Origin of the sequence: Catenibacterium sp. GCM10023432, assembly GCF_042651925.1 — a bacterium.
Lineage (GTDB): Bacteria > Bacillota_I > Bacilli_A > Erysipelotrichales > Coprobacillaceae > Catenibacterium > Catenibacterium mitsuoka.
Window position 1 is genome coordinate 12,654 of sequence record NZ_JBHSEB010000034.1, and the last position, 57,671, is coordinate 70,324.

Genomic DNA, 57,671 nt, shown 5'->3' on the forward strand with positions numbered 1-57,671 from the left:
AAGAATTCTCGATCCACGATCAAAGCTGGGCATTTATGATCACCTTCATACATACTATGAACAGCCACATTATCTTTATGAATCATCGCTCAGATTCATGAGCCTTCTCGCAGGACACTTTGATGACTATATCACCCACCTCTATGAGGCAAGCAACAGTATCATCAGAAGAGATACCTCTGTGTGCTACTTTGACTGTACCAACTACTATTTCGAGATAGAAACAGCCGATGATGATTATGTGGATGAGGTCACCGGAGAGGTATCTTCCGCTTTAAGAAAATATGGAATATCCAAGCAGCATCAGCCCAGTCCTATCGTGCAGATGGGATTGTTCATCGATGCTCAGGGAATCCCTCTTTCCATGTGCATCAATCCCGGAAATCAGAACGAGCAGCTATGCGCCACATCCACTGAGAAAAAGATGATAAGATCATTTAGAGACAAAAGGCTTATATACTGTGCCGATGCCGGTCTTGGATCGATGGACATTAGAAGATTCAACTCCTTTGGAAGCAGAGCCTTCATCGTCACCCAGTCCATAAAGAAGTTGTCAAACCCACTTCAGAAAGCCGTGTTCAATGATGACGGCTATAGATTATTATCAAATAATATGCCGAAGACTCTGAAAGAAATGCGTGAATTTGACAGAATGGATGAATCAAACAGATTGCTTTATGATGATGTAGTATATAAAGTCATTCCTGCCGATAAGGCCATAGATCTTGGATTTACCGAGGAATATGAAACATCCTGCGGAAATACAAAAGAGAAGAAGTCCAAAGGAAAGCTGAAGCAGTATGTGATCGTAACATTCTCAAGAAAAGCCATGGAGTATCAGAGATATGTAAGAAACAGACAGATAGAGCGTGCAAGAAGACTGATAAGCAGCAACAAGGTTGATGATCTGAAAAAGAATCCCAACGATCCGAAGAGATTTATAAAAAGAGACAAAAATGATAAGGATAGATACTATATCGATGAGGAGAAGATAAAAAAAGAAGAGATGTTTGATGGATTCTATGCAGTAGCTACCAATCTTGATGCAGAAGATAACGCTAAAGAAATCATCAGAATCAACTCACAGAGATATAGAATAGAAGACTGCTTCAGAGTCCTCAAGACAAATTTCAAGGCAAGACCAGTAAATCACAGAAGGGACGACAGAATAATCGCTCACTTCATGACATGCTACACTGCACTTCTTATCCAAAGGATAATTGAGGTCAAGCTCAATAGAAATGGCAGACACTTCACCACCGATGATATAATAGAGAACCTGAAAAATATGAATGTGGTGAACAACCATGATCTGTACTATCAGGCAACATATACAAGCAGTGCGATCTGTGATGCATTAAACGATACATTCAGGTTGGATCTCGACAAAGAATACTATCAGCCCAAGGATCTCAATAAAAAAATCAAAAAAATTTCATAAGAAGCTTCCCATACAACAATTTTAAAAGGGAGAAAAACGCCCTTAAACAGGCACTTTTCTCCCTTTTTTACATACCCAACTGTCAAAAACAGGATAATACTTCATATTCTATATACCTCCAAGAAACATTATATTACATATTACACTTCCACGCTATGAAAAAAGTTCTTTTTGTATCTTTTCTAACTGTTCCGGTAATTGTGAAGTAACCGTTTTACCTTTTAAGTAACTCATAGAGCCTATCGGATCCACAAAAGTTAATCGATAAGCATGGAGGAACTGATGATTGAGATGAAACTTCTTCTTTACTTCCTTATTCCATTCAAAATCTCCATATTTACTATCACCCATAACTGGATGTCCTGTCGCACTTAAATGGATACGAATCTGATGTGTACGGCCAGTGATGAGCTGTACTTCTACTAAAGAGCATGTAGAACATCTTTTTAAGACATGCACTATTGTTTTCATAGATAAAGCCCCCGGTGTATCTTTCTTTACTAAATACATCTTTCCTTCATCTTCATTCTTTTTGACATATCCTGATAATGTGGCATCCTTCATATGTCCCATCCCAATAGTAAGATACTTCTTTTCAATGCCTTGTCTTGTTTTCATCATTGTATTTAAATCCTGAAGTGCGCGCATATCTTTACCAAAAATCACAAGTCCACTTGTATTACGGTCTAAGCGATGCACTGGACCTGGTGTAAAGCTGATATTCTTTTCTGGATCATATTCACCCTTCTGATATAAATAAGTGAGTACCTGGTTAGATAATGTATTCACTGATTCATTAATATCTTCATGAACAAGTAATCCGGCAGGTTTATCTACAATAAGAATATGTGCATCTTCATAAACAACTTTAAAAGTAATAGGTAACTCATAAATTGTTAAAGGCTTTGTGTATTCCTTGAATTTATCTTCATATAAGAATAGTTCCACCTCATCTCCCGAATGGAGAATATAGTTTTCCTTTACTCTTTTGCCATTTACTTTAACATCTTTTTTCCTTAACATTTTATATATAAGTGAAGAAGGTGCCTGGACGAGCACTTTCTTGAGATATTTATCTATTCTTTGATGATCATCATATTGATCGATTACTAGTTTTTTCATAACGTCTCCTTTACTCCCCCTCATTATAGCATACACCTCTTAGATTATGGTATAATAAAAGTCGAGGTGACAATCATGGAAAAACAAATAGATTCAACAACAATTTATGATGGAGCCATCATGAAGGTGACTAAGGAACACGTATTATTACAAGACGGTAATACCGCCGTACGTGAATGTGTGTATCATCATGGTGGTGTGTGTATACTTGCGATAGAGGATGATGAAATTATTCTTGTAAAGCAGTTCCGTTATCCAAATAGATGCGATACATTAGAAATACCTGCTGGTAAGCTAGAATTAGGAGAAGATCCTGATAAGGCCTGTTATCGTGAATTTGAAGAAGAAACAAATAGACGTGCTAAAAATATGCGTCCTATCTTAAAGATGCTTCCTACACCTGGCTATTCAAGTGAAATACTCAGAATATATGAAGCAGAAGACTTCAAGGAAGTAGAAGATTCTTTACAGTGCGATGCTGATGAATTCTTAAATATTATTAAGATGCCAATTGATGAAGCCTACAAAGCCATCTTTGATGGACGTATTATTGATGGTAAAACTGTCATTGCAGTTATGTATGCTTACAATAGAAAACATTGTAAATAGTAAAAGAGCTCTAGTTTGAGCTCTTTTTCTTTAGTGTATAGTATTTAATAATTTCACTGATTGTCACAACAACCACATTCAATATATAACAATGAATCATCTTTAATGCAGAAACTGTCATCACCTGATTATTATTCATATAAGTATAATAGTCAGGTACTGCATTTGTGAGAGAATGAAGACCATTGAAGATTGTCTTAAAGATTGTTTCAGCAACACCAATATAGGCTAGACTGATTGTATGTAAGACCTTTACAACAGGCTGATCCATCATATTACCTAAAGCAATATGAACAACCAAGCCAAGTAATAAAATCATCAATGAAAGTAATAAGACATAACTGATATTTATAAATGTATTAATTATATGATGATCTGGTTTTTTCTTTGGTTCTTCTACGACTGGTTCTTCTTTGATTTCTTCTTTTTCCTCTTCTTTTGGAGGGTTATTTTCAGCTTCCATCACCTTTGCAATCACATCATTCAATGCAGCCGTATCCTGTGCATTAAGTGAAAGTGCAGTTGGTTCTTCTTTTTCTTCTTCTACGACAGGTTCTTTAACTTCCTCTTTTTCTAATTCTGCTAGATCTTCATCATTGAAAGTAAAACGACGAGGACGTTCTCTTGTAAGTTCTGATAACTTAGATATATAAGTAGATTTAATGATTTTTAATAAATCAGGATCATCTTTATAAACTTCCTGTAAATTTGCAAATAAAGACTTTAATTTAGCCACAGACATCTCTTTATCCATGCCAAGAAGTGGTTCAAAGATCTTGTAATCTTCATAACGGCCAAAAAGAATATCATTTAATGCTTCATACATTGTATTGGCTACCTGATAAGAACAGCTGATTTCATCATCTCCTGCTTCTACCAGGTCATTTAAATAGATGGTATTCATACCAATATTATTAGCTGAATGAAGAATACCATTCATAGAAGTAATGACTAATGTATCCTTAGGCGTTACCTGGAATCTTTTATCAATATATGCAAGAAGTTCTTCTGATGGAAGTGGTGTAATATCTGTATCACATCCAATAACATAATCCACCTTACGATATAAAGAACCAAGTTCTAGATAATTAATAGCTGATTTTGTCTTATGTGTAGAAACAACTGCAATTGGAATATTATTCTGATGAAAGTATTCAAATAATTCAATCACACCATCTTTTGGTGATAAGCCCTTCATACTCAAATAATTATATAAATCTTTTTCAACACTAGAATTCAACTTATTGCTATTAAGTGTTGCTGCAAGAGGAAGTGTTTCATACATTGTATACATATTACCTAAAGCATGATAAAACTCATCCGCTGTAACAGTAATGTTTTTCTTCTTACATAAATTCTTATAGAAATTATAACGGAGTCTGTTTAGGGGAAATATACATCCATCCAGTTCTATGATTGCTAGTTTTAATTCTGTATCCTCTCTCATAAAATAATACCCCTTTCCCTAATCTAAACATCATTATAGCATAATTCCTAAATGATATGCTATCCTATAAACAAAAAAGCAGAACCGAAGTTCTGCCTTATTTTCAAATGGTCTCCCCGCACGGGCTCGAACCGTGGACCCTCTGATTAAGAGTCAGATGCTCTACCAACTGAGCTACGGAGAGATAGTTCTTGATATTTCTATCAAGAGTATCAGATTTTATCCTGTTAAATTTTAAATGGTCTCCCCGCACGGGCTCGAACCGTGGACCCTCTGATTAAGAGTCAGATGCTCTACCAACTGAGCTACGGAGAGAGGTGTGTCCTCAACCGACGAGTTATATATTACACGATTAAGGACACTTCGTCAACTACTTTATGAACTTTTTTTACGCTTTTTTTAAACCTTTAAAAAAGATCTTCATCGTTCTTATATTTAGAGTTTATGATGATTGTTTCTGTATGATCAATACACTTCTGTACTTCTGTTTCAAAGTCCCATTTTGCTTCATAACCTTCTGCTTTATAAGCCTTAGGTTTAGTTGCTGGGTTATGTGGTGTAAAGATTGTACAGCAGTCTTCATATGGTCTAATAGAGATATCATATGTACCGATCTTTTCAGCAATATTAATAATTTCTAATTTATCCATACATGCAACAGGACGAATAACAGGCGTTGTAATAACCTGATTAATTGTATTCATTGATTCAAGTGTCTGAGATGCCACCTGACCAATACTTTCACCATTGACAATAGCTAAGCAGTCATTCTTCTTTGCAACACCTTCCGCAATTCTATACATCATACGACGCATAACTGTCATTGCATAAGATTCATCACAATGATCATATACAGATAACTGTAGTTCAGTAAACGGAACGATATGAACTTTAATAGAACCATGCGTATAGTCTTTTAATACATTCACTAAGTCTAATACCTTTTCCCTTGCTAATTCATTTGTATAAGGTGGAGAAGCATAGTGAATACATTCTAAGTCTACTCCACGCTTCATTGTCAAATAACCAGCAACAGGTGAATCAATACCACCCGAAAGCATTAATAAGGCTTTACCACCGATACCTACTGGATAGCCTCCAGCACCCGGAATCATGTTATCCATAATATAAATAGCATCTTTTCTATATTCTACACGTACTAAAATATCCGGATTGTGAATATCTACTGATAGTTCTTTTGTTGTATGATGGAATACATATCCTGCAATTTCCTTATTCATCTCAATAGATGTCTTAGGATATGATTTGTCATGTCTTTTTGTATCAATCTTAAAAGTATGACCTTCATCATGATCAATAATATAAGTGACAACTTCCTTGGCCTTTTCTAAGTCATGTTCTACCTTATAACATAAAGAGAAGTTGTGAATACCAAAGATTGTCTTTAACTTATCTGTCACTTCTTCCGCATTTTCTTCATTTAAATAAATATAAAGACGATCATATGTTAATTCATATTCTAAGGCAGAATAGTCATGAAGTATTTCTTTTGTATTCTTTAATAGTTTTCTAATAAATAGTTTACGGTTCTTTCCTTTAGTTGTAAGTTCTCCAAAACGAACAAGAATATGATCTGGTTTCATCTAATTACCTCTGTTTCTTAATTCTATTTAATGTATCTTTTAAAGCATCTAGGAATATATCTAGTTCCTGCTTTGTAGTGAGATGTGAGAATGAAAGTCTTAATGCGCTTGAACTGATAAGAGGATCTAAATGCATTGCTTGAAGAGTATGAGAGATTTCTACTTTCTTACTTGAGCAGGCACTCTTTGTAGAGATATAGATTCCTTTAGTTTCTAGATCATGCACAATGACTTCTGGTTTATAGTGTGGACATGAAATATTCAAGATGAATGGACTCGCATCTTCTGGTGAATTGATGACAATATTATCCATTTCACTTAACTGTTCACGTAAATAGTCATTAAGTGATTTGACATAATCATAGTGACTCTTTTGAGATTCAATGGCTTTACGCATTGTTTTTGCAAGCACAATATCCACACAGGCATTGCTTGTTCCACCTCTCAAGCCATTTTCCTGCTGTCCTCCATTGATAAGAGGAACAATACTTGCAGTACGCTTCTTATAGAGTAAACCACTTCCTTTTAAACCAAATACCTTATGTGCTGAGAAAGTGGCTAAATCAATATCATCCAGCGTAATAGACAGCTTACCTAAAGCCTGTACCATATCAACATGATATTTTGTATTAGGATTCTTTTTATGGACAATAGAAGCTATTTCATGAATAGGATTAATTGTTCCTACTTCATTATTGACATACATTGTAGAAACAAGAATAGTATCTTCTCTTATAAGAGATTCTAATTCTTCTAAATCAAGATGTCCTTTTGAATCAATAGACACATAATCCACTTCAAACCCAAATACTTCTTCTAGCTGCTTAAAAGTATTAGCTACACTTGAATGTTCAAAGGCCGTTGTAATAATATGCTTTCCTCTATTCATATATTGTAAGGCCGTTCCTTTGATAGCTGTATTATTAGACTCTGATGCACATGATGTAAAGATTAATTCTTCAGGACTTACATGAAGTAGCTTCGCGATATGTGAACGTGACTGTTCAATCAAACGACTGACCTCATAACCTGGTGCATAAGCAGAATCAGAATTTGCAAAATAATTTGTTAATAGTTTTGTATATGTAGAGCGTATTTCCTCATCAAGAGGTGTTGTCGCTACATAATCTAGATAAATCATCTAATCACCCCGCCTTAAATAATAACGATATAAAAGAAAAAAGTCCACACTAAGCGGACTTAATTTCTTTTCTTTTGATGAGTTCTTCATATTTTCCTGGTTCAAGTCTTTCTAGAATATCAACTGCAACCTGTAATGCATTGCGATATTCACCATTTCTAAATAAGACTTCAGCCTTAGTAAGTTCTGTATTGACCTCTAAGAACATTGAACGATAACGATTGGCATAAACAATTGCATCTTCTACCATACCCGCTGTCACAATCATATTATGAACATTATCATAAAGCTTATAGATCACATCTCTCGCCCCTTCTACCTTGGCACATAGTTCATTCAATACAACCGGTTTATGGGCTTTAAAACGCTTGATTTCTTCTACCTTATTATAAGAGTCAGTAATATAATCACGATAAGAATCATTCACAAGAGGAAGATGTTCATTCTTGATTTCAGACTTGATTTCCAATAAGACAATATTGATGTTTTCGATGAGTTCTTCTGCTTCCTGATTCTTCTTTTCAATTTCATCTTTCTGCTTTTCAAACTCTTCAAGATATGCATCATGTGTCATCATTCTTTCATAAAGACTCTCAACATGTTCTAACATATTTGCATATGCAAAATGACCCGACTCCATCTGTTCAATAAGATCATTAGCGGCATTTTGAATCTGTATAAACTCTTCATGCTTCTTATTAATAACAACTTCTTCTTCATCAATCACAAATTCAGTAATCAAGCGACGATATTCCTTCATGGTCTGCTGATACATACTTGTAAGTCTCTGAAGTTCATTATAGCTTTCTCTCCATTTTTCCTTGAACTGCTTATATGAGTCAAGTTCTTTACTTAAATCAATCACTAATCCTTCAATAAGACCAGTTAAAGGTTCAAGCACTTCTGCTGCAGCCTTAATATCTACATTCTTTACCTGCACAATGGATTCTTCCATCTGCTCATCCACTTCCTGACGGCGTGCAGCAACCTTCATTTCTTCAAGCGCATAATCATCACCTTCTAAAGAAGCAATCAATTCATCCACCTTATTGATCTTGCTTGGCAATAAATCAGATACTACATAAACATAAGAAGGAAGATCCTTTAAATTTTCATGAAGACTATCAATACGATTTTCAATTTCTTCTGTAAACTTCTTAGCATCCGCAAACATCTGATTATTCATTAATGTTTCAAGCTTCACAAAATCATCATCTAGTTCTTTAAACATCTCTAAGGCATGTGGCACAAACTCTTCAACTTTAATACGGATTTTATCGTATTCATTGCCTACCTGACGATACTTTTCTTTTACTCTGATGATTTCTATACGCTGGATGTTTTCTATTTCTGTAACCTTCTCAATGCGGGCAAGAAGAACTTTTGCATCACGATCATAACGCTGTATCATTTCCTGAATCATCGTTAATTTCTTTTTGACACCATGGCTCTTTCCATAAAATAAAGCAGCATCCACTTCATCCACTAGAACACCTAATTCATTCTTCTGGAATTCAGTGATCTCTTCAAAATCCTTAGTGAACTCTTCATATTGTTCAACAACTTCCGGCATATTTTTCGCAATGGACTGCACACGGCCCAATCTATATTGTAATGGCAGTGTTTTAATTCCAGTAATCTGGTTTTCTAATTCTAAGATTTCTTGACGATATACCTTTAACTTCACTGAATGATATATAATCATAAAAATAATCAAAACAATGAGGATAGAGGCAAATATTACTAGGTTTCTTACTCCTATATATTGTATTAGTTCCTTCAAATAATCCATAAAACATCCCTCTCTTACATATCGACTTAATTTTATCATATTTTTCAAGTCATTTCATTACGGAATCGTGAAACCATCAAAAAAATACACATCTGTTTATTTCTTTTTACGAAAATCTTTACTCTATCTTAAAAAATAGGGCTATGATTGTATTGTTTAGGGAGGGTAAAACATGAATGAAAGTACAGATTTAATACATGGTAAGATATGGAAAGCGATATTATGGTTTTCTATTCCTATGTTAGTCGGAAACTTATTCCAGCAGCTTTATAACACAGTGGACTCTTATGTAGTAGGTAACTTCGTGAGTTCAGGGGCTCTTGCAGCTGTTGGACAATCCACTCCAATCATTAATACTCTTGTCGGTTTCTTTACAGGACTTGCGACAGGCGCGGGAGTAGTCATTGCTCAATATTTTGGTGGTAATCATTTAAATAAGATGAAAAAAGCGATTCATACATCAATTGCCTTAACTCTTATTCTATGTGTATTATTTACTATTTTAGGTATAGGTTTATCACGTCAGATTTTAATTCTTATTGGTTCTCCTGATTCGGTCATGACACCAGCAGCTTTATATTTACGTATTTATTTTGGTGGTATTTCTTTTGTATGTATTTATAATATGGGCTCAGGTATATTACGTGCTGTAGGTGATTCTAAGACACCACTTTATTATTTGATTATTGCGTCTATTATTAATATTATTCTAGACTTTGTTTTTGTATTGAATTTTCATATGGGTGTTGCAGGTGCTGGATGGGCGACTTTTATTGCCCAGGGGATCAGTGCGCTGCTTGTTATAATAAAATTAGTATTCTCGAGAGAAATCTATAAAGTAGAGATTAAAGAAATTTCTATCGATAAGCCTATCTTAAAGAAGATTATTGAAATAGGAATCCCTACCGCCCTACAGCAATCCATTGTATCTTTTAGTAACGTAATCGTTCAGTCTTATATCAATACTTTTGGCGCTAATGCAGTAGCTGGTTATACTTCTTATGTAAAGATTGATGGATTCCTACAATTACCAATTCAAAGCTTTGCGATGGCTATTACGACTTTTACTGGACAGAATATTGGTGCGCATGCCATAGATCGTGTTAAGAAAGGTCTTCGCACAACAATGGCTATGACCTTTGGAGTTACAACTATAGGTGTTATTTTGATTTATGTATTTGGTGAGCAGCTTGTAGGTATCTTCTCTAGTGATCCTGAAGTGATTAAATACGGTTATTTAATGGCCCGTGTCTTCGCAGCAGGATATCTCACATTGCCAGTTATTCAGATTATTTCTGGTGCACTTAGAGGTGTCGGGTTATCTAATATTCCAATGTATTTCATGGTAGGTACATTCGTCTTTTTGAGACAGATTTATCTTGCGGTAGCAGTTCCTTTTACTCATAACATTGCTATTGTATTTGCAGGATGGCCTGTAACCTGGGTTGTTTGCATGATTGGATTACTTATCTACTACTTCCGTGTACATTGGCTAGATCATGTATAAGAATGTCGGATTTAATCCGATATTCTTTTTTGTAGTGGTATAATTATGTAAGGAGGTAAAATCATGGAAAGAATAATTAATTTTTTGAAAGAAGCAGATACTTATTACCTAGCAACAGTTGAAGGTGATCAACCAAGAGTAAGACCTTTTGGGACAGCACATATATTTGAGGGAAAGCTCTATATTCAAACAGGGAAGGTAAAGAATGTATCAAAACAGATTCATGCAAATCCAAAGGTAGAAATTTGTGCATACAAGAATGGTGAATGGCTACGTATTTCAGGAGAACTTATAGAAGATGACCGAAAAGAACCAAAACAATCCATGCTTGATGCATATCCATCTTTAAAGAAAATGTATTCAGCCGATGATGGAAATACAGAAGTATTCTATTTTAAGAATGCGACTGCCACTTTCTATTCATTTACACATGAGAAAAAAGTTGTAAACTTCTAGGGAGCACAATATGAATAATAAAGAATTATACACAAGACTTAAAAATATCCTTTCTGAGATATCAGAAGAAGATTATCCAGAAATCTATAATATCGTAGAAAATGAATTAGATTTTTCAGATGAAGCAGTCTATGAAGAGGCTTATAATATTGCAGGAGAATTACATGAAGCAGATGGCACAAAGATTCTTCCTGAATGTGTCGCTGATTTTATTATAGACGTCTATACTGATGAACTTAATTCAGGAAATGTGAATGCAGCATGTGATATTGGATCACTCTATTATACTGGTCGTGCTGGTGAGCAGAATTATAAAAAAGCTGTTGAGTATTATACAATTGCAGCAGATGGAGGATGTCGTCAGGCGCAGGAAAACTTAGGATATTGTTTCTATTATGGTAGAGATATACCTGTGGATTATGAGAAAGCTTTTCATTATTTCGCATTAGGGGCATTTGATGGACATCTATGTTCACTCTATAAGATTGGTGATATGTATCGTAATGGTTATTATGTAGACAAAAATGAGATAGAAGCATTCCGTATCTATATGCATTGTGCCCAGGGACTTAATGAAGATAATATTCATCTAGTAGGTGCTGATATTATGATGCGTCTAGGTGATTGTTTCTTTAAGGGCATTGGTACAGAAGTAGATAACAAGCAGGCCTTAAAATATTACCAGTTAGCTGAACAGATGTATTATGAAAGACTTGAATCAGGAGATTTTCTCATTAAAAACTGTTATAAGCATGTTTTAAAAAATCAAGAAGAGGCAAGACAAAGATTAAATGATGTATTGCCTGGATATGAGTGGACAAAATAAGAGGTAACATATGATTAAAACAATTCAAGGTGATATCACAAAAGTAACAGACGTAGAGGCTATTGTGAATGCAGCCAATAATCTCCTGCTAGGTGGAGGCGGTGTAGATGGAGCAATCCATCGTGCGGCAGGACCAGAACTTCTTGAAGAGTGCAGAACTCTTCATGGATGTGAAACAGGAGAAGCAAAAATCACAAAAGCATATAATCTTCCTTGTAATTATGTGATTCACACTGTAGGCCCTATCTGGTGTGGTGGAAATCATAACGAAGAAGAATTACTTGCACACTGCTACTACAACTCTATGAAGCTGGCAATGGATCATGGTATCAAAAGAATCGCATTCCCTTCTATATCAACAGGTGTTTATCATTTTCCTGTTGATAAAGCTGCAAAGATTGCAGTCAAGAGTGTAAATGAATTCATAGAGAATAACCCTGATTATTTTGAATTAGTAGAATGGGTGCTCTTTGATTCTCATACTGCGTCAGTATATGAAGCTGAAGTCAAAAAAACAAAATAAATTTATGTTGTTTTTATCAAGTTTTATGTTGTTTTTATCAAGTTTTATTTGACTTTCTATACTTTATTCAGTATAATCAAATTCGCAATAAAATGAATAGCGGTACATAACAGTCGTGCAGCTACGTTCTTGACTTAGGGATGCAAAGTATCTTACCGCAAGAGAAATGCTTAATAAGAACATACGCAGGGTGAGTTATGAATTGTTATTGTTTTATGCAAATAAAACAATAAGGAGGTAACGTCAATGGCACGTTATACAGGCCCAATCTGGAAAAAGTCTAGAAGACTTGGTTTCTCAGTATTGGAAAACGGAAAAGAATTAAACAAGAGACCTTATGCTCCAGGTCAGCATGGTCAGAAGAGACACAAGAGCACTGAATATGGTCTTCAGTTAGCAGAAAAGCAGAAAGTAAGACATATGTATGGTATTAACGAAAAGCAGTTCCACAACACTTTCAACCGCGCTTCTAAGATGGAAGGTGTAACTGGTGCAAACTTCTTATTCTTACTTGAATCAAGATTAGACAACGTAGTTTATAGAATGGGATTTGCAACAACTCGTAGAGCAGCTAGACAGTTAGTAAACCATGGTCATATTTTATTAAACGGTATCAAGACTGATATCCCTTCATGTAGAGTAAATCCTGGTGACGTTATTACTGTTAAGGAAAGATCTCAGCAGTTAGATGTTATCAAGACAGCTTTAGAAGCTCAGACTCATACTCCTGGCTTCGTTGAAGTAGATGCTGAAAAGAGAACTGGTAAGTTCACTAGACTTCCTGAAAGATCTGAATTAAATCAGGAAATCAACGAACAGCTAATCGTCGAATACTATAACAGACTTGGTTAATTCTATTAGCAGCCTTAGGGCTGCTTTTTTATTGGAGTATATATGAATGCAACATTTAATTTAATCATGGATATTGTTGGCACTATTGCTTTCGCAATTTCTGGTGTGATGGTTGCTAGTAAAAAGAAGATGGATTTATTTGGAATTAATATTCTTGCACTATGTACTGCAGTAGGTGGAGGGATGGTAAGAGATGTACTAATCGGTGTTACTCCCCCTGTTATGTTTAGAAACCCAATCTTCGTGATTATTGCACTAGTTACTGCCAACTCAACTATTTTAATATTATATTTTCATAAGAAAACAACAAGCAAAAGTATTGAATCTTTGACGACTCAATTATTATTTATCTTTGATACTCTTGGCCTTGCCGCTTTCACAATGGATGGTGTAAATGCAGGTATGGCTGTTCATCACGGAATATTCCTTCCTGCCTTTCTAGGTGTTATGACAGGTGTAGGGGGAGGTATTATTCGTGATGTTCTCGCAAATGAACTCCCTCAGGTATGTATAAAACAGATCTATGCTTCCGCTTCAATCATTGGCGCCATCATTACATGTTTATTCATTAAATATGGGGAAACCAATGCTGCAGTTGTATTAGGCTTTATTATTGTTGTACTTATTAGAGTACTTGCAGCCCATTATCGATGGGATTTACCAACAATAGATTACTGTGGAGACAAAAACAAAAAATAGGTCTAATGACCTATTTTTTTTCATCTTCATCAATACCTGATTGAACATTTGTATACTTCATTAATGAATTAATTAATTGTGTACGATTACGTTTTGTCATTGGCACCTTATCTCCATTTGTAAGTTCTACATAATCAGGCCCAAATAAACGAATATAATCTCTGTTAATAGTATAACTTCTATGAATCTTGAAGAACTGTGTACCAAGTAATTCTTCCATTTTATTAAAAGATACTGTTGAAGTAATTTCACCTTTATTTGTATAAAGTACTGTATTATGCTGGAATGCCATGACATAATAAATATCTTTTAAAGGAATCAAACATGTATGCTTGTTCTTATCATTCACTAAAATTGTTTTATCTGGCTCCATAAGCTTTTTAACCATATCCTTATAGTAATGATATGTACTAGATCCCATCTTATGAGGGAATAACTCTCCGTCTTCTAACTGTCCTAAACGATCTGGTGTATTTAAATAAACAATACGTCCTTCCTTTTCTTTTTCAATAGACCAGACGAGTGTACATCTTTGTTGTTCATGAATCATTTCTAATGAATTCATATCTGTCATAAGAAAAAAGCGACCGACAATAATACATGTGTTCTGCTGATTAAAAACGCATTGAAAATCAATATGTGTCAATTCACTTTTTAAACTATCATTCATTACAGAATATAAATAATTCATTAGCTCATTCTTGCTTGAATAATATTGACTTGGATCAGCACCACAATAAAAAACATCATTGTCTAGATAATGGCTTAAAAGGTTCACATCTTTATGCCAAAAAGCTTGAATAATTTCTCTACTTGTCTCAATTAAATCTTGTACCACTTTTTTTCTCATAATTATCACCACTTATAATTTACCAAAAATAATATTATAAGTCTCATGGTATGTATAAAAGGTTTTTTTATTGCACGAAAAGTATCTTTTTCTCTTTGATTTATTCAAATGGATAAATCATACCCCATTGTTTTCTGATTTTAGTAAGTATTTTCATGACATTACTTGTATTATCTAATGTTTTACTATATTTATTACTTACATAATCCTCCATATCTTCAATTTTGTAAAATAAAGCGGCTTTTGTTTCTCCATTTTTTATTTTCACTATGTCCATCAGAGGAACAAGTAATCACTGCCTGGTCTCCTCTAGGATAGTTATAGATTTCAATATATCCATTTTCACAGGCAATAAGACCACGTTTAGGCTGTTTTGCATGCATCATGAGAGAGATAACAGCCATTTTCTTGAAATTATTTAATGCATTTATATTTTGATCTACTTCATCACAACCACCAAAAGATAAATCAACACGATTGACTGACCAGAGTGGTAATAGTTCAAGTCCAGCCCGAATACACGCCTGTTCTGCCGCAAACAAAGGTGTAACAACCTTGACATCTTTATGAGAATGACTTAAATATTCAACAAAATAGCCAATTGTTTCCCCACCTCCTAGACCAACAACCATATCATCATCAATAAGTTCTAAAGCGGTCTTAACACTTCTCTTCTTCACTTTCATCCATTTTCTATCTATGAAATTATCTTACGCAAACAATGCATCACTTAGATTTATTTTCGTTAAGAAAAGGGATGAAGAAAGTATTATTCTCCACCTCTTTCATATCTAATAAATCTTGTCCCTTGATAAGTCAATATGCCTTTTTCTCCTTCTGTAAGAGATAAATAGACATAATAATCAACAAGTAATCTTTTTATTCTGCCATCTTCTAATCCAAAACAGACATAATACTTATTTTCATTCAATTCTTTTGTAAGTATACTTGCCCCTATTATATGGACTAGTGCACGATTATTCTTGAACCAGCATATAATTGTATTGGCATCAGCCATACAGATCATACCTACTATAACAAGACAAACAAATACAACTCCCATAAACTGCCTCAATTCTAGTCTTCTTCATTTGATGTCTTAAAAAAGCTTTCTAAAAAAATAAATAAATATTCCATTCCTATCACCTCAATAGTAACTAGTATAGTGTTTAGATATGTAATTGTTATGGACTCTGTGTGTTTTTTATATGTATTTTTCATTAAGAAAAGGACTTCATTTGAAGTCCTTTCTAATTCTTAATACTCTTTCTTTCTCATCACAAGATAAATACCACTCAATGATACAAAGATAGAACTGAATACACTTGCAAGTGGTGTCAAATCACTAGTCTGCGGTTTCTTATTTGGCTTAGCTTCACTTGGTTTAGATTCGCTAGGCTTTGTTTCACCAGGTTTGTTTTCATCTGGCTTAGATGGCTTGTCCGGTGTAATGACTGGATCTTTGACCTTTTCTAATCCATCAATTGCATCTTTAAGATTCTTATAAGCTGCATCTACTTCAGATTGCTCAGGTTCTTCCTTATTTAAAACATCCTGAGCCTTCTTTAAAGCATCCTGAAGTTTATTCCAGCTTTCTTCTGTATAATCCTTCTGATTCTTATCAATAGAACCTACTAAATCCTCTAAATCCTTAGTATCAGCATCTTCCTTGATTACAGGAGTCTTCGCAATCAAATCCTTTAATAAAGCGTTATAAAGATTTGTCTTTGCTTCATTGATTTCATTTGCTGAAGCATCTTCCTTCTTTAATACAGCTTTTGCCTTTTCTAATGCAGTATCTAACTTTTCTAATGATTCCTTAGTATAAAGTGTACGATCCAATCCTTCTGCATGTTTAACAAGTGCTTCAAGTTCTTCTGCTCCAGTAGATGCTGGCACATAATGAATCTTGAATTCAGCTGCGCTGCCAAATCCACCCTTAGCTGCTAAGATATTAAATCTTACATACTTTGCATCAACTGCATCAAAGCTGATTAACTTACCTTCTGCATTTAATGGAAGTGTACCTTCTTTGACTTTCTTGAAAGTCTGCCCATCAGTACTTACTTCGATACTATACTGAGTCACTGTGCCATTACCAGCATTACTACGTGGTAAATAATAAAGTCCATCTACCTTTTCATTTGTACCCATAGTAATCATATACCAGTGTGGTAAGGAAGCACCATTCCATAATGTATGCCAGAATGTACCTGGGTTACCATCTAAAGCATTAGAAGCAGGCGTTTTTTCATTTGCAGTTTCCTGTGAAGAAGCAGTACCTGTCATCGTACCCTGATAGTAATATAAATCAGCCATATCCAATAATGCAAGTCGATCTAATGCACTCTGCAAATCTTTTGCATACGCATCAACCTGAGACTGCATACCTCTTGGTAAATCATATACAATATTGTTCTTAGCTGTTTCTAAAGCATCCAAAGAATCCTTTGTATAGATCTTAGTCAAATCAGTGTTAGGAATTTTTGCAAGAATAGCTTCAATTGCACTATAATCAGCCTTCTTATAAGTCACTGTCGCAAGCAAATCTTTCATACGTTTTACAACATCCGCAATACGCGCAGCATCTGGATCAGCCTGACAAGTAAGAGCCTCTCCTTCTTTGATTAATGATCTTATTGCATCCTTCTTAGAAGCATCTACTTTCTTATCTGCTTCTAATGCATGTAAGATCAATAATGTGTTATCTAATTCACTCGTTGAAGCATAGTCCTTATTCTTTGCAAGCACAATATCATCAATATAACCCACAAAAGCATGTGTTTTACTTCCCACTCTTTCAAATGGAATCATTGTAGTTGCAATAAGTTTGTTACCTTCAACCTTTTCATCATCACCCTTACGGTCTACAAGCTTGCCATTAACATATAATTCAGCATACTTGCGATTACGTCCGTTATCTGGGTTCTTGATTTCAATTTCAACCCACTGTCCTACTGGAAGTGAATAATCAAAAGTAATATCAAAGTTTTCTCTTGAGATAGCTACTTTACCTGTACCCTTTTGAACACCTTTGATAGAACCATAACTTGATTCAAATAGGATCTGGTCTTTATCAATTGAAGATGAAGTACGTTTTACCTTGAATCTTAAGCTATTGTTTAATCCTACAGTTGTATGAAGCTTAGTTTCTACATATGAAGAGTCGCCCAATAAATGAACAGCCTTCTTATAATCAACATCTTCTACATCTGCATTCACACCCCTATATGAAGTGTTATTGTCGATGACTTCAAATACACCATCTTTGTCTTCTACATTATAGGCAAAGTTGGTACCAGGTGCATCTCCTAATAAGCTCGCTGCATTTTCTGCCTGACTCTGAGTTAATGATCCTTTACCCCAAAGCTTAGCACCAAATAATGCAGCAGATGCCTGAATACGATCATAAACATCATATTCAGTAATACCATTATTGAGGTAATCTGTCATATCATTCCATACTGCAAAAGAACCACCAAGCATCTGTTTATCACCAGCAGGAATATGCTTACCACCCACTTCATTGATTGGTAAGTTATATACTGTTGAATTATTCAAATAGTCATAGTAGTACCCTGCATTTGGTACGATGTAATAGTTACCATCATTACAGTTAATAAGGTCAAAGCCTTCTTCGTACATCTTATCCATATTAGCCCAGCCGTAGTTCCATAAGTTCATTTCTACATTCTGCGCCTTTACAGTTACATTACCCTTAAGACTTGATAAACTTCCCCATAGACGTGCTTTACGTCCTGAGTTTTCTACATAATCAATCATATCGTTACAGAAGCGACGATATGCATTTGGATCCTTTGTATATTCATCCGCACCAATATGTACAGTTGTCTTAGAATCAAAGACTGGATCAGAACCATTCATATATTCACCAAAGATTTCCTGTACAAAAGCCACTGATTCATCATACTTAGTTACTAAGTTCAAATGGTCATTGTCACGACCATAAGTACCAGCACGTAAGTCAGGACGTACCTTAGTAAGAGCAAGAGAATGCGCTGGTGTATCAATTTCAGGAACAATATTTACCCCATACATTCTTGACTGTTTAATGAAATTTCTAAATGCCTTCTTAGTATAGAATACATCTGTACTTGTTAAATCAGCCTGGTTCTTACCACCCTTCTTGATATCAGATTCAAGACGGAATCCAGAATAAGCTGTCATAGGGTCCTTACCTGCATTAGAGTAGTTCTCTAGAGGAATGACATTATCATTTAAATGTACCTGGAAGTCATTCAACTTATACCAAGACATTTCCTTCATCAACATTGTTAGATTATCCATAGTAAATGTCTTACGTCCTACATCAAGAATAAAACCTCTGACAGAATAAAGTGGATAATCTCTTGTCACACCCTTAGGCATAGTGAGCTTATTAAGCTTTAAGATCTGTAAAATAGTACGTGTAGACCAGAAAGCACCTGTTTCTTGTTCAGCTTTTACTGATACAGTATCACCAATTTCTAAAATATAACCTTCCTTATCTAAGCCTAAGTTTTCTTTCTTATCTACAAGATCAAGAACGATATCTCCTGCTTTTGTTTCACCGCTTGTAACGATATCTAACTTAGATCCTGTGATTTCCTTTAAATCACTCTGGAATGTTTTTGCCATTTCATTCAATTTAGAATTGCGCACCACAATACGACCATTCTTATTAAAGTTGAATGTACCTGTATGACCTTTCCATTCTCTTAATTCTGGTAATACGATAGGGGCTGCATTATCTCCCTGTTCGACGTTATATTTACCAGGAATATTCACTGCAATTTCTTTAAATAAATAATCATTCTTATCTTTCTTATTTGTTGCTTTGAAAGATAAAGTAGCAGTTGTATCAACTAAAGGCTGATAGATAGTCAAATCATCACCAACAAGCTGTTCATAATCAGCACCATTGAATGTAATTGTATAATCTTCAGATTCTGGAAGAGTTACATTAACCTTCTTATCACCCTTCTTCACTTCTGCTACTGTAATAGAATCCATTATTTCATTCACATCAACTGTTGGTTCTCCACCATATACTTCCATTTCATAAACAGAAATATTATTCCAGTTAATGCCAGTATCTGGATCTAATGGATCCACTGCATCAATATACAAGCGTACATAACGTGCCTTCACCGCTTTATCTAAGACAATCTTCTGAGTCTTATTAGCAGGACGGCTGTTAAATACTTTTGCATCTGTCCACTTGTCTAGTTCAGTTGCATACTGGATTCTATACTTTGTCGCTTTTCTTGTTTCCCAAGTTAGGCGTACAGTCTTGACATCTAATACATCTTCAAGATCCACATAAATCCAATGAGGTGCATTCTTTACACCAGATGCCCAGCGTGATGTTCCCTTAGTATTACCATCAAACGCTTTACCTGCTGTAAATGAAGTACCACCTTCAACTGAAGAAGCCACTGCTGGCTTATTGAATGCAACGTTTTCTGTAGGGTTTTGAGGTGCTTTATCTGATGAATTCAATACTTCAAATTCACAGCATGATACACTGTCGTACCCTTCCATCTTTGTCACTTCAACTTTTACATAACGTGCTTTTTTAGCACCAGATAAGTATTCTACAGAAGTACGTTTCTTGTTACCTGTTCTTTTTACAATAGCTTCACCCCAATTTGTATGATCATCTGAAGCATAGATATTATAAGAACCTGCATACACATCATTACTTTCCCAAACCATCTTTAACTGATTGAAAGACTCAGACTTACCTAGATCTACATAGAACCACTGCACTGGAGCGCCTTCTGTAGACCATCTTGTACTTTCATTACCATCTGTGAGGTTTTTCTTAGGGAGTGTAGGATACTCTGCACTTACTACAACATTCTTGTTTAACGCTAAATTGACATTCGTAGGTGTCTCAGTCTTTTCCTGAGTACCCATGACTTCAAATTCTGCCACTGAAATACTTGGATAAGCACCATCACGTAATTTTTCTACAGTTAATCTTACATAACGATACTGTACAGGTGTATCAAGTGTTACTACTTCATCTACGCCAAATCCTTCTGGTTTATCTGCTGAATTATGAATCAATGCATAAGATGAACCATTGAGTGATCCTTCAATCTTGAATTTACGTACTCTTTGAAGAGCATTGCCATCCTTAGGATTCTCAAAATGGATATTAAAAGATGAAATCGTAGACTGTGCACCTAAATCCACATCAATCCAATGGTTAGTCGCAGCATGTTCACCAAATTCAGTTGCCCAGCGTGACGACTTATCACCATCCACTGCTTTTTCAGCACCAAATCCAGAACATGCATAACTTGTTGTAACTTTCTTATTTAATGCAATATTTGTGATTGTATCTGCATGGACAAGAGTCATACTCCAGCTAGAAATAATCATACTCGCACTAAATAATGCAGCTACGACTTTCTTTAATCTTCCCACGATTTTCACTTTCCTTTCTGATTGATTGTCCTCCAATAAAAAAAGACCAAACACAAAAAGACATGATGCAGCGCATGCTTAAATGTGTCTGGTCTTGCCTACTTAAAGTAACAATCCATCTCATGTAAGAGTATAGTTCATTTAACCTCTTACATCAAGTTTTTCATAACAATTATTTTAGAAATTATTTTAGGTGTTTACCGCAATTCATCTCCCACCTATATTTCATATAAAGGTGAGGAGTTCTTGTTCACGGTGTGTTAAAAAAAAAGGAGCACATCCCGACATATATGGGCAGAGGACACTCCTTCTAGGCTTATTAGAAACACAATCCAAACAATAATCAACTATCATTTATAGAATCTTAATATCTGATATTGATAATAGTCATCCTTATCTAGATAACCAACAGAAATACCTTTTCCATTATATGCTGTTTTACCACTACTTGATTTATCTTTTGCTTCTTTGAATAATGTATCAATCTCTGCATCCGTTGCTTTATTGTAGTTTGCTTTAATAAGTTTTTTTGTATATGTAAGTGCCTCGTCATGATACTTACTTGCCTTATCCACAAAAATTGGATAATAGAAATCAAGTAAAAATTCAAAAAAATAATCGGTAATTTTTCATGGCTTTTATTGCACGCTGAAAACCCCTGAAGAAAAAGCACTTTTTTTCAGGGTGGTTTAGGTGTATAATCTCGTTGTTATTTGTTGTACTGGTATAACTCACCAGTTTTGCATATGCTATAAATTATTCGTACTAATTTACTGGCACATGCAGTCTTGGCAGCTTTCGAATACATCGGGTTTGATTGCTGCTTTTTCTTTATATAGAAATCCTTAATACTATTATCATCTCTCTTAAGCCTTATAGAACACGTTACAGCCAGATATAATAGACACCTTAATCGTTTATTGCCTTTTTTAGTGATGTGCATATGATCCCCGTCATTCTGTCCACTTTCACTGATTCTTGAATCTAGTCCGGCAAAGGCTACTAGTTCATTCTTCTTTTTGAATCTTGTCATATCACCTAGTTCTGCAATAATACGTGCAGCTAGGTTATCTCCAATGCCTGGAATAGATTTGATTATTCTAAAGTCAGGTAGTTCCTGTGCCAGCTTGATCATTTCGCCAATGGTTCTTTCAGCTTCTGCCATATCTTCTTTTAATTTCTTGATGAATCTCTGAAGGATTAATTCTTCAATATCATCCTTATCACATCCTGAATAGACGTATCAAAAGGCAGACTATGCCACGATTGTCAAAACACGAAAAAGGGATTCCGGGAGACTGCCAAAAACTGCAAATCTCTCAGAATCCCTTATTTTAAGCCTGTTTCTGTACCTTTTTACTTGTTTCGTGACAGAAGACATACCGTCTCCATATGGGTCGAGACAATGGCTTGAATGTCCGCAGTACATGGGAATAAATCATATGCCGGTGTATGGGTAAACAAATCAGGTCTATGCAGTGACCGCTGGGGCGACCGTGCCAGCCGCATTTGCAGGGGTCCATCGTAACCACCATTTTGATACAATACAACGGTTGCATCCCCTAAATACAGGAGACGCCCCCCTCCATCCGGGTATTGGATTAGACTACTCTTCATTTTATGGAGGATTGCAGAGTAGACTTTCCTTTCACAAAAAAAGAGATATCAACGTACCAAGGTCAATGTCTCTTTCTTCTTATTATAATTCACTTGTCAAGCATCAAATCGTCAAACTGAAATTTTAACTTGCCTATTTTCTTAAAATTTCATGTGGGGCTTCTATTTCATTTGCCAAGGTATGCTCTGTTAATTCTGACATCAATTTCAATTTTTTATTAATCAATGGTCGCATACAATTAGGAACATGTTCCTGATGCGCTCTGTGGATTGCTACACATTCCTTACAGTTTCCGTGATAACGACAGGCTTTCAGGCAAGGACAGTGATCTTTGTCTTTATACTCCTTACGAAATTCCGCTGCAAATTCTTCTTGCAATCTCAGCCCCTCGACACGGTTTCCCTTATGAAATTCTACCATTGCATCCAGTTCTTTCTGGTTCCCTTCAATCTTCATGTTATTAAAGCGCCTCCATTTCAACTATTCCTCATTTTCTGATAAATTCCAATTTTGTTGTCATCTTCATTATACTTCATCGCCTATCGAAAAGATAGCATATCATCTAGTAAAATTTCCATGCTTAAAACCACAATATTAATATCCCTCGACTACTATAACTTCACCTTCTTCATCAGTTGGGGGTTGAAAATGATCATAATAAGTGGAAGCTGTTTGCTCCGTCAATATGATATCATTATTACAACTTATGGTTTCATATGCATATTTATACATGGTTTATCCTCCTTTAACTTGTAAACTTGAAGCTATATCAATAATTAGTTTTTTGTGACATTCTGTAAATCTTGGCAAAACCTTTCATAATCAAACTTGCCTTTGGTTTTGACTTTTTTTACTGCTCTTATAATAGTATTTCTAATAATAATAACTTTTTCCTCATCTGTCGCATTATAATATTGGTCAAAATCTATTCTAATATCAACGCTGGCACAACTTCCATTTCCAATAAATCTAACCTTTTCTTTCCACATTCCCTTTTGATACAAATCCTTTGGAGCACATTGAGGACATATACCAATTACTTTCAAAATCTCGCTATATTCCTTATCTTTGAAGTATTCATGACATTTTTTACAATAGTAGTATACACCTTCATTCACGCCATATTGCTGAGTAAAATAAGCAGGCGAGTTGATGTTTAATTCCAATTTTTATCACCTCTCATTTTGATTTACTTTCTTGTTCCATCTTCATAAAACATCTTTTTTAAAGCAAGTTCTGTTGGAATAATGGATACAATTAGAATAATACATTGCAATAGGACAAAGATAAGAGAAATCATACTATATGTATTGTCATTAGTACGTAATAGTAATACAGAAACAAGAACTGAAAAAGCAAGCATGAATAACCCCATCTTATACCAAAGTCTTCCACAGTGCTCATTCGCAAATTTCCATGTATCCATATTCTTCATTGAACGCGTTGTTCTGTATCCTACCAAACCATTTATTTTTTTGGGATAATGTTTCCACATGATTCTTCCTGTTACAATCACAACAACAGGAATCAACAAGTTACAAAAAAACAATACATACATAAGATATACCTCCTTTTGCATTTGTCTTATATCATTAATAGAAGCAGTTGTCGCAAAACTTGCGACAACTGAACGATTCAATTCTTCTTTCAATGCATCCTTAATATGCTTACCTAGCGTCTTGACATGTCTCTCAAATAATTCAACCACACGATATCATTATTAACAGGCACATTAAGTTTAATTTCTTTATCTGCTGTTTCAAACAAAACCTATTCGTTTTTCATAATAGATTTACCTTCTTGTTGATTAAGTTCTTTCTCCTTTACATCTTCTTATCTTTTATATAGATACAGAAAAAGAACTTTCCTATATAAGTATTATACCATTTCTTATCTACAATTGTTTTTACTAACTATATTATAATATTTATCTCATTATAAAACAGGAGTATCACCCCCGCCAATATGGGCGAAGGAATACTCCTGTCTAGGTTTATTGTAAGCATAATTCAAATAATAATCAACTATCATTTATAGAATCTTAATACCTGGTATTGATAACAGTCATCCTTATCTAGATAACCAACAGAAATACCTTTTCCATTATATGCTGTTTTACCACTACTTGATTTTTAAGAATTCTATTTTTTACTATATTTTAATATGATCATTTTTTCTTTTTTCTTCACTTCGTCATTTAGTTTCTTAAATAAGTGCTGATTAGAATCAAGTCCAATTTCCAACCACTCTCCATTTTCTTTAGCTTCTTTTTCTATTTTTTCTCTTTCTCTTGCATAATCAGTATACAATCTTGTTAATTCATCTCTCATTTTTTCATTAGTTATTTTCATTTTTCCATCTCCTATATCCTATTTTCATTTCTTTGGCCTTATAAATGTTAGAACAATGGAGAAAGTTTTCATAAACTTGCCAATCATCCGGTAGCTCATCTATATTATGATTTTCTCTAGATAGTTCATATATGTATTTTTGATTGCAACCTCTCAACCTAGCTAAATTAAAATTTATCTCTCGATTCATAATTTTCTCTTCAAGTAAATTACCCACATGCTTTGTTTCAAAGAACATTTCTTTATTTATAACAACAATTATAATTGCCGCAATAACAACAAATTAAGTTTCTATACATTTTGTTTCAGGAGTCATGTTTATCTTTTCCTGCATAATATCTATAAACAAATGAAAAATAATTGTTGCAAGCATACTTCTGTTATTCTTTACATATACCCATGTCTGAAGGAAATCAAGTGGTATCACGCTAAGAAGAAAGTTAATCACATACATGATTCCCATCTCTTTAAGTCCATACTGGTACGTTCCAGGTATCCAGAATAATGGCACATGCCACAAAGACCAGATACATCCAAAGATGATAGACTCCTTAAACCAGCTGTTGTATGCATCAACAGCATCCTCCCCATAACCTCTCCAACTTAACTCCTCTATGCAGGATGCCAACAAAACTGTAAGAAATGCAGACGTACCACCTATAGAAAATGAAAAGTCTTCTATAAATGAAAACTGATTTATACTGCCGCCAAATAATACTGATGTACCGATTGAAGCCGTCACTATCACAGCAAATATCAGCACTGCAGTTAATATATATTTTGGTTTTATTCTATAAAACCCAATCAGTTTCTTCTTAAAATCATTAATGAGCGCTTTATTCTTAGACGTAAATACAGTTACTACGGCAACCGCGGCAGGTGAAACCAAGCCAAGAAACATTCCAAGATAAAGCCCCGTCCCTTCATTAAGTAAAATTGCAAATAGCCACCAGAACCAAGTGCAGGCAAATGTAATCAAATAGAATCTGACCGGTCGATATATATACTTTTCCATGACTACACCTCAGCCTCTGCAATCACAAGCTCACTCTTTATACCATTGAGCTCAATGTAATTGTCTGCTTCGGCATCTGAAAAGTCATCAACCTTTTTGCCCTGTCTCTCATAATAAATATGAGTTGCTATTCCCTTTTTTGTGCTTCTAAATCTATAATCTGCAGGAATTGTAAGTCTTGATGTTGCTGACAACTGATTAATCTCAAGCGCACCCTCATGTGATAAAACACTGATCTGCATATCAAGATTTGAATCTATCTCAATTTCACTTTTATTTCCCTGAAGGGTAACTTCGCTAAGTTTGCCATTTACCTCAATATGTTCATTTTCTATATCAGTAATATTCAGTGTCCCTGCATTAACTGATAATTCGATTTTTCCAATATATTTTACTGGAATAAAAATAGTAATGACCAAACTCTCCTTTGCATCTGCTTCACTGGCTTCATTAAATCTGTTAAGATCAATATCAATTCGGTTTTTTATATCATCAATCTTTACTTTATAATCTGCCAGAAGATTCTTATAGACATTTGAAAACATTGCGACTTTAATTTTTTCTCCATGATATGCCTTTAAATCTACAGCATATGCTCCACCAAGCTTGATATCAAAATTCTTCTTACCATCAATATCGTATTCAGTACGACTTTCATAAATGTAATCAGACTGCTTTTTCTCTAATTTATCATTCGAAAGTAATTCATCAACTGATATCTGGAAGAAATCTGCTATTGCCATCAGATTTGCAATATCCGGTGTTCCTGTTCCATTTTCCCACTTTGTAATGGCTTGTCTTGATACACCGATTTTCTCAGCCATCTTCTCCTGTGAAAGTCCAGCTTGTTTTCTGTAATGTTTAATTTGTTCTTCTAAAGTCATTTTTCTACCTCCGTTTTCTTTTTGTTTTACTTCATTCACAGATTAGTAAATTAACCTTTACCAAACAAGAAACATTAGCTGTAATTTCACTATTTTTCTGCTACTTTCCGTAGCAACGCCCTAAAATAAAGGTTTTTACAACAAAAAATAAATTTATCCAATCGCCAAATTCAAATCTTCTGTTACTTTCAGTCTCTGCTGAAGACTGAAAGTTACCTTCGCTTTACTATTTCTAATAGTTTTCTCACATAATCATCTGCGTGATTTATTGAAAACTCTCCATGATACATATTAGGAAGAACTTGTATAAAACTATCATGCAATTTTTCATGAATGATTTTAGCAGATTTTTTCATTGATTGCTTTTCTTTTTCTCCAACATAAATTTGAACGGTTGCTTCACACTCTCCAATGCCATCTTTTAGTGAATATACTGAGTTTTCCTGTAAAAAGGCAATCATATCACTTTTTCTAATAGCACAAGTATCTTTGTAATATTCATCAAACAAATTCGACTTTATTCGTAATGATTTGAATTGCAATTTTGAAAACCACTTATACTTTATTAAGCCATAGCAACTTCCAAACGCCGGTTTAATCATAGAATATGTAAATTTTGAAGGTATCACAAGTACACTTTCCACTATTGCATACTTACATATATCTTTGCGTTGAGATAAAATTTCAAGCAAAATCTGCCCTCCAAGCGATAGTCCTCCCATCATTAAAACAGAACCGCCCAATTTGTTATTTACAAATTCTATAATATCCAAAGCATTATTCTCTATCGTTGTAAACTGCTTATCACATCCTGCATGACCATCTAATATAGGCAAAACCACATGATAATCTGTTTGAAGTCTTTCAGCAACCTCTTTGTAATTCCACCATGATAAACCGCCTCCGTGTAAGAGGATAATTACATCGCTGTTTTCTTTTCCATATTCTACATAATTCAACCTCTTTCACCTCGCTGTAAATTTCCAATTTATTGCACCCCCAATAATAGCACAATCTTTCATTCACATCCAACTATCCGTATTTTCCCTTTTAAGTTCCTTGTTGAGAGCCATTCCATCTATCTTTCCCAAGACTTTATTCTTAATAATGTTGTCTTGAGAATGACCACATATTTCTAATCTGTTTAGAAAGAGTATCGTAACTCCATAAACGATTACTTCTTTTTATAGAGTTAGGATCATTCACAATAAACATCCCCTGCTTCATTCCTCTAATCACAATAAGATGTCCTGTAGTAGTAAAGTCTCCTGGTTTCATACTACATATAAGAGGTCTTCCATTCATGATTTCATTCTTCATAGAAGAATAAGAGAGGGGAATGTTTCTTCCATAAATACCATAATGTTTCATACCTTCAGTAAAGAAAGACCAGGATGTTCCATCTTGATAATAGCCATGACTATATGCATATGATGCCACATCAAAAGGGGTAATGTTATTTCTTCCTGTTAATCCTGCAATAATCATTGCAGTACTCGTAGGACCACAGCCATTCATGCCAATCACATTATATCCATACTTTCCATAGCCCCATCTTTGATCATATTGAAGTAAGAGAGGATAACGTCCTTTTGTGACTGGACCTATTGTATCTGTATAAACATGTCCTTTTTTACTTGGATAGTTGTAAACAAAATCAATAAGTTCTTCATTACGATAAAGTGATTGAATCATTGCATCAGGATATTGATTCTTATTATTTAATATAGTACGTAGTTTAGGATTAGAACGCGCTTTTATTTCTAAACCAATATCTTCTCTTAGTCCACTTGCACCACCACTTATATTATAAGCTATATGACCTATAAGAATTGAGAATACACAAAGTAATACAATGATTATTTTTTTCATATGTTTTCATCTCCTTAAAAAAGCATCTTCATTACTTGTATTTTACCAATACAAACGAAGATGCTTCTTTAATACATTCTTATAGAATTCTTATGAACTCCTTAATTTTTAGGAAGAGTAATTGTGAAGACTGTTTCTTCCTTATTACTTGATGCAAAGATAGAACCATGGTGAAGTTCCACTATTTCCTTGGCAATAGCGAGACCTAAACCACTTCCACCTTTTTTTGAATTACGTGCTGAATCTAAACGATAAAAGTTCTCAAATATACGATTCAATTTTTCTTGAGGTATCTCTTTTCCTTTATTGATGACTTTAATAATGACATCATCATGCATACTATGAACATCAATATTGATATCAGTATGATCCTTACTATAGCTAATCGCATTCTTAATCACATTACTAAAGACTCTGCTAAGTTTATCCGCATCACCATATAATGTGATATCTTCATCTTGATTAAGATGAATATTCTTTTCCTGTTCTACTAGGACAGGATAGAAATCATCAACAATTTGTTCGAGCATCAGACGAATATCTAAATCTTCTTTTTCTAAAATAATCTTTTCCGAATTATAACGAGCTACTTCAAATAATTCATTAATGAGATCTTCTAAGCGATAAGATTTATCTAATGCAACATTAATATACTTCTCTCTTTGAGTATCAGGCATATCTTTAATTTCATCTAATAAAGATAAGTAACCAATCATAGAAGTCAATGGTGTTTTAATATCATGAGCTAAGTAAACAATGAGTTCATCCTTCTTCTGTTCACTCTCTCTTGCAAGTCTCTCATTCTTTATTGATTCACTCTTTAGTTCATTAAATCGTCTTTCTATATCATAAAGTTCTTCTGGTAATGTGATATAGTCTACACTCTTATCTATTAATTCATGAGATGCATGAGTCAATGCATCCATATAATAGGACGTCTGTTTATAAAGATGATGAATCATAAACGCAAAAGAAATCACTATATAGATTAATAAAAACAACAGAAGCGAGAGTGGATTCTTCACAATATTATAAAAGAACGCTAGAAACGTATAAATATTAGAATCAAGATCATAGACCCATTGAAAATCAAAAAAAGCAGCCAAATAGACTGCCAATACAAAAACAACTAACAGTCCTACTGTATAAGCTATATATTGTAGTAGTGTACGTTTATAAATCTTCTTTAAGATCGTATTAGTTTCCATATCATCCATCCTTTATTTTTCAATCTTATAGCCTACTCCATAAACTTTCTTTATATATTTAGGATTTCTTCCACCATCATGCATCTTTTCACGTAAGTGTCTAATATGCACCATGATTGTATTATTATCTCTCTTATAATAATCTTCTCCCCAGACCTTTAAAAACAAGTCATCACTCTTTACAACATTTCCTTTATGAACACATAATTCCCATAATATCGCAAATTCTGTTTTAGTCAGTTCTATCTTCTTTTCATTAAAATAGAATTCTCTTGTATCATTATTAATACGTATTCCTCTAAAATCTATTTCATTCTTTTCTTCTTTTTCATTATAATTCTTATAACGTCTTAGCTGTGCTTTGACTCGTGCAACAAGTTCTAATGGCTGGAATGGCTTTGTGACATAATCATCTGCACCAATACTTAAACCATTGATTTTATCAATATCCTCTACCTTTGCGGTCACAAAAATAATAGGAAACTTATACTTTCTTCTTATTGTATTACATAAAGAAAAACCATCCATATCAGGCATCATTACATCTAAGATAGCTAAATCAATCTTTAAATCATCAATATCTCTTAATACATCCTGACTAGAATAGTACTTATATACAGTAAAATTCTCATTTTCTAAATAGATTTGTATTAAATCTGTAATCTCTTTTTCATCATCTACAACTAATATATTCATAAATATCCCCTCTTATGTACCATTATATCATTTACATTCCTATCAATTATTAATACTTTCTTAATTATTGAAAAATCCCTCTAGAGTTAGTCATAAATAATATGATATGATAGTCGCATTGTGTGGAGGGAAATAAACATGAAGAACATGACTAAAGGGAAACCATTAAAGCTTATATTCTTATTCGCATTACCACTTATGTTAGGTAATATCTTGCAGCAATTATATACAATGGTAGATACAATGATTGTAGGACAGTTCTTAGGTGTTAATGCCTTGGCGAGTCTAGGCGCTGCAGACTGGATTAACTGGGCTATTTTAGGAATAGTAATGGGCTTTACACAGGGATTCTCTATTCGTATCTCACGTACTTTTGGCGCTGAAGATTATGAAAATATGAAAAGATCTATGCATATGATTTTCTTCTTATGTGCTTTCTTTTCCATTCTTACAACAGTTTTTGCAGAATTATCTATCGTTCCATTATTAACTCTATTAAATACACCATCTAACGTTATTCAGGGGTCTATTACGTATTTAAGAATCATGTCCGGTGGTTTGACGATTACAATGTTTTATAACTGTTTTTCTAGTATATTACGTTCTTTAGGTGATAGCCGTACACCATTACTCGCAATGATTGGAGGAGCAATCACAAATATCTGTTTAGATTTATTATTTGTAGTGGTATTTAACTGGGGTATTGCAGGTGCTGCGATTGCGACATTATTAGCACAGTTCTTAACTGCAATATTCTGTCTCTATATGTTGAAGAAGGAATTACCATTCAAGTTAGAACTCGCTAAATTTAAGTTTGAAAAAAAGATCATCAAGAACTTATTACAGTTAGGTTCACCTCTTGCCTTCCAGAACCTCATTATTTCTGTTGGTGGTATTATGGTACAGTCAGTAGTCAATCGTTTTGGATTCTTATTTATTGCAGGATTTACTGCCACAAATAAGCTCTATGGTTTATTAGAAGTAGCCGCTATTTCATTTGGTTATGCCATTACAACATTTAATAGCCAGAACCTTGGTGCAAAACAGTATGAACGTATTAAAAAAGGTGTGGCACAGGCTGCCTTCCTGTCATTCTGTACTTCAGTAATTATTGGTGGTTCAATGGTTCTATTTGGTAAGCATATCTTATTACTCTTTATTTCAGGTACACCTGATCAGATTAATAAGGTACTTACTATTTCTTATAAATATCTCTTCATTATGGCAATATGTCTACCAATTCTTTATATGCTTCATTCATATAGAAGTGCACTACAGGGAATGGAAAATACATTTATACCAATGGTATCAGGTATTGTGGAACTCGTTATTCGTGTAGGTGTTGCCCTCATCTTCCCTATATTCTTAGGTCAGAATGGTATTTATCTTGCAGAAGTACTCGCATGGACTGGTGCAGCAGTATTGCTTTATATATCATATAAAATAAAAATACATGCATTATTAAAAGGCAATAGTGAGATGGCTTAGTCATCTTCTATTGCCTTTTTGTATCATTAAATTTACCTATTTAGAATAACCCATTGATATTTTCATCTAATTTTTAACAATCTAAAAGCACCTCTTTCGAGGTGACTACAGATTTTATTTTACTACAATATTTAAAAGATCGTCATATTTAGATAAAAAAACACTTTTAAAATGCTTTTTTACAACTTCTCTTGTATGTTCTTGATCAATTGTAAAGCCGTGCTGACCATTATTTGCATCTCCAAATTCCATACATTCCAAGAAGACACGTGATACTTTTCAATTTGAATTACCTAATTGAATATATTCTATTATTGTTCCTCCTGTCTTATGACTTCTTTTAATGAAAATTGATGCTGATCATACTGATAAACAAAAATACAACAATTTCCAAAACCTTTGTTTAACTCTTCCGTAGGATCTTGGATAGCTCTTAAAAAATTAAAACATGCACCACTATGAGAAACTACCAAAACATTTTCATGATCTTCCTTATCCATAATTTCCGTTAACGTCTTCATCATTCTATCTCTCGTTGTATTTGAAGATTCTCCACCAAATTGGATATAAAAAGTTTCACAATCTTTTGGACTAAGGTGTTTATTTAATCTTTCACTTTCTCCTTCAAGTTCTCCATAAAAATTTTCTTTTAATCCTTTTAATCTTGTATAAGGCATATCTACAATCAACTCTAAAGTATCACTACATCTTTCACTTGTAGAACAATAAGCATGATCAAAAGTAATGCCTTTTTTAGAAAAATAATCTCTTGCTTTTTGCGCCTGCTTGATTCCCTTTTCAGTTAATGGGGAATCACACCAGCCTTGAATTTTATGTTGAACATTGAATAATGTTTCTCCATGACGCATAAGATATAATGTTTTCATTTTATTTACTTCCCTTCATATGAACTACCCGGACTTATCATAATATATATAAGAATAAATAGCGAAAGACAAAAAGGTACTTCTATCCATAAGTAGACAAATAGCGGTAATTATCTATATTGAGAATGATCTTTCAATTAATCCTTTAAACCTAAGTAACGCATATGATTGATGTTGTCTACAAGTTCATCTATTGATTCTTTCATACCATCTAGAATCCAGTGAAGAACCATACTATGAAAAGCGTTGGTATCGTAGAGTGTCGCAAATTTTAATTCTTTGGATAATGAAATTCCTTAATGAATTAATCTGAGTAATTCACTCATTTACATCATTTTATTTATATGTGTATTACCTAGCAGAACAACAAAGTACAAACGGGCTTTCTGTTTTAATTTCTTAGCATAGAAAAAGATGATATTCATCGATACCATCTTTCTAATACCTTTCGGTAAATTTCATTTATCTAAAGATAACTTCTTTATCGAGAAAAACTTTATAAGCCATATCTTTCTTCTCAATCTTTCAAAAATTGAACAAAATCTACTAGTTCTACATTTCCCTCTTTATATTTTTTATCATAAATTTCAGAAACAATTAAGTCTTCTAATTCCTCATCCGTTAAAACATTGTAACTCTTTCCTTCAAATGTCATCTTTCTCAAATGATGTTTCATTTCCATACTTTATCGCATCCTTGATATCACTATATCATACCCTCTCTTACTATCATGAAGAAATCGTCTATTAATCCAAAAAAAGACATCTCCTAAGAGATGCCTTAACGAATTATTTAACTACAATATTTACAATCTTGTTAGGAACATAAATGATCTTCTTAACTTCTTTACCATCAGTATGTGCCTTAACATTTTCAAGTTCTAATGCCTGCTGTTTAACAGATTCAGCTTCCTGATCCTTATTAATAGATAAACGTCCACGTACTTTACCATTTACCTGTACTGCAATTTCAATTGTAGATACAACAAGCTTGTCTTCTTCATATGTTGGCCATGCTTCATAAGCGATTGTTCCTTCATGACCAAGTTTTTCCCACATTTCTTCACAGATATGAGGTGCAATACATGAAAGCATCTTAACGATACCTTCTGCATATGGCTTATAAACTGATTTAGCCTTATATGCTTCATTGATGAAAATCATCATCTGTGAGATAGCTGTATTAAAGCCAAGGTTTTCATAGTCTTCAGTCACCTTCTTAACTGTTGAGTGATATACGAAGTCTAGTGAACCATCATTTGTATCAGTTAACTTATCAGATTCAACAAATAGTCTATAAACACGTTCTAGCCATTTCTTTGAACCTTCTACACCTGTTTCACTCCAAGGTTTAGATGCTTCAAGAGGACCCATAAACATTTCATATAAACGTAATGTATCTGCACCATATGCTTCTACAATATCATCTGGGTTAATAACATTACCCTTTGACTTAGACATCTTCACACCATTTGGACCAAGAATCATACCTTGATGGTATAGCTTTTTGAATGGTTCTTTAACTGGTACGATACCCTTGTCATATAAATAGTTATTCCACATACGTGAATATAATAAGTGTCCTACTGCATGTTCTGGTCCACCAACATATAAATCAACTGGCATCCAATGCTTTAATAATTCTGGATCTGCAATAGCCTTATCGTTATGTGGATCAATATATCTTAAGAAGTACCAAGAAGATCCTGCAGAACCAGGCATTGTACTTGTTTCTCTCTTACCCTTCTTACCATCTACTTCTACATTAACCCAGTCAACAGCCTTATCTAATGGAGAAGAACCTGTCTTTGATGGACTATAATCTTCAAGTTCAGGTAGGATAAGTGGTAACTGATCATCACTTAATGCAACAGATGTTCCATCATCAAAGTTAATGATTGGAATTGGTTCACCCCAATATCTCTGTCTTGCGAAGATCCATTCTCTTAAACGATAGTTAACATGCTTAGAACCACAATGATGTTCTTCTAACCAGTCTAACATCTTATCGATTGCTTCCTGTTTATCTAAACCATTTAAGAAGCCAGAGTTGATATGTACACCATCCTGTGTCCATGCTTCCTTAGTAATATCTCCACCTTCTAATACTGGAATAATATCGATACCAAACTTCTTTGCGAAAGCATAGTCACGATCATCATGTGCAGGAACAGCCATGATAGCACCTGTTCCATAACCAGCTAATACATAGTCAGAAATCCAGATTGGAATCTTCTTACCATTTACTGGGTTGATTGCATAAGCACCAATGAAGACACCAGTCTTTTCTTTATTTAATTCAGTTCTTTCAAGTTCTGACTTAGTTGCACATACATCTAAATAAGCTTTTACTTCATCCTTCTTATCAGGAGTCGTAATCTTTTCTACTAATTCATGTTCTGGTGCTAATACACAATAAGTAGCTCCAAATAATGTATCACAACGTGTTGTGAATACTGTGAATTTATCATCATAACCATCTACCTTAAAATCAACATGAGCACCGATTGATTTACCAATCCAGTTTCTCTGAATTTCTTTAGTAGATTCTGGCCAATCAACTTCTTCTAATCCTGCAAGTAATCTTTCAGCATATTTAGGGATATCAATAACCCACTGTTTCATATTCTTACGAATAACAGGGAATCCACCACGTTCACTCTTACCATCAATAATTTCATCGTTCGCAAGTACTGTACCTAATTCTTCACACCAGTTAACAGGAATATCTACATATCTAGCTAAACCATCTTCATATAACTGTTTGAAAATCCACTGAGTCCATTTATAGAAGCTAGGATCACAAGTAGATACCTGCTTATCCCAGTCAAATGAGAAACCTAACATCTTTAACTGTTTAGTGAAAGTCTGAATATTCTTTAATGTAAATCCTTCAGGGTGGTTACCTGTCTTGATTGCATACTGTTCAGCAGGTAAACCAAATGAGTCAAATCCCATTGGATGTAATACGTTATATCCCTGCATTCTCTTCATTCTTGACATGATGTCAGTTGCTGTATATCCTTCTGGATGTCCAACATGAAGACCTTGTCCTGATGGATAAGGGAACATGTCTAAGGCATAGTATTTAGGCTTTGAGAAATCATAAACATCTGTTTCGAATGTCTTATTCTCTTCCCAGTATTTCTGCCATTTCTTTTCTACTATCTTATGATCATAAGTCATAATTTTGTCTCCTCCACTTTTAAAATAAAAAAAGTCCTCATGTCTAAGGACGAGAACTCGCGGTACCACCTTAGTTCATGAAGACTGATTCATGCGCTTAATGCTTTAACGCAGCAATACGTGATCTGCTTACCACAGACCCATCTCCCTAGCGAGTTCAATGGATGACTTTACTTATTCACACCAGCCATAAGTTCTCTTAAAAAGCATGACCATCTACTACTCTAGTTCCTTGACTTTTATATACTCACTCACTTTATCATAATTTCCCATTATTTGCAAGAATTATCATCTCATTTTAAGAATGCGGGATGGATTGAGTTTGATAATATAAATAACACTAAACAATGTTGAGATACAGACTAACAAGAATGAACCAGCCCACAATAAAAGCATACTAAGAGGCTGGAATGTAAGATGCATGGGAAAGTCCGTAATCTGAGGAATAATCTGATTCATCACCTTCATAATACCTAATAATATAAGAGAAGCAGTCAAATAGCTATAAGAATGGAGAATCAGACATTGATAGAAAGACATCTTAAAAATATGTTTATTCTTTTCACCATAGGCTTTCATAATCGCATGATCCTTCTTTAAATGCATAGCATGAAGAATCATGATTTCCATAATCATAAAGATAGAAGAAATAATAGTCAAAATAGAAAAAATGACAAGAATCATCTGAATTCTATTCATGTTATCATTTAATGTTTTCTTTGTTGATTCCCCCATTGTCTTGAATTCATATTCAGGATAATTCTTTTTTAAAGAATCTATAATTGATTTGTCTGCCTTATACTTTAACATACCATATCTTGCAGTTGGTGTCTGATTAAAGAGTGATTCGATCCAATGATAGTTAGCAAATTCATACATATAAAAGGCATCATAATTGTAAGTTTGTGGAGATATACCTACTATTTTTACTTCTATTCCTTTGATTTTTAATTGATGTTTATAATAGATCGTCCATGATGTATTGAGTAACGAATTTACCTTCTTATTTTGGGCAAGTTTTCTTGCCGTTGAGAGAGGTACCGCAATTTCATGATTATTTTGTGGTGCTCTTCCATATATATACTGGCTGACATAAGATGTATCATCAGATATAAACAGAACTTCATTCTTCTGATATCTTTGACTATTATGAGAGATTCCCATGAGATTATAATCATCTAAATTCAAATAATGATAGGTTGCTTCATTGAAATGAGTTAAAGATAAAGGATCATCATTACGTAATTTATAAGTAATTGACTTCTGTGGGATCAATGAAGAGAGATATTGATAGATGGTATTACGAAAAGAAAATGTAAAGGTAAATGTCATCATCAGACATAATAATGCGATAGATAATGCGAAAGACATTTGAAAGAACCTTTTACGACTACTTAAAAAGGACTGGATTGTTAGCTTGAAAATAGGAAAATGATATCTTTTATTACTACAATGATTCTCTTTAGGATATACATCTGTCTTTTGGATTACTGTATCCTTTATGATATAGCCATCCTTCATCTCTATAATACGATCACTGTATTGTTTCACTGATGTTTCATCATGGGATACAAATAATACAAGAGAAGAATGAGAACGTTCCTTCAATATCTGCAATACTCTCTTTGCATTATCTGGATCAAGTGATGCTGTTGGTTCATCACATAGAATAATATCTGGATTATAATAAAGAGCACGTTCTATCGCAGTGCGTTGTCTTTGCCCTAAAGAAAGTGCACCCACTGGAGTATTCTTAAACTGTTTAGTGAGTGTTTCATCCAATATGTAAGATGATTTATGAAAATAATCATATAAACGAATATTATTTGTGATAGAAAGCCAAGGAATAAGATGAAAATCCTGAAAGATAATAGAAATCTTCTTATCTTTATAAATGACTTCTCCAGAATAATCATCATCGAGTCCAGCAATAATATGAAGTAAAGTACTTTTTCCACATCCACTTGGTCCTATTAGTGACACAAATCCTATATCAGGAAGCGTACAAGAAATATTGTCTAGTACATGTTCATGCAGATAACGTTTATTGATTGATTTAAGTTGAATCATATTATTCCTCCCTGAGTAATGAGACTATACTTTCTTTCTTAATACGAATAAACGGTGCAGATGCAGAAAGTATGAGTATAAGAAGATAGAGAAAATAGAAAATAACATAGAAATAATAAGGAGAGGCAAGGCAGGTAAAATGGAAATATTCCTCAAATGATGTCAATGGAAGAATAGAAAGAATGATTATAAACATCACTATGCTGATAGAGTAAATAAATGTGCCAATAATAAATATTTCTATCTTTGATTCACACTGTAACTGTTTGTATGTTGCACCCATAGAGATTTTTAAAGCTAATGAGCGGCTTCTTTCTAAGTAAAGAGAAGAGAAGACTGTTTTTGTGAGTTCTATCGCCACAATTAAACTGATCATCATATAAGCCAATGCAATTATGCGACCAATAGAAATAAGCGTACCATAACTCATCTTCTTCATATATACATCATTATCTGCTTCATAATTGTTTTCATAACGTTTAATGACTGTTTCAGGATTATTGGTGATAATATCCATCTTGTCATCTCTTATAAGATCTGGATATTTCTTATCTATATCATGATGAAAACAGACAAATTGATCCTGATAAAAATTATCTTCTATTACTCCTACTACTTTATATGTGTCATCTTCTAATAGATGACATGTGAATTGTGATTTGAGTTTATGAGATAAATTATGTGTAATAATGACTTCATTTGTATGATGAGGAAAACGACCTGAAAGAAGCTTGATATGATTTTTCTTAGCAGGTAAACGAATCAAAAATGCATTCACACCTTTTATATACCCACTTTCTATATCAAAGTGTGGCGTTTCTTTTTCCTTTAAAGAGAGGGATTCCCCATCATGACTTGCTATAGTCACAATATCTTTAAGTGGTGCTTCCATGTAAGATTTTTCTATGGAGGTAGAAAGACCATTTAAACCACTTATAATTACTAGCGAAGTCACAATAACAAGTATCTGAAAGAGTGAAAGAAGTGCTAGTCTCCTTCTTTCTCCTAACACTTCTTTAAAGCTATATCTTAAAGAGAAGTGCTTCTTATGTTGAGGAATCAGAACATCTTTATTTGTATTCCCTTCTTTAACAGTATGTAATGTCTGATTCCTCATCTCTATGAGTATATCTACATATTCATCTAATAGTTCTGTATCATGAGACACAACAATGACCAAACGATCTTCTGAGACTTCCTTTAAGAGTGTCATAACCTCTTTTGCCTGTTTATAATGAAGTGCACCTGTTGGTTCATCGCACAGTAATACAGGTGCATCCTTTAATAGAGCACGAGCAATAGAGACACGTTTCATCTGTCCAATAGAAAGTTCATTAGGACATCTTTTCATAAGTTTATCTATCTTCAATCGTCTAGTGATTTTATCCATCTTCTTCTTATTCAAATCAATCTGACCAAAATAACATCCAGCCATGATGTTTTCTTCTACTGTATAAGAAGGTATCAGATCATTATTCTGTTTAATAAAACCGATCATCTTACAAAACGAGGCATCTATCTCTTTATAATTGAAAGTAATCTTTCCTTCATATTTCAGTAAGCCACATAAACAATAAAGAAGAGTTGATTTCCCACATCCTGAAGGACCTTTAATACCTACTAGCCCCGTATCTGGAAATATATAATTCACATGATCTAATAGACATATATCATAACTCATAGTTAAGTCTTTAAGTTCTAGCATATTCTTTTCTCCTTTTTATGTTATAATGATCCGGGTGATAAAAAATGAATCCTTTTCCATATTCTTTAGATAACAAACGTTATCATACATACAACTATTTTTTAAAAATGAGATATCATAAAAAAGTCGCAAAGGTCTCTTTAGATGCCCATTTTACTTGTCCTAATAGAGATGGGACAAAAGGCTTTGGAGGCTGTATATTCTGTTCTGAGAAAGGATCTGGAGACTTTATTCTAGATAGCGATTCTCTTTTAGAACAGTTTAAAACAGGTTCTGAAGTGATGAAAAGAAAGTGGCCTGAAGCTATCTTTATTCCTTACTTCCAGGCATATACAAATACCTATGCTTCTTTAGATCAGTTAAAGAAGATCTATGAACCATTTATTGGTATGAAGGATGTTGTTGGTATTGCGATTGCGACACGTGCAGACTGCCTCACTGAAGAAATATGTGCTTATTTAGAAGAATTATCTAAGAAAACGGATGTCTATATAGAATTAGGCTTACAGACTATTCATGATACTACCGCAAAAGAAATCAATCGTTGTCATTCATATCAGGAATTCTTAGATGGACTCTCTATGTTAAGAAGACATCATTTAGAAGTCTGTGTGCATATCATTAATGGTTTACCTAATGAAACAATAGAGATGATGTTGGAGACTGCAAAAGCGGTAGGAAAACTAGATATTCAAGGTATTAAGATTCACAATCTCTATGTCACACAAAATAGTCGTCTATATAAGCTCTATTATCCTTTTAAGATGTTAGAAAGAGATGAATATATTTCTTTAGTTGCAAGACAATTAGAATATATTCCAAGTCATGTAGTCGTAGAAAGACTGACTGGAGATGCACCATTAGAAGAATTAGTAGCTCCTTTATGGTCTATTAAGAAAACAACAATTCTTAATGATATCGATAAATATATGAAAGCACACGATATTATGCAGGGCGATCTTGTATCTCTCAAATAATATATACGAAAGAAAAGAAAGAATTACTTAAGAACACAAAAAAAATCTGGCCAAAAGCCAGATTTCTTTTTATTATTCTTCTGTTTCAAGAAGACCGTATCCACCATCTCTACGTTTATAGACAACACATACTGTATTAGTTTCGATGTCTTTATAAACGAAGAATGAATGACCAATGAGTTCCATCTGCATGATAGCTTCTTCCATGTCCATTGGTTTAGGATTAATTGTTTTTGCCTTAACGACAACGTCTTCTTCTTCAGGTTCTTCAAGAGCTTCTAAAGTGTTAATGTTGAAAGCGAGTTTATTATTCTTTGACTTTCTACTTAACTTTGTCTTGTACTTTCTGATCTGTCTTTCTAGTTTATCGATAACTAAATCGATTGCTTCATATAGATCATCACTTGTTTCTTCTGCACGAAGAAGAACATACTCTGTAGGAATTGTAACTTCAATTTTCTGACCAAATGGGTAAGTTCTAATTAAAACCTTAGCCTCCACATCTTGTCCCATGATGAAGTACTTGTCGAGCAATGCTAGTTTTTTAATAATCTTGTCCTCAATAGCATCTGTAATTGTAACGTTTTTACCTCTGACAATAACTTTCATAATTAATTCCTCCTTTACAATTCTTTCTATATCTATATTATACATAAAAAAAAACTAAAAAAACACTCTTGACATAAAATATAAAAAAAGAAGACGTTAATGTCTTCTTAAGCTAAGTATTTCTTTAAGTCTTCTACTTTATTTAATTTTTCCCATGGGAATTCAACATCAGTACGACCAAAATGTCCATAAGCAGCTGTTGGACCATAGATTGGATTTAATAAATCTAATGTATTGATGATACCCTGAGGAGTTAAATCAAATTCTTTCTTGATTGCATCTAAGATGACTTCATCAGCTACCTTACCAGTACCATAAGTATCAACATGCACACTTGTAGGATCCTTTATACCAATTGCATAAGATAACTGGATTTCAATACGATCACATAATCCTGCTGCAACAATGTTCTTAGCAATATAACGAGTGATATAAGCTGCACTTCTATCTACCTTTGATGGGTCTTTACCAGAGAATGCGCCTCCACCATGTCTTGCCATTCCTCCATAAGTATCAACGATAATCTTACGTCCAGTTAAACCAGTATCACCATGAGGACCACCAATAACGAATCTTCCTGTTGGATTGATGAATACCTTGTAGTCTTCATTCATATGATGCTTTCTTACAACTTCTTTCATGATTTTTTCTTTAATGAATGTCTTGAATTCTTCTTCATTGAAATCTGGATCATGCTGGATTGACATAAGAATTGTATCAACCTTAGGATTGTTTTCATCTGTATAATCAATAGTAACCTGTGATTTCATATCAGGTCTTGCATGCTTGAATGTACCATTATGTCTTAATTCACTTGCGTAACGTACTAATTCATGAGCCATAGAGATTGGTAAAGGCATATATGTTTCAGTTTCATTTGTTGCATAACCAAACATGATACCCTGGTCACCTGCACCACCTACTTCTACATTTGTACCTAATGCGATATCACTAGACTGTGTATCCATTACTACCTTGATTTCACAAGTATCTGCATCAATACCTAAATCTTCAGCAGTATAGCCGATTCTTCTCATCACATCACGAGCCACTGCTTCATAATCTACTTTCGCATTCGTTGTAATTTCTCCACCAATAACTAATAAATTAGTAGTTGCAAAACATTCACAAGCTACACGTGAATATTTGTCCTGTCTTAAGCATTCATCTAAGATTGCATCACTAATCTGATCACAAAGCTTATCTGGATGTCCTTCTGATACAGATTCTGATGTAAATAAGTTCTTTTCCATTTTCTTCTTTTCCTCCTGTAATAAAAAAGCTCTCCTCAAAGAGGAAAGCGTAGTAATCTGCTTCCTCTTATTGTTCAAGTAATACTTGCTTGGTCAAGGCACCTTCTATATAAGGGTTGCCACCACTTTAAAACGATCCTCATCTGTGTGGTTCTGAATAAGAGTATAAAAATATTTAATTAAATTGCCTGTACTTCAATAACGCCTGGGACTTCTTCTATTAAAATCTGTTCAACACCATCTTTAATAGTAGAATCTAACATCATGCATCCTGCACATGCACCAAGCATATGTACATAAACAATGCCGTCTTTGAAATCAACGAATTCTAAGTCTCCACCATCTCTTTGTAGATAGGGTCTCAACTTATGAATGACTTCCTTAATGGCTTCAATCTTTTCTTCCATGATTTCACCTCGCTTCTGCTTGACCATTATAACACACAAAATAAAAAAGAAAAGTGATATGCCCTATAGAATCACTAAAAAACATACTTATTTATTAGACAATTTTGATAGATTGCACATTTTTAAGCATAATTCGCTATTTTTATAAAGTAAATGAACTCTGAACATGATAAAAGAACCCCTGAGGGTTCTTCAATGTTATTCATCGCCCATATTCTTAATATAATCCAATACAAAGTCAACTACCCACGACCTAAAGGTCATGGGCTTGTAACTGCCCAGTCGTACTAACGGTTTACACCTCCGACCTTTAACCCCAATAGATATTGCTATCTAAAGTGGCGTTACATCATAGGGTGGTTGACAGCACCCTTTGTAGCAGAGTTTACTCTGTTACAACTGTATTAGGTACTTGGCTATCTGCAAGATAGTCTATTCCCATACGATACAGATTCATAGCTCCAATGCGGTCATCATTAGATTTATAGCCACATTTTTTGCAGGTAAACAGATGTATCTTCTTATTGCGGTTAGACTTTTCAACATGTCCACAGCAAGGGCAGCACTGGCTTGTATAGCGAGGGTCTACCTTAATAACAGAAGACTGATTCTGTTTTGCTTTGTAGATTATTTTCTGCTCAAGGTCATAGAAAGACCATGATACAGAAACGTAACGATCTTTTGTCTTAACACGTTCTGTAGCATTACGAATGCCTGACAAATCTTCCAATACAAAGAGAGTGTGCTTTGGATTGTTTTCAACGAGTGCCTTCGATACCCGATGGTTAATATCCTGCATCCAACGGTTTTCTCGCTGACCGATAGCTTTACCACTAACAAATCCAGACTTATGTTTACTGTCATAAGTTGCAACAACAAAGTTAATACATCTGTCAATACCTACAACGTTGCAGATGTCAGAAATATTACTTTCTTCAATCTCATAGGTAACTGGTATATGCAGATAGTATTTGCCATGCTTACTTACAAGCTTGGCAGTACCAAACTTATAAATCGTATGATCGAAATACTTAGACATTCCATCTGAAAAATAAGATAACTTCACACGACCATTAAGCGTATTGATTGAAAAACGGTTTTGTGTTAAGGAATAATCTCTGTTCCAAACCAAATCATATTGAGGCTTTTTGAACGATGGTTTAATCCACTCATTCTGATTTTCAAGAATGGTCCTATATCTGGCGATAACAGTCTTCAGAACAGACTGAGCCATCTGCGATTTAAGGTTAAACTTTTCTCGTAAAGTAGAATACAAAGCTTTATTAAGTGAAAACTGCTTTAAGTCATGAGTGCGGAATACATAGTCTGAAACATAATTACAGGCATTACGATAAACAGACATAGTCTCATCAAGCAAAAACTTATCTGTTTCAGCTGCGATTATTTGAATTTTAGCTGTAATAGTCATCTGTTCCATAGATGTACTCCTTTCATAGATATTTCGCTATATATATTATATAATATGTATAGTGATAATCGATATTTCGAGGTGAACTGTGAACAATAGATACAATCGTTATAACAGACGAAAATACAGCCTGAAAGTACATATAGTTCTAGTAACCAAATACCGCAAACAACTACTAAAAGACTTTATCGCCGATGATGTTAAACAAGAGATTCTCGATATAGCTAATACTCGTGGCTACGAAATTATTGCGATAGAAACTGACAAAGACCATATACATTTCTTATTAAGTTACGATACATCATATATAGTCTGCGATATTGTCAAAATTGTAAAGCAGGAAACAACATACCACTTATGGCAAAAGTATAGTTCGGTCTTATCAAAACAGTATTGGAAGGAAAAAACATTTTGGTCAGATGGTTATTTTGCTTGTAGCATTGGAGAAGTGACATCAGCAACTATACAAAAATATGTTGAAAGCCAGGGATAATAGATACGATTTACGAGGCTCCTCCCGCCACCTATTAGCAGTGGGTTTCCGCCTATGACAAACGGAAGGATTTATTTATGAATATCAATAATGAATGACAAAGAGTACGACAATCATCCATCCAACAGACATATGAACATGTCTGCATACTGCAGTATCCCATATCCCAGCTTCAAACTTATAGTTACTTACAATAGTTGGAACTTGTGTGAGTATATAGAGTAATACAGCAACCAAGATATATAATATTTTTTTCTTCATATGTTTCTCCTCTACTATGTTAGCATGCGCTAACTATACCATACTCACCTTTTTGTAAAGTATATTATAATAAATACAAATTATTTATCTTTTTCACATTAAAGAATTATTATTATCTATTCTTTTATCACCATTATAATTATGCTATAATGCAGTTGATTGGAGGCGTGCAATGGAACATCAAGTTCATGTAGGTGACATTGTTGATGTGACCATTACTGGTATTCAACCATATGGTGCATTTGCTTTATTGCCTGATGGAAGCAGCGGATTAATTCATATATCAGAAATATCTGATGGATTTGTTCGTGACGTAAATCAATTTGTCTTTTATGGAGAACAGGTTAAGGTAAAAGTCATTGATATAGATAGCGTCCATCACCAGGCAAGGCTTTCTTTAAAAGCAGTCGCGAAAAAGAGACGTTTTCGCAAAAGAAAGTCAATCGTGGAAACACCTAAGGGTTTTAATCCACTAAGAGAAATGATGCCTCGATGGATCAGTCGAGGAATCGCAAAGGAGGAAGATGTATGATCAACGTTGATTTAAGTAAAGCTAAATTAACAGAAAGCATGGAATCATATAAGGACAGAGTCGCAGAAGTTCATGATATGATCCACAACAAAACAGGAGCAGGTAACGACTTTTTAGGATGGGTTGACTTACCTACTAACTACAACAAGACTGAAGTAGAAAACATTAAGAAAAAAGCTACAGAATTATCTGAAGAAATTGATGTTTTATTAGTTTGTGGTATCGGTGGTTCTTACTTAGGCGCAAGAGCTGCTATTGAAGCAATCAATGGTCTTTACCCAACAAACAAGGTTCAGATCATCTATATTGGTAATACATTCTCTGCTACTTATTTAGCACAGGTTAAGAACTATGTAAAAGATAAAGAATTCGGTATTAATGTAATTTCTAAGTCTGGTACAACTACTGAAACTTCAGTTGCTTTCAGAATCTTCAAAGAATTACTTGAAGAAACTAAGGGTAAAGAAGTAGCTCAGAGAAGAATTGTTGCTACTACAGATGCTCATAAAGGTGCATTAAAGACTTTATCTGACCAGGAAGGTTATACAGAATTCGTAGTTCCTGATGATATTGGTGGACGTTATTCTGTATTAACTGCAGTAGGATTATTCCCTATCGCAATGGCTGGTATCGATGTTGATGCAATGTTAAAGGGTGCTAAAGATGCACAGGATAAATACAACAATCCAGATCTTCTTACAAACGATGCTTATCAGTATGGTGTTGCAAGACAGATGTTATTAAAGGCTGGTTACCCAGCTGAAATGTTTGTAACTTATAACTTACAGTTACAGCAGACTGCTGAATGGTGGAAACAGTTATTTGGTGAATCTGAAGGTAAGGAAGGAAAAGGTATCTTACCTACAAGTGGTACTTTCTCAACTGACCTTCATTCATTAGGACAGTTCATCCAGGAAGGTTCTAAAGTTTTATTCGAAACTGTATTAAAGATCAAAGAACCTCAGATGAACTTAGAAATCCCTAGTGATGCAGATAACTTAGATGGTTTGAACTATTTAGCTGGTAAGACAGTTGATTATGTTAACCAGAAAGCATGTGAAGGTACTATTGATGCCCATGTAAATGTTGGTAACGTACCTAACATTCAGATCACTCTTGATCATGTTGATGCATATAGCTTCGGTTATATGGTATACTTCTTCGAAAAGGCTTGTGCAATGAGCGTTTACCTATTAGGTGTTAACCCATTCAATCAGCCAGGTGTTGAAGTTTATAAGAAGAATATGTTCAAGCTTTTAGGTAAGCCTGGATATTAATAAGAAATCCCGCAATCGCGGGATTTTTTTGTACAATGTGATGAGTTTGTAAGAAATTGTGATGTTTTTCACAAAGTGTACTGGATAATCTCTTTTTAATCAGTATAATAAAAGCGAGATGATGTTAAAAAGATAGTAGTGAGGCAGAAGAAATTGTTCTTCTGTTTTCATTTTACTAGAGAGGAGACAAACATGAAGAACATTACTATTATGGGTGGCGGCGTTCTGGGATCACAGATTGCATTCCAGGCAGCATATTGTGGTTTTGATGTAACAATCTGGTTAAGAAGTGAAGGCAGTATAGGGCGTACACAGCCTAAGCTTGATTCTATCAAGCAGTCTTATATTGATGCAATCAATCTCATGGATATTGATAAATCTATCAATACATGGTGTATGGGTATTGCAGGCTATGATGATTTTGATAAGGAGAACTGCCTAGAAAAGGTAGAACGTGCTTATTCTACAATCAAGCTAGAGCTTGATATGAAAACAGCAGTTAAAGATGCTGATTTAGTCATTGAATCTATGACAGAAAATATGGAAGCTAAGAAGGATGTCTATACAAAGATGGCTCCCCTACTTCCTGATAAAACAATTCTAGTTACTAATTCTTCTACTATGCTTCCTAGTAAATTAGCTAAGTTTACTGGTAGACCTGATAAGTTCCTTGCATTACACTTTGCAAATACGATTTGGAAGAATAATATGACAGAAGTTATGATGCAGGATAAGACAAATAAAGCATGCTTTGATGAAGTCATGAAGTTTGCAAAAGAGATTAGAATGATTCCATTGCCTGTCAATAAAGAAAAGTCTGGTTACCTACTCAATTCTATGTTGATTCCATTATTATTCTCAGGTATGGATTTAATGGTCAATGGTATCTCTGATCCTGAAAGTATTGATAAAGCATGGACTTTAGGTACTGGTGCACCTAAAGGACCATTCCAGATTCTTGATACAGTAGGATTAAAGACTGCCTATGAGATTGTAGGCATGTATGTAAAGATTCCTGGTTTCCTAGCACCTTATAATTTTAAAGGTATGCATAAGATGTTGAAGTCTTATATTGATCAAGGAAAACTAGGATATAGTACTGGTGAAGGATTCTATAAGTACAAAAAATAAGTAACTAAGCTAAATAAATGCCAGGAGTTTATACACCTGGCATTTATTTTTACATCGTATTTATTCAAAGTGATTTTCTCTAAATCAGCAAATACTTTTTTTATCAAGTGCTACTGCATCCTCAGAGATTTCCTGTTCAGATTCAAAGATTGCTTTGTCATTGCGTTTTGATTTGCTAATTCAGCGTTCCTATTAAAAAAATAGTTTACAGGTACAAAAAAAGTCAATCCGAAGATTGACTAATTCATAAATTGGAGCGGGTGATGGGAATCGAACCCACGTAGTCAGCTTGGAAGGCTGAAGTTCTACCATTGAACTACACCCGCATAGGATGGTGACTCGCAGGGGATTTGAACCCCTGACCCTCTGATTAAAAGTCAGATGCTCTGCCATCTGAGCTAGCGAGTCATAAAAAGATGGCTGGGATAACTGGATTCGAACCAGTGAAATGACAGAGTCAAAGTCTGTTGCCTTACCCCTTGGCTATATCCCAATAAAGATGGTGGGGAGGGACGGATTCGAACCATCGAACTCGTAGAGAACTGAGTTACAGTCAGCCGCGTTTAGCCACTTCGCTACCTCCCCACTGGTGCCGACTAGAGGAATTGAACCCCCAACCTACTGATTACAAGTCAGTTGCTCTACCAATTGAGCTAAGTCGGCAAATATTGAGCTATAAAATAAAATGGTGGAGGTTAACGGGCTCGAACCGCTGACCCTCTGCTTGTAAGGCAGATGCTCTCCCAACTGAGCTAAACCTCCGCTGCGGCTACTATATTATCATCATATTTATTCTAAGTCAACAGAAAATAGAAACTTTTTTGTAGTTTTGTATATAGGTATATTTGATTAAATGACGCTTTTTTTAATTTTTATTGATTTCTTCAAGTTTTTTTCTATTTTATTTGCTTTTTGTTATAGAAACGATTACAATTTAACTGTACCAGATAGCAGGTACATTTTAAAGGCTCTTGTTTAAGGCCGCTCTCAATGACACATACATTTGCTTTCCTTATTCAAGAGCTTTTATTGTGTCATGGGAGCATTTTTTTATTTGACAAATACTCTAATAGAGACTATATTCATTTAAAGCAGAGAGGTGATAGTATGCAAAGATTCACATTTGATGATGAAGATGACTCTATTCAAAAAGCCAAGAGAGTAAATTCTATTCAACAGAAAGAGAACGAGCCAGAAGTCAAAGAGGTAGTCAAAACGAAAGTGAAACATAAGAAATCACATTCTTTACCTAAACGTACTAAAACGAAGGTAAAGTATAAAGAGAAATCACATCCTGTGATGACTTTCATTAAGAATTTCATATTATTAGTATTACTTGCAATTATATTAGTGGCACTTGCGTTTGGTATACGTTTTTATTTAGATAACCCAGAAACAGTGAAACAGTGGTTCTGGCAAGGATATCGTTATTTATTCAGATAGAAAAAGAGGTCCTGATGGGACCTCTATTTGTTTACCTGAATGATGAAGAAATAAGCCATTGTCTTACCTCTAGGCACATCATAATGTTCTATGAGTGTAAGATAGTCTGAATTAAGTCTTAAATTCTTCTCTACAAGAGATATTTCAGTTGTATAGATAAATACATACCCTTCTGGTAAAACGTGTCTATGGATACGTTTAAAGAAGTTATCATAGATATTCTTTAAAGCACGTGTATCTTTCATCTGTGCATAAGTAGGCATATCAGTAAATATTTCATCAAACATTTCATTATTCACAAAACGGTTGGCATCTTTATTTACAAAGTGGATTGGCTGATTAGCCGCAATCGCATTTTTCTTAGCTGCTTCTAAGCCTTCTCCATAAATATCTAATCCCATAGCAAACTTAACTGGTTTAGCCATACATCTTTCAATAAGTGTAACACCACTACCACAGAATGGATCTAATACACGAGAATGCATACCCATATAAGGTTTAGCCACTTCCATAAGTGTTGCTGCTACATAAGGCTGCATTGAGTTAGAAATGATTTCACGTCTATAATTAAAGCGTGGATTGTCCAATGAACTCAACTTTAAATAAACATTAACTGTCCCAGGCCTTAATTCTCTAATTAATAATTCAATATCATAATCAGATGTCACATTCTGAAGATATGAAGGCATCTCTTCAATAAGTTCTTTTACTATATCATTGATGACAGCTGATTTCTTTTCTCTCATCTGATCAACTAAACGATAATAAAAACATCCTTCAGCATCATATAAACGATGAAGTACATCCACTAAGTTACTTGACGCAATACGTTTACCAATAAGAGTTCCATCCTGAGGAAGTCCTGAACAGCCTGATAACGGGAAAATCATCTCTCTATAATTGCGTAAGCCTAGAAGATCATAAATAGCCTTTGTACGGACTAATACACCCTGTCCGACTGGTTTATAACGTAAATGTTTCACCTGTTCAAAGAGTGTATATTGATAATAAGGAAGTGTTGTAAGAATAACATCGACTTCTTTATGCAATAAACGGATTGATTTCTTCTTATGATAAGAATATGAACGAATCATCGGATTTAATACTTTTAATTGTGCTTTGATATGCTTGCTGTCTACCACCTCAGAATTCATGAGTTCATTCTGTATTTCCTGTAATTCCTTAATATAACGCTTACAGTCATAACGACTCATTCCTTTTAAATAAGCATCCTTCACAAAGTCCTTTTTTTCATTCTTATAAGCATCTAAAAGAACAGATGCCATCAAAGGATTCTTTGTATAGCCTAATAATAGTGCCGCATTCTTTCTTACCTTAGGATCTTCATGAGTTAAACAATCACATAGTTTTTCTACAATAGGACCTTCTAATGTATCAGTTGATGTCATTGAACCTTTTAATTTTATTAGATTTTGACGCAGATCAGTGTCTGCGAGAATATTCTTCACAACATTTTTTTCCATATAAAACACCTCATAATCATATCTATTATATCAAATTCATCCATTTGTTACTATAAAAAAAGTGTCTTAGAAGACACCTTTTTGTGTAATTATGTAATTAAGTGATACATCAAGTGGATGAGGATGAGTATTTTCTACTTCCTGGAAATCAAATGCCAGACCAATAGTTATAGCCTCGGTCTTTTTTAAACAGCGATCATAGAAGCCACGACCATAGCCAATACGATTATGATTCTTATCGAACATCAGCAATGGTACTACAATCACATCTAAATCCTTAACATCCATATGTTCATTAGTAGAAGGTTCCAATATATGAAAAGCCCCTTCTTTTAAATCATCCATACTATATATTCTCTGGAAATCCAGTTCTTCTCCTACACATTTCGGTACATAGATTTCCTTTCCTAACATATATTTCTCAATCAAATGAAGCGTATCCACTTCATGGCGATATGACATATAAAAGCCAATTCTTTTCGCATTCTTAAATGCAGGCATTTCTTCTAGATAAGAGGCAATTCTTTTTGAATAAGAAAGAAACGTCTCTTCTTCCAAAGCGAGACGTTTCTTAATCATCTGTTTTCTATCCAATAGCATCTTCTGACATATCAAGCTTAATAAGCTGATTTAATTCAACAGCATATTCCATAGGTAGTTCTCTGCTGAATGGTTCAATGAAGCCCATGACAATCATTTCTGTTGCCTGTGCTTTAGTGAGACCTCTGCTCATTAAGTAGAAGAGCTGATCTTCTGATACTTTAGATACAGTGGCTTCATGTTCAATAATAGAATCATTATTGGCCATGATATTTGTAGGTACTGTATCACTTGTAGAAATCTTATCTAGAATTAATGTATCACATTCTACCTTACTCTTACAGTCACAAGCATTCTTGTTATGACGGACAAGTCCTCTATAGTTTGTCTTACCACCATTTCTCGCAATAGATTTAGAAATAATCTGACTTGATGTATGAGGTGCTGCATGAATCATCTTAGCCCCAGAATCAATAATCTGACCTTTATCCCCTACTGCAATAGTAATAACTGTGCCCTTGGCTCTTTCTCCTGCAAGAACGCAGCAAGGATATTTCATAGTTACAAGTGAACCGATATTACCATCCACCCATTCCATGGATCCACCTTCCATAACTTTAGCACGCTGTGTTACTAGGTTATAGATATTCTTAGACCAGTTCTGGATTGTTGTATAACGACAATGTGCATTCTTGCCGACAATAATTTCTACAACACCAGCATGAAGTGAATCTTTAGAATATGAAGGTGCTGTACATCCTTCTACATAATGGATATCGGATCCTTCATCTACAATAATTAAAGTTCTTTCAAACTGTGCCATACGTTCAGAATTGATTCTAAAATATGACTGTAATGGCTTATCTAATTTAGTATGAGGTGGAACATAAATAAATGATCCTCCTGACCAGACAGCCCCATTTAATGCAGAGAACTTGTTGTCATAATATGGAATAACAGTATCAAAATACTTTTTGAAGATTTCTGGATATTGTTTTAATCCAGAATCGATATCCAAGAAGATAACACCCTTCTCTTTGACTTCTTCAAGCATATTATGATAAACAACTTCAGATTCATATTGAGCACTTGCCCCTGCTAAGAACTTCTGTTCTGCTTCAGGAATACCCAAACGATCAAATGTATTCTTGATTGTTTCTGGTACTTCTTCCCATTTATCTGTTTTGGTATCTGATGGACGATTATAATATGTATAATCGTCAAAATCCATCTTAGATAAATCAACACCCCACTTAGGCATCGGCATCTTTAAGAACTGTTTTAATGACTTGATACGATATTCAGTCATCCATTCTGGTTCTTCTTTAATGGCTGATATTTCTCTAACGATATCTTCATTTAACCCTTTAGGTGTCTTGAAGACAGATACATCCTCATCGGGATGATCTTCTATCACTTCAGCTTGTGGAATATTAAGATTCTCAATAGCCATCTCTATTCCTCGCTTCCTTCTAATAATTTTAAGAATCCAGTCCAGCCTAAAGTCGCACACTTAATACGATTGGCCTGCTTATGCGTATTCTTAAACGCAATTGCTTCTTCAAGAAGTTCTGGATCATATTCTTTTTCGTAAATCATATGCATATAGTTATCCACAATATGCGCTGCTTCTTCTTTTGTCTTTCCTTTAACTAGTTCAGTCATGATAGAAGTAGATGCTGTACAGATGGCACATGCTTCACCATCAAAACGCACATCTTCCACGACATCACCATTAAACTTAGCCTGGACATCAATATCATCAATACATGTACTTGAATCCATATTGACTTTCTGATATGAATCATCATCTACAAGTCCATGGTTTCTAGGATTCTGATAATGGTCCATAATAATTTCTCTCATGATCATTGGATCATCCAAAGAATGCATCAAGGAAATCATCTCCTTTCTTACATGCTTCAATAAACTGATCAATTTCTTCTTCAGTGTTATAGAAATAGAAAGAAACACGACAAGTTGTTCTTACTTTTAAGAACTCGTCTAAAATCTTGGCACAATGTTCACCAGCTCTAACCGCAATACCATAAGTATTAAATAGGCTAGCTGCATCCTGCGCAAATACATCTTTAATATTAAAGGCAATAGCACCTTCTGAGTTTGGATTATATACAGTGACATTATCCAACTGAGACATCTTCTCAATCGCATAATGACGTAATTCTAATTCTCTTTGACGAATATTGTCCATACCGATGCTCTGTAAGTATTTAACAGCTGCACCTAAGCCAATAACACCTTCAATATGAGGTGTACCTGCTTCAAATTTATATGGTGGTTCCTTTAGTGTGACAAGTCCACAGCTGTTATAGCGTGAATTAGATCCTCCGCCAAAACGTGTAGGCTTTGTTTCTTCTAATAACTCATATTTACCATAAAGAACACCAACACCTGTAGGACCACACATCTTATGACCTGAGAAAGCTAAGAAGTCCACATCATCACGTACAACATCTGTGACAATATGTGGTACACTCTGTGCCCCATCTGCCACTACGATAATACCCTTAGAATGAGCATATTCTGTGATTTCCTTGATAGGTACTTCATAACCTAATACATTTGTTACAATCGCAAGTGAAATAATTTTTGTATTCTCTGAAACAGCCTTCTTGACATTTTCTAATGTCATACGACCTTCTTCATCTAGTTCAATATATTTCACAACAGCACCTGTTTCCTCCGCTACATCAAACCAAGGTAATGTATTAGAGGCATGTTCTGCCACATTCAAAAGGATTTCATCACCTGCTTTTAAATGTGTTTTGGCATAACCATTCGCAATTAAGTTAAGTGAATCTGTTGCACCACTTGTAAATACAACTTCTTCTTTTCTCTTTGCATGAATAAAATGCTGAACCACTTCTCTCGCTTCTTCATAAGCGACATCCACCTGATGAGATAAATCATAATCTCCACGATGGGCATTTCCTGAATAGCTGGATAAATATTCACATACTGCATCAATCACACATTGAGGCTTTAATGTAGTCGCACCATTATCAAAATAAATCAGTGGCTTGCCATGCATTAATGTCTTTCCATCCAACATAGGAAAGTCTTTTCTTGTATCCTTACAATTCACCATAACTAAGCACCTACCTTTGATAACGCCAATTCAAAACGTTCCTTGATCATCTGATTATCTACTACTTCGACTACTGGCATTAAATAACCATAAGTAATCAGCTGCATAGCCTGACGTTTAGTCAAGCCACGTGACTGTAAATAATAAAGATGTTCTTCATCCATCTTCCCTACACCAGCTGCATGAGAAGCCTGGACATCATATTCATCAATATATAAGAATGGATTTGCACTTGCATAACATTTTGGATCAAAGACAATGATCTTATTTGTCTGATGTGATGCTGAACCATTCTGTCCATTTGTAATCGTACCAATACCATCAATCACAAGATGTGCTTCATCTTTCGCAACACCATAGTTATCCATGATACCAGTAGTATGGGGTGCATTATGTTTTATATGCACCTTATAATGTTTCTTTTCTTTATTCTTTGATAAAGCCGCCATTCTTAATCTGACATCTGCCCCTTCACCATCTAATTCAAATGTATAAGAGGCTTCAATAGAAGCATCAGATAATTCAGAATAGCCAAGCTGAAACATACTATCATGAGAAGAATGTCCTTCATCGAGATAAGTATTTTTTCCTGTTCCTCCATTTTCATTAAAGAAATTAACATGTGAATAAGCACCGTTAGTAAATGTACGCTTTAATACGCCGTTTTCTTCAACATGTCTTGTTTCAATCACTTCTGAATGGACATTGTCTTCAAATACATAATGTAGTGACATTTCATTCTTTACATCTACCACTACATGAAGCTGAATGGGTTCTCCATACTTGAATGTGATTGTTGTATCATTGACAACAACTTCTTTAGGAAGATTATCTTCTGTTACCTTCCCATCCACAAAATGAATATAGTGTTCAAAACTATACATTGCTTGTCACCTTATGACCACATACCCCGATAGAAACAACGTCTTCGTCTTCTTTTTCGAGTTCAATGCCTAATTCTTTCTTTACCCATTCATATCCTTCATTGTTGATCTTTTCAATTAGTTCAAAGCCACCTTCTACTACAATGTTTCCATCTACTAATACATGTACATGTGTAGGCTTTACTAATTCATATAATCTTTCATAGTGAGAAACCATAACTAAGCCAAAGTCTTCCTTTTTTGTTTCTCTCATTTCATTGATATTATCAGCGACAATACGTAACGCATCAACATCAAGACCTGAATCAATTTCATCTAATAATGCAAATTTAGGTTCTAGTAATTTCATCTGAAGAATCTCATTACGTTTCTTTTCTCCACCTGAGAACCCTTCATTTAAATAACGATGTGCTAGATTACCATCCATTTCTAAGTCTTCTGTTGCATGATCCATTGCCTTAATGAACTGATATAAGCTTAATGGTTTTTCTCTTCTTGCATTCATTGCAGAACGTAGGAAATCAGAGTTTGTGACACCTGGAATTTCCTGTGGATACTGCATTCCTAAAAATAATCCTTTACGGCTTCTTTCATCTACACTCATAGAAAGAACATCTTCACCATCTAATGTGATTGTTCCCTGAGTCACTTTATATTTAGGATGACCCATGATTGTACCTAATAATGTTGACTTCCCATTTCCATTAGGACCCATCAATGCATGGGTTTCTCCTGTATTAATTGTTAGGTTAATTCCCTTCAAAATCTCCTTGTCACCAATGGCTACATGAAGATCCTTTATACTCAAAACTGACATCATTTTTTCACCTCGAGAATTATTATAAAAGATTACTCGATTAACCTCAAATAATATGATAAAGAATTATGTCTTTCCTAAAGTGAAAAGTTAAAATTCCACTTTAAAAAGAAACGAAAATAATGTGGAATTTAGTCGTTCTGGATTATATTTTCATAAGAATATCGGATATTAATTCTGATATTCTTTTTGTTTTAGGATTGGAACTTAATCATTCGTACACTAGAAATGAGATTTTAACGTCATGAATCATGGGAATTTAAGGCGCAATAAAGTTATGGAATTTCGTTCATTTTTTCGGGTGTAAGACTAAATTCCACTTTAACTGCATATACTATTGTCAGTCTGCATCCCATGTTTCATACATTCTCCGAATGATTTTAGTTATCTTCTTTCAATAAATATGATTTTATCATTTGCTATTTTTTTGATTCCAAATTCCATGAATCTATTGTATAAATCTGGATTAAGGAACTCCATCATTCCAGCGGAGACTTTCCCTTCAGGTTCTCCTTTGGCCGGGAATTGATGTGGGATACCATGAGATTGGCCTTCTTCTGTGAATCAAAACCAAGCACTTTGAGATTCGTCTCTTTAGGACATATGTAACGTACCTCCTTGTGGTTGTTCTCAAGGCTTCCTTTATGGCATGATGCCATAGAATCACAGTAAAAGACATAAGTTCGCATGCTGCCATCATTGTCTTTTTCCAATCCTTCTGCATCTGAGAATTCAGAAC

Annotated in this window: 56 protein-coding genes, 8 tRNA genes and 1 other annotated feature (1 of these 65 only partly in view); of the genes, 15 read left to right on the forward strand and 49 right to left on the reverse strand. The window is 34.3% G+C overall.

The annotated features are described in order from the left end of the window. Positions 1-1,441, forward strand: a 1,441-nt coding sequence (locus ACFOZZ_RS04655; RefSeq protein WP_376814823.1) for a transposase, incomplete at its 5' end; no start/stop codon positions are given. Positions 1,442-1,594: 153 nt separating this feature from the next. On the opposite strand, the gene ACFOZZ_RS04660 is transcribed toward ACFOZZ_RS04655, so the two are convergent. Next, positions 1,595-2,563 (reverse strand): RluA family pseudouridine synthase, encoded by a 969-nt coding sequence (locus ACFOZZ_RS04660; protein ID WP_279068348.1) that lies wholly within the window; start codon positions 2,561-2,563, stop codon positions 1,595-1,597. Positions 2,564-2,638: 75 nt separating this feature from the next. Between ACFOZZ_RS04660 and ACFOZZ_RS04665 the strand changes: the two genes are divergently transcribed. Then, positions 2,639-3,172 carry an NUDIX hydrolase gene (locus tag ACFOZZ_RS04665; RefSeq protein ID WP_055233635.1) on the forward strand — a complete coding sequence of 178 codons (534 nt, stop codon included), beginning with the start codon at positions 2,639-2,641 and terminating at the stop codon, positions 3,170-3,172. 10 nt (positions 3,173-3,182) lie between these two features. Here the strand turns inward: ACFOZZ_RS04665 and ACFOZZ_RS04670 are convergent, their stop codons facing one another. From ACFOZZ_RS04670 to ACFOZZ_RS04695, 6 genes are all read right to left on the reverse strand, one after another. Further along, positions 3,183-4,619 carry an HAD hydrolase-like protein gene (locus ACFOZZ_RS04670; protein WP_278860248.1) on the reverse strand — a complete coding sequence of 479 codons (1,437 nt, stop codon included), beginning with the start codon at positions 4,617-4,619 and terminating at the stop codon, positions 3,183-3,185. 108 nt (positions 4,620-4,727) lie between these two features. Further along, positions 4,728-4,803, reverse strand: a tRNA-Lys gene (locus ACFOZZ_RS04675). Positions 4,804-4,858: 55 nt separating this feature from the next. Next, positions 4,859-4,934, reverse strand: a tRNA-Lys gene (locus tag ACFOZZ_RS04680). Between the two features lie 92 nt (positions 4,935-5,026). Next, positions 5,027-6,223: a tRNA uracil 4-sulfurtransferase ThiI gene (thiI, locus tag ACFOZZ_RS04685; protein WP_376814824.1), complete on the reverse strand. Its 1,197-nt coding sequence runs from the start codon at positions 6,221-6,223 to the stop codon at positions 5,027-5,029. A gap of 4 nt (positions 6,224-6,227) precedes the next feature. Beyond that, positions 6,228-7,364: a cysteine desulfurase family protein gene (locus ACFOZZ_RS04690; protein ID WP_376814825.1), complete on the reverse strand. Its 1,137-nt coding sequence runs from the start codon at positions 7,362-7,364 to the stop codon at positions 6,228-6,230. Positions 7,365-7,413: 49 nt separating this feature from the next. Then, the gene (locus ACFOZZ_RS04695) at positions 7,414-9,156 is read right to left on the reverse strand and encodes a septation ring formation regulator EzrA (RefSeq protein ID WP_376814826.1); all 1,743 of its coding nucleotides are present in this window, start codon (positions 9,154-9,156) and stop codon (positions 7,414-7,416) included. A gap of 172 nt (positions 9,157-9,328) precedes the next feature. Here ACFOZZ_RS04695 and ACFOZZ_RS04700 point away from each other — a divergent pair, with 172 nt between their 5' ends. The 6 genes from ACFOZZ_RS04700 (at position 9,329) to ACFOZZ_RS04725 (ending at position 14,019) form a co-directional block, all read left to right on the forward strand. Continuing rightward, complete coding sequence (locus ACFOZZ_RS04700; RefSeq protein ID WP_055289886.1) at positions 9,329-10,663, forward strand: MATE family efflux transporter; 1,335 nt, start codon at positions 9,329-9,331, stop codon at positions 10,661-10,663. A gap of 63 nt (positions 10,664-10,726) precedes the next feature. Further along, positions 10,727-11,119 (forward strand): pyridoxamine 5'-phosphate oxidase family protein, encoded by a 393-nt coding sequence (locus ACFOZZ_RS04705; RefSeq protein WP_320803749.1) that lies wholly within the window; start codon positions 10,727-10,729, stop codon positions 11,117-11,119. Positions 11,120-11,129: 10 nt separating this feature from the next. Then, the gene (locus ACFOZZ_RS04710) at positions 11,130-11,945 is read left to right on the forward strand and encodes a tetratricopeptide repeat protein (RefSeq protein WP_376814827.1); all 816 of its coding nucleotides are present in this window, start codon (positions 11,130-11,132) and stop codon (positions 11,943-11,945) included. 10 nt (positions 11,946-11,955) lie between these two features. Then, a complete protein-coding gene (locus tag ACFOZZ_RS04715) occupies positions 11,956-12,468 on the forward strand; it encodes an O-acetyl-ADP-ribose deacetylase (RefSeq protein WP_279067753.1) in 513 nt (170 codons plus the stop codon). A gap of 246 nt (positions 12,469-12,714) precedes the next feature. Beyond that, positions 12,715-13,320, forward strand: coding sequence for a 30S ribosomal protein S4 (rpsD, locus tag ACFOZZ_RS04720; protein WP_055235104.1), 606 nt, complete (start codon positions 12,715-12,717; stop codon positions 13,318-13,320). 42 nt (positions 13,321-13,362) lie between these two features. Then, positions 13,363-14,019: a trimeric intracellular cation channel family protein gene (locus ACFOZZ_RS04725; RefSeq protein WP_055235106.1), complete on the forward strand. Its 657-nt coding sequence runs from the start codon at positions 13,363-13,365 to the stop codon at positions 14,017-14,019. A gap of 10 nt (positions 14,020-14,029) precedes the next feature. On the opposite strand, the gene ACFOZZ_RS04730 is transcribed toward ACFOZZ_RS04725, so the two are convergent. The 17 genes from ACFOZZ_RS04730 to ACFOZZ_RS04810 all read right to left on the reverse strand — a co-directional run bounded on the left by ACFOZZ_RS04730 (position 14,030) and on the right by ACFOZZ_RS04810 (position 30,951). Beyond that, positions 14,030-14,869, reverse strand: a complete 840-nt coding sequence (locus ACFOZZ_RS04730) for a LytR/AlgR family response regulator transcription factor (protein WP_376814828.1) — start codon at positions 14,867-14,869, stop codon at positions 14,030-14,032. Positions 14,870-15,087: 218 nt separating this feature from the next. Continuing rightward, positions 15,088-15,555 carry a hypothetical protein gene (locus ACFOZZ_RS04735; protein WP_376814829.1) on the reverse strand — a complete coding sequence of 156 codons (468 nt, stop codon included), beginning with the start codon at positions 15,553-15,555 and terminating at the stop codon, positions 15,088-15,090. Positions 15,556-15,638: 83 nt separating this feature from the next. Further along, a complete protein-coding gene (locus ACFOZZ_RS04740; RefSeq protein ID WP_055232434.1) occupies positions 15,639-15,932 on the reverse strand; it encodes a DUF2500 family protein in 294 nt (97 codons plus the stop codon). Positions 15,933-16,126: 194 nt separating this feature from the next. Further along, a complete protein-coding gene (locus ACFOZZ_RS04745) occupies positions 16,127-21,307 on the reverse strand; it encodes a discoidin domain-containing protein (protein ID WP_376814830.1) in 5,181 nt (1,726 codons plus the stop codon). A 350-nt stretch (positions 21,308-21,657) separates the two neighbouring features. Next, positions 21,658-21,882 (reverse strand): hypothetical protein, encoded by a 225-nt coding sequence (locus ACFOZZ_RS04750; RefSeq protein WP_278779236.1) that lies wholly within the window; start codon positions 21,880-21,882, stop codon positions 21,658-21,660. 134 nt (positions 21,883-22,016) lie between these two features. After that, positions 22,017-22,472, reverse strand: a complete 456-nt coding sequence (locus tag ACFOZZ_RS04755; RefSeq protein ID WP_376814831.1) for a transposase — start codon at positions 22,470-22,472, stop codon at positions 22,017-22,019. A gap of 585 nt (positions 22,473-23,057) precedes the next feature. Then, entirely contained in the window at positions 23,058-23,381 is a 324-nt protein-coding gene (locus tag ACFOZZ_RS04760) for a hypothetical protein (RefSeq protein WP_004613237.1), read from the reverse strand. Positions 23,382-23,519: 138 nt separating this feature from the next. Next, positions 23,520-23,657 (reverse strand): hypothetical protein, encoded by a 138-nt coding sequence (locus ACFOZZ_RS04765; protein ID WP_376814832.1) that lies wholly within the window; start codon positions 23,655-23,657, stop codon positions 23,520-23,522. A 44-nt stretch (positions 23,658-23,701) separates the two neighbouring features. Next, positions 23,702-24,091 (reverse strand): hypothetical protein, encoded by a 390-nt coding sequence (locus ACFOZZ_RS04770; protein WP_278780771.1) that lies wholly within the window; start codon positions 24,089-24,091, stop codon positions 23,702-23,704. A gap of 23 nt (positions 24,092-24,114) precedes the next feature. After that, entirely contained in the window at positions 24,115-24,633 is a 519-nt protein-coding gene (locus ACFOZZ_RS04775) for an SdpI family protein (protein WP_279079987.1), read from the reverse strand. A gap of 433 nt (positions 24,634-25,066) precedes the next feature. After that, positions 25,067-25,276, reverse strand: a complete 210-nt coding sequence (locus ACFOZZ_RS04780; protein ID WP_279079989.1) for a hypothetical protein — start codon at positions 25,274-25,276, stop codon at positions 25,067-25,069. Positions 25,277-25,559: 283 nt separating this feature from the next. Continuing rightward, a complete protein-coding gene (locus ACFOZZ_RS04785) occupies positions 25,560-26,291 on the reverse strand; it encodes a type II CAAX prenyl endopeptidase Rce1 family protein (protein WP_376814833.1) in 732 nt (243 codons plus the stop codon). Positions 26,292-26,293: 2 nt separating this feature from the next. Further along, positions 26,294-27,175 carry a helix-turn-helix domain-containing protein gene (locus tag ACFOZZ_RS04790; RefSeq protein WP_279079991.1) on the reverse strand — a complete coding sequence of 294 codons (882 nt, stop codon included), beginning with the start codon at positions 27,173-27,175 and terminating at the stop codon, positions 26,294-26,296. Positions 27,176-27,387: 212 nt separating this feature from the next. Beyond that, a complete protein-coding gene (locus ACFOZZ_RS04795; RefSeq protein WP_278780766.1) occupies positions 27,388-28,134 on the reverse strand; it encodes an alpha/beta hydrolase in 747 nt (248 codons plus the stop codon). A 142-nt stretch (positions 28,135-28,276) separates the two neighbouring features. Further along, positions 28,277-29,047 carry a C39 family peptidase gene (locus ACFOZZ_RS04800; protein ID WP_376814834.1) on the reverse strand — a complete coding sequence of 257 codons (771 nt, stop codon included), beginning with the start codon at positions 29,045-29,047 and terminating at the stop codon, positions 28,277-28,279. Between the two features lie 101 nt (positions 29,048-29,148). Then, a complete protein-coding gene (locus ACFOZZ_RS04805; RefSeq protein WP_278860583.1) occupies positions 29,149-30,255 on the reverse strand; it encodes a sensor histidine kinase in 1,107 nt (368 codons plus the stop codon). Between the two features lie 12 nt (positions 30,256-30,267). Then, positions 30,268-30,951 (reverse strand): response regulator transcription factor, encoded by a 684-nt coding sequence (locus ACFOZZ_RS04810; RefSeq protein WP_070101852.1) that lies wholly within the window; start codon positions 30,949-30,951, stop codon positions 30,268-30,270. A gap of 138 nt (positions 30,952-31,089) precedes the next feature. On the opposite strand from ACFOZZ_RS04810, the gene ACFOZZ_RS04815 reads away from it, so the two are divergent. Further along, the gene (locus tag ACFOZZ_RS04815; protein WP_376814835.1) at positions 31,090-32,439 is read left to right on the forward strand and encodes an MATE family efflux transporter; all 1,350 of its coding nucleotides are present in this window, start codon (positions 31,090-31,092) and stop codon (positions 32,437-32,439) included. A gap of 311 nt (positions 32,440-32,750) precedes the next feature. Here the strand turns inward: ACFOZZ_RS04815 and ACFOZZ_RS04820 are convergent, their stop codons facing one another. The 6 genes from ACFOZZ_RS04820 to ACFOZZ_RS04845 form a co-directional block, all read right to left on the reverse strand. Beyond that, positions 32,751-33,326 carry a histidine phosphatase family protein gene (locus ACFOZZ_RS04820; RefSeq protein WP_055232418.1) on the reverse strand — a complete coding sequence of 192 codons (576 nt, stop codon included), beginning with the start codon at positions 33,324-33,326 and terminating at the stop codon, positions 32,751-32,753. Between the two features lie 137 nt (positions 33,327-33,463). Beyond that, complete coding sequence (locus tag ACFOZZ_RS04825; RefSeq protein ID WP_376814846.1) at positions 33,464-33,619, reverse strand: TetR-like C-terminal domain-containing protein; 156 nt, start codon at positions 33,617-33,619, stop codon at positions 33,464-33,466. Between the two features lie 224 nt (positions 33,620-33,843). Continuing rightward, positions 33,844-34,008 carry a hypothetical protein gene (locus ACFOZZ_RS04830; RefSeq protein ID WP_376814836.1) on the reverse strand — a complete coding sequence of 55 codons (165 nt, stop codon included), beginning with the start codon at positions 34,006-34,008 and terminating at the stop codon, positions 33,844-33,846. 106 nt (positions 34,009-34,114) lie between these two features. Next, entirely contained in the window at positions 34,115-36,511 is a 2,397-nt protein-coding gene (gene leuS / locus ACFOZZ_RS04835) for a leucine--tRNA ligase (protein WP_055289459.1), read from the reverse strand. A gap of 42 nt (positions 36,512-36,553) precedes the next feature. Further along, positions 36,554-36,753: a binding site (T-box leader), on the reverse strand. A 46-nt stretch (positions 36,754-36,799) separates the two neighbouring features. Next, positions 36,800-38,581, reverse strand: coding sequence for an ATP-binding cassette domain-containing protein (locus ACFOZZ_RS04840; RefSeq protein ID WP_376814837.1), 1,782 nt, complete (start codon positions 38,579-38,581; stop codon positions 36,800-36,802). A 1-nt stretch (position 38,582) separates the two neighbouring features. After that, positions 38,583-40,286: an ATP-binding cassette domain-containing protein gene (locus ACFOZZ_RS04845; RefSeq protein ID WP_278780179.1), complete on the reverse strand. Its 1,704-nt coding sequence runs from the start codon at positions 40,284-40,286 to the stop codon at positions 38,583-38,585. A 44-nt stretch (positions 40,287-40,330) separates the two neighbouring features. Here ACFOZZ_RS04845 and ACFOZZ_RS04850 point away from each other — a divergent pair, with 44 nt between their 5' ends. After that, positions 40,331-41,263, forward strand: a complete 933-nt coding sequence (locus tag ACFOZZ_RS04850; protein ID WP_278860578.1) for a TIGR01212 family radical SAM protein — start codon at positions 40,331-40,333, stop codon at positions 41,261-41,263. A 72-nt stretch (positions 41,264-41,335) separates the two neighbouring features. Here ACFOZZ_RS04850 and hpf read toward each other — a convergent pair whose 3' ends face one another. From hpf to ACFOZZ_RS04870, 4 genes are all read right to left on the reverse strand, one after another. Then, entirely contained in the window at positions 41,336-41,872 is a 537-nt protein-coding gene (gene hpf / locus ACFOZZ_RS04855; RefSeq protein WP_278780175.1) for a ribosome hibernation-promoting factor, HPF/YfiA family, read from the reverse strand. A gap of 107 nt (positions 41,873-41,979) precedes the next feature. Further along, a complete protein-coding gene (metK, locus tag ACFOZZ_RS04860) occupies positions 41,980-43,125 on the reverse strand; it encodes a methionine adenosyltransferase (protein ID WP_278780173.1) in 1,146 nt (381 codons plus the stop codon). Between the two features lie 179 nt (positions 43,126-43,304). Beyond that, a complete protein-coding gene (locus ACFOZZ_RS04865; protein WP_040390072.1) occupies positions 43,305-43,532 on the reverse strand; it encodes a NifU family protein in 228 nt (75 codons plus the stop codon). Between the two features lie 385 nt (positions 43,533-43,917). Continuing rightward, positions 43,918-44,970: an RNA-guided endonuclease TnpB family protein gene (locus ACFOZZ_RS04870; protein WP_376814838.1), complete on the reverse strand. Its 1,053-nt coding sequence runs from the start codon at positions 44,968-44,970 to the stop codon at positions 43,918-43,920. Between the two features lie 79 nt (positions 44,971-45,049). Here ACFOZZ_RS04870 and tnpA point away from each other — a divergent pair, with 79 nt between their 5' ends. Then, positions 45,050-45,454 (forward strand): IS200/IS605 family transposase, encoded by a 405-nt coding sequence (gene tnpA, locus ACFOZZ_RS04875; protein ID WP_376814839.1) that lies wholly within the window; start codon positions 45,050-45,052, stop codon positions 45,452-45,454. An 84-nt stretch (positions 45,455-45,538) separates the two neighbouring features. On the opposite strand, the gene ACFOZZ_RS04880 is transcribed toward tnpA, so the two are convergent. After that, positions 45,539-45,715 (reverse strand): hypothetical protein, encoded by a 177-nt coding sequence (locus ACFOZZ_RS04880; RefSeq protein WP_279147342.1) that lies wholly within the window; start codon positions 45,713-45,715, stop codon positions 45,539-45,541. 172 nt (positions 45,716-45,887) lie between these two features. Here ACFOZZ_RS04880 and ACFOZZ_RS04885 point away from each other — a divergent pair, with 172 nt between their 5' ends. The 3 genes from ACFOZZ_RS04885 (at position 45,888) to ACFOZZ_RS04895 (ending at position 48,655) form a co-directional block, all read left to right on the forward strand. Next, a complete protein-coding gene (locus tag ACFOZZ_RS04885) occupies positions 45,888-46,247 on the forward strand; it encodes a CvfD/Ygs/GSP13 family RNA-binding post-transcriptional regulator (RefSeq protein WP_055235186.1) in 360 nt (119 codons plus the stop codon). Beyond that, positions 46,244-47,524, forward strand: a complete 1,281-nt coding sequence (locus ACFOZZ_RS04890) for a glucose-6-phosphate isomerase (RefSeq protein ID WP_376814840.1) — start codon at positions 46,244-46,246, stop codon at positions 47,522-47,524. The genes ACFOZZ_RS04885 and ACFOZZ_RS04890 overlap by 4 nt, the downstream gene beginning before the upstream one ends. 192 nt (positions 47,525-47,716) lie before the next feature. Continuing rightward, positions 47,717-48,655, forward strand: a complete 939-nt coding sequence (locus tag ACFOZZ_RS04895; protein WP_055235261.1) for a 3-hydroxyacyl-CoA dehydrogenase — start codon at positions 47,717-47,719, stop codon at positions 48,653-48,655. A gap of 252 nt (positions 48,656-48,907) precedes the next feature. Here the strand turns inward: ACFOZZ_RS04895 and ACFOZZ_RS04900 are convergent. From ACFOZZ_RS04900 to ACFOZZ_RS04925, 6 genes are all read right to left on the reverse strand, one after another. Continuing rightward, positions 48,908-48,981: transfer RNA gene (locus tag ACFOZZ_RS04900), tRNA-Gly, on the reverse strand. A gap of 6 nt (positions 48,982-48,987) precedes the next feature. Then, positions 48,988-49,063, reverse strand: a tRNA-Lys gene (locus ACFOZZ_RS04905). A 9-nt stretch (positions 49,064-49,072) separates the two neighbouring features. Then, positions 49,073-49,148, reverse strand: a tRNA-Gln gene (locus ACFOZZ_RS04910). 7 nt (positions 49,149-49,155) lie between these two features. Next, positions 49,156-49,240, reverse strand: a tRNA-Tyr gene (locus ACFOZZ_RS04915). 2 nt (positions 49,241-49,242) lie between these two features. Next, a tRNA-Thr gene (locus ACFOZZ_RS04920) sits at positions 49,243-49,318 on the reverse strand. Between the two features lie 23 nt (positions 49,319-49,341). After that, positions 49,342-49,417: transfer RNA gene (locus ACFOZZ_RS04925), tRNA-Val, on the reverse strand. 345 nt (positions 49,418-49,762) lie between these two features. Between ACFOZZ_RS04925 and ACFOZZ_RS04930 the strand changes: the two genes are divergently transcribed. After that, entirely contained in the window at positions 49,763-50,098 is a 336-nt protein-coding gene (locus ACFOZZ_RS04930; RefSeq protein ID WP_055233187.1) for a hypothetical protein, read from the forward strand. Positions 50,099-50,121: 23 nt separating this feature from the next. Here ACFOZZ_RS04930 and ACFOZZ_RS04935 read toward each other — a convergent pair whose 3' ends face one another. The 8 genes from ACFOZZ_RS04935 to ACFOZZ_RS04970 form a co-directional block, all read right to left on the reverse strand. After that, complete coding sequence (locus ACFOZZ_RS04935) at positions 50,122-51,582, reverse strand: HEAT repeat domain-containing protein (RefSeq protein ID WP_055233186.1); 1,461 nt, start codon at positions 51,580-51,582, stop codon at positions 50,122-50,124. A 66-nt stretch (positions 51,583-51,648) separates the two neighbouring features. Continuing rightward, complete coding sequence (locus tag ACFOZZ_RS04940; protein WP_055233185.1) at positions 51,649-52,176, reverse strand: 5-formyltetrahydrofolate cyclo-ligase; 528 nt, start codon at positions 52,174-52,176, stop codon at positions 51,649-51,651. Next, positions 52,169-53,575 (reverse strand): Fe-S cluster assembly protein SufB, encoded by a 1,407-nt coding sequence (gene sufB / locus ACFOZZ_RS04945; RefSeq protein WP_278778547.1) that lies wholly within the window; start codon positions 53,573-53,575, stop codon positions 52,169-52,171. Before sufB ends, ACFOZZ_RS04940 begins: the two co-directional genes overlap by 8 nt. Positions 53,576-53,577: 2 nt before the next feature. Further along, the gene (sufU, locus tag ACFOZZ_RS04950; RefSeq protein ID WP_006506422.1) at positions 53,578-54,015 is read right to left on the reverse strand and encodes a Fe-S cluster assembly sulfur transfer protein SufU; all 438 of its coding nucleotides are present in this window, start codon (positions 54,013-54,015) and stop codon (positions 53,578-53,580) included. Continuing rightward, the gene (locus ACFOZZ_RS04955; RefSeq protein WP_055233183.1) at positions 53,999-55,231 is read right to left on the reverse strand and encodes an aminotransferase class V-fold PLP-dependent enzyme; all 1,233 of its coding nucleotides are present in this window, start codon (positions 55,229-55,231) and stop codon (positions 53,999-54,001) included. The genes sufU and ACFOZZ_RS04955 overlap by 17 nt, the downstream gene beginning before the upstream one ends. 2 nt (positions 55,232-55,233) lie before the next feature. Then, positions 55,234-56,115, reverse strand: a complete 882-nt coding sequence (locus tag ACFOZZ_RS04960) for a SufB/SufD family protein (protein WP_376814841.1) — start codon at positions 56,113-56,115, stop codon at positions 55,234-55,236. After that, positions 56,108-56,932, reverse strand: a complete 825-nt coding sequence (gene sufC / locus ACFOZZ_RS04965; RefSeq protein WP_055289510.1) for a Fe-S cluster assembly ATPase SufC — start codon at positions 56,930-56,932, stop codon at positions 56,108-56,110. The genes ACFOZZ_RS04960 and sufC overlap by 8 nt, the downstream gene beginning before the upstream one ends. Before the next feature lie 479 nt (positions 56,933-57,411). After that, positions 57,412-57,671, reverse strand: partial view of a transposase gene (locus ACFOZZ_RS04970; protein ID WP_286696943.1) — the 3' portion only. 157 nt of this gene lie beyond the right edge of the window; 260 of the gene's 417 nt are visible here — the last part of the coding sequence; the start codon falls outside the window, past its right edge; it ends in the stop codon at positions 57,412-57,414.

Bases quoted from the DNA above. Each gene is read 5' to 3' on its own strand.
- ACFOZZ_RS04730 (WP_376814828.1), bottom strand. From the start codon at position 14,869: ATGAGAAAAAAAGTGGTACAAGATTTAATTGAGACAAGTAGAGAAATT.
- ACFOZZ_RS04695 (WP_376814826.1), bottom strand. From the start codon at position 9,156: ATGGATTATTTGAAGGAACTAATACAATATATAGGAGTAAGAAACCTA.
- ACFOZZ_RS04865 (WP_040390072.1), bottom strand. From the start codon at position 43,532: ATGGAAGAAAAGATTGAAGCCATTAAGGAAGTCATTCATAAGTTGAGA.
- ACFOZZ_RS04700 (WP_055289886.1), top strand. From the start codon at position 9,329: ATGAATGAAAGTACAGATTTAATACATGGTAAGATATGGAAAGCGATA.
- ACFOZZ_RS04845 (WP_278780179.1), bottom strand. From the start codon at position 40,286: ATGCTAGAACTTAAAGACTTAACTATGAGTTATGATATATGTCTATTA.
- ACFOZZ_RS04820 (WP_055232418.1), bottom strand. From the start codon at position 33,326: ATGAAAACATTATATCTTATGCGTCATGGAGAAACATTATTCAATGTT.
- rpsD (WP_055235104.1), top strand. From the start codon at position 12,715: ATGGCACGTTATACAGGCCCAATCTGGAAAAAGTCTAGAAGACTTGGT.
- thiI (WP_376814824.1), bottom strand. From the start codon at position 6,223: ATGAAACCAGATCATATTCTTGTTCGTTTTGGAGAACTTACAACTAAA.
- ACFOZZ_RS04725 (WP_055235106.1), top strand. From the start codon at position 13,363: ATGAATGCAACATTTAATTTAATCATGGATATTGTTGGCACTATTGCT.
- ACFOZZ_RS04960 (WP_376814841.1), bottom strand. From the start codon at position 56,115: ATGTATAGTTTTGAACACTATATTCATTTTGTGGATGGGAAGGTAACA.
- ACFOZZ_RS04665 (WP_055233635.1), top strand. From the start codon at position 2,639: ATGGAAAAACAAATAGATTCAACAACAATTTATGATGGAGCCATCATG.
- ACFOZZ_RS04740 (WP_055232434.1), bottom strand. From the start codon at position 15,932: ATGGGAGTTGTATTTGTTTGTCTTGTTATAGTAGGTATGATCTGTATG.
- ACFOZZ_RS04805 (WP_278860583.1), bottom strand. From the start codon at position 30,255: ATGGAAACTAATACGATCTTAAAGAAGATTTATAAACGTACACTACTA.
- ACFOZZ_RS04710 (WP_376814827.1), top strand. From the start codon at position 11,130: ATGAATAATAAAGAATTATACACAAGACTTAAAAATATCCTTTCTGAG.
- ACFOZZ_RS04955 (WP_055233183.1), bottom strand. From the start codon at position 55,231: ATGGTGAATTGTAAGGATACAAGAAAAGACTTTCCTATGTTGGATGGA.
- ACFOZZ_RS04735 (WP_376814829.1), bottom strand. From the start codon at position 15,555: ATGAAAGTGAAGAAGAGAAGTGTTAAGACCGCTTTAGAACTTATTGAT.
- hpf (WP_278780175.1), bottom strand. From the start codon at position 41,872: ATGAAAGTTATTGTCAGAGGTAAAAACGTTACAATTACAGATGCTATT.
- ACFOZZ_RS04780 (WP_279079989.1), bottom strand. From the start codon at position 25,276: ATGAAAATAACTAATGAAAAAATGAGAGATGAATTAACAAGATTGTAT.
- ACFOZZ_RS04935 (WP_055233186.1), bottom strand. From the start codon at position 51,582: ATGGAAAAAAATGTTGTGAAGAATATTCTCGCAGACACTGATCTGCGT.
- ACFOZZ_RS04815 (WP_376814835.1), top strand. From the start codon at position 31,090: ATGAAGAACATGACTAAAGGGAAACCATTAAAGCTTATATTCTTATTC.
- ACFOZZ_RS04790 (WP_279079991.1), bottom strand. From the start codon at position 27,175: ATGACTTTAGAAGAACAAATTAAACATTACAGAAAACAAGCTGGACTT.
- leuS (WP_055289459.1), bottom strand. From the start codon at position 36,511: ATGACTTATGATCATAAGATAGTAGAAAAGAAATGGCAGAAATACTGG.
- ACFOZZ_RS04890 (WP_376814840.1), top strand. From the start codon at position 46,244: ATGATCAACGTTGATTTAAGTAAAGCTAAATTAACAGAAAGCATGGAA.
- ACFOZZ_RS04930 (WP_055233187.1), top strand. From the start codon at position 49,763: ATGCAAAGATTCACATTTGATGATGAAGATGACTCTATTCAAAAAGCC.
- ACFOZZ_RS04840 (WP_376814837.1), bottom strand. From the start codon at position 38,581: ATGATTCAACTTAAATCAATCAATAAACGTTATCTGCATGAACATGTA.
- ACFOZZ_RS04755 (WP_376814831.1), bottom strand. From the start codon at position 22,472: ATGGCAGAAGCTGAAAGAACCATTGGCGAAATGATCAAGCTGGCACAG.
- metK (WP_278780173.1), bottom strand. From the start codon at position 43,125: ATGGAAAAGAACTTATTTACATCAGAATCTGTATCAGAAGGACATCCA.
- ACFOZZ_RS04810 (WP_070101852.1), bottom strand. From the start codon at position 30,951: ATGAATATATTAGTTGTAGATGATGAAAAAGAGATTACAGATTTAATA.
- ACFOZZ_RS04850 (WP_278860578.1), top strand. From the start codon at position 40,331: ATGAATCCTTTTCCATATTCTTTAGATAACAAACGTTATCATACATAC.
- ACFOZZ_RS04670 (WP_278860248.1), bottom strand. From the start codon at position 4,619: ATGAGAGAGGATACAGAATTAAAACTAGCAATCATAGAACTGGATGGA.
- ACFOZZ_RS04660 (WP_279068348.1), bottom strand. From the start codon at position 2,563: ATGAAAAAACTAGTAATCGATCAATATGATGATCATCAAAGAATAGAT.
- ACFOZZ_RS04705 (WP_320803749.1), top strand. From the start codon at position 10,727: ATGGAAAGAATAATTAATTTTTTGAAAGAAGCAGATACTTATTACCTA.
- ACFOZZ_RS04715 (WP_279067753.1), top strand. From the start codon at position 11,956: ATGATTAAAACAATTCAAGGTGATATCACAAAAGTAACAGACGTAGAG.
- ACFOZZ_RS04885 (WP_055235186.1), top strand. From the start codon at position 45,888: ATGGAACATCAAGTTCATGTAGGTGACATTGTTGATGTGACCATTACT.
- ACFOZZ_RS04800 (WP_376814834.1), bottom strand. From the start codon at position 29,047: ATGAAAAAAATAATCATTGTATTACTTTGTGTATTCTCAATTCTTATA.
- ACFOZZ_RS04830 (WP_376814836.1), bottom strand. From the start codon at position 34,008: ATGGAAATGAAACATCATTTGAGAAAGATGACATTTGAAGGAAAGAGT.
- ACFOZZ_RS04880 (WP_279147342.1), bottom strand. From the start codon at position 45,715: ATGAAGAAAAAAATATTATATATCTTGGTTGCTGTATTACTCTATATA.
- ACFOZZ_RS04895 (WP_055235261.1), top strand. From the start codon at position 47,717: ATGAAGAACATTACTATTATGGGTGGCGGCGTTCTGGGATCACAGATT.
- ACFOZZ_RS04760 (WP_004613237.1), bottom strand. From the start codon at position 23,381: ATGAAGATTGAAGGGAACCAGAAAGAACTGGATGCAATGGTAGAATTT.
- sufC (WP_055289510.1), bottom strand. From the start codon at position 56,932: ATGTCAGTTTTGAGTATAAAGGATCTTCATGTAGCCATTGGTGACAAG.
- ACFOZZ_RS04870 (WP_376814838.1), bottom strand. From the start codon at position 44,970: ATGGAACAGATGACTATTACAGCTAAAATTCAAATAATCGCAGCTGAA.
- ACFOZZ_RS04785 (WP_376814833.1), bottom strand. From the start codon at position 26,291: ATGGAAAAGTATATATATCGACCGGTCAGATTCTATTTGATTACATTT.
- ACFOZZ_RS04765 (WP_376814832.1), bottom strand. From the start codon at position 23,657: ATGTATAAATATGCATATGAAACCATAAGTTGTAATAATGATATCATA.
- sufB (WP_278778547.1), bottom strand. From the start codon at position 53,575: ATGGCTATTGAGAATCTTAATATTCCACAAGCTGAAGTGATAGAAGAT.
- ACFOZZ_RS04690 (WP_376814825.1), bottom strand. From the start codon at position 7,364: ATGATTTATCTAGATTATGTAGCGACAACACCTCTTGATGAGGAAATA.
- sufU (WP_006506422.1), bottom strand. From the start codon at position 54,015: ATGCATTCTTTGGATGATCCAATGATCATGAGAGAAATTATTATGGAC.